We start from the raw sequence: 53,420 nt of genomic DNA, 5'->3' as shown, positions 1-53,420 counted from the left end.
CCGCAGGCACGCAAGAAGTGTCCGGCGCTGCCGGAGTTCTGGCAGGCGCGGGCAATCCGAACGATCGATGCACGCGGACGTAGCCGAATTCTGCTGACGTCGCTGCTCGATCGCCGACGCTTCAAACCTGCTGACATCGTCGCCAGTTACGAGCGGCGCTGGCAGATCGAAACGAGCTACCGGGAACTGAAGCAGTCGATGCTCGGCATGGAGCTGACCCTGCGTAGCCGAACCGTCGATGGGGTATGCCAGGAAATCTGGGGCGCCTTGATCGCCTACAACCTGATTCGTCGCGAGATGGCCAGCGCCGCCCGAGAAGCGAAGCTCGCGCCGACTGACATGAGCTTCGTGCGTGCCTTCCATGTCATCCAGCACGAGATGATGTGGGCAGCTGTCACGCCAGCCTACGCGAAATTGCCCGCCTGCCTGCAGCGCCTACGCGAGCGCCTAAAGTCGCTGCCCAATGTGAAACGACCCGGCCGCTCATGCGACCGGGTCGTCAAGTCCCGCCCTTCACGCTATGCCGTTCGCTTCCTCAATAGGGACCTTAACTGAACGGCATTAGCCGCGAGGCTGGCTTTTTTGTTGCCCGTGGGGCGGCGGGCTACATCTCTTCGCCGCCTTCCCGGTAGATATTGATCACATGCCGTGCCTCGAAGCACAGCGGCATGCCGGGGTTCATCTCGTCGGTGCAATACGGCTGGTTGTCGAGTTCGCCGGTATAGAGCCCGCCCTCGCGCCCGGTGACGTTGACCCACATCCGCTCGACGTGGACTTCCTCGTTGCCGGCTTCGTCCGCCACCAGGATGCGGAAGATCAGCTTGACCTGCTGGCCGGCGCTCAGTGCGTCGCGCTCCTCCTGCGGCGGCATCCAGAACGTGTCGGGATGGGCGGCGGCGATGGGCTCGGCGTCGTCGAGCTCCCATCCGTCCTCGTCCAGGGTTGTCAATCGCATGTCCATTTTCAGCCTTCCGCTATCTCTCAGGTGCGGGCATGATCGCAGCAAATGCGCCGGCCGGCGAGAGGGCAGGCCGGCGCCCGGCACAATCCACGGGGAAAGGTACGCATGACGAACAAGAAGGGAGCGCTGGCAGCGCCGGTGCGCTGCGGCTGGTGCGGCACGCTGGAGGACTATTGCCACTACCACGATACCGAGTGGGGCTTTCCGGTCGCCGACGACCGCCGGCTGTTCGAGAAGCTGTGCCTGGAAGGCTTTCAATCCGGCCTGAGCTGGCTGACCATCCTGCGCAAGCGCGAGGCTTTCCGCAAGGCCTTCGCCAACTTTGATATCGAGAAGGTGGCGCGCTTCACCGAGCGCGACATCGCGCGGCTGCTTGGCGATGCCGGCATCGTGCGCCACCGCGGCAAGATCGAGGCGGCCATCAACAACGCCCAGCGGGCGCGCGAGCTGCTGGAAACGGAGTCGTCGCTTGCGGCCTATTTCTGGCGCTACGAACCGGATCCGGCCAGCCGGCCCAGGGTGCTGACGCCCGAGGTCCTGCGCACCATGGCGATCTCGCCCGAGTCCACCGCGCTGTCGAAGGACCTGAAGAAGCGCGGCTGGCGCTTTGTCGGCCCCACCACGATGTATGCGCTGATGCAGGCGATGGGCCTGGTCAACGACCATCAGGAAGGCTGCACGACGCGCGCCGAAGTACTGGCCGCGCGCAAGGCGTTCAAGGTGCCGCGCTGACCGGTATACGGGGTATACGGGCAGGGCCGTATACGCGCTGTTCGCGCCGTTGACCCGCCGTTGACCCGCCGTTGATCGTATACGCCCGACGCTCCTCCCGGCGCAATGGTCCTGGTTATCTCTTTTATATTGTTTACATATGTAAACATAGTAGTAGTAGGTAAACCGGGCCGCAGGCCGTGGATAAGTCACCTTTTCCCTTTCGGCTCAGTGACTTGCAGGGAAGATAACTGATCCGGGATAACCCTGATTTGTCGGGATAGAACCGTGCTCACGTATACATCGCCGGTGCGGCCACCGGAGTTATCCGTATACGCCCCACAACGCGCCCCCAGGCGGAGCACAGCTTGTCCGGCCGGTTATCCCCAGCCTTCGGCAAAGATGTCCACAGCCGGGCTCATGCCGGCGGGGCTTTTCCTGCGGCGTATACCGGATCGACGTGCGTCATCACGTTGAGCACGTGGTGGTCTTCCAGCGTGCGGCGCCGCGCTTCCACCGCGATGGCGTGGCCCTGGGCCACGCTCAGCGTGGCATCGATTTCCAGGTGCACGTCCACCAGCACCTGGTCGCCCATCTTGCGGGTGCGCAGGTCGTGCAGGCCCAGTACGCCGGGCGTGCCCAGCATGGTCGCGCGGATGGCCTCGACGGTCTGCTCGTCGGCGGCGCGGTCCATCAGGTCGTTGAGCGCGTCCCAGCCAAAGCGCAGGCCCATGCGCGATACCATCAGCCCGACCACGATGGCAGCGACCGGATCGAGCATGTGGTAGCCCAGCAGGTTGCCGCCGATGCCAAGCGCCACCACTAGCGACGACGCCGCATCCGAGCGCGCATGCCAGGCATTGGCCACCAGCATGCCCGAGCGCACGCGCCGCGCCACGGCCAGCATGTAGCGGAACAGCAGTTCCTTGGAAGCCAGCGCGGCCAGCGCCACCCACAGCGCCACCGGCTGCACCGGCTGCAAGCCGCCCGGATGCTGCAGCTTGCCCACCGCCGCCCACAGCATGCCAACGCCCACGGCCAGCAGCAGCGCGCCCAGCGCCAGCGAGGCCGCGGTCTCGAAGCGCAGGTGGCCGTACTGATGGTCGGCGTCCGGATCCTTGCGGCTTTGCCAGGCGGCGGCCAGCACCACGAAGTCGGACAGCAGATCTGACAGCGAATGCGCGGCGTCGGCGATCAGCGCCTGCGAGCCCGCGACGACGCCCGCGACCGCCTGCGCGGCGGTCAGGCCAATATTGACGACCACGCTGACCAGCGTGCTGCGCCGGCCGGCCCGGTGGCGCGCGTCGGCTTCGGCTGCGGTGATGTCGGCGTCGTCCGACAGGTCGGCGGGAGCGGTGGGATTGGCCCGCATGGGATGGGAGTGCGATTCCATCGGGTGACTATAGCCGAACATGCGCAGGGTGCGAATCCGGCCGGACGCGGCGCTGTCGTGCCGATTTCGTAACAGCGCTGGCTAACTTCTTGTGCCGCCTTTACCGTAGACAAGGACGGGCACCGGACGGAAAACCGTACGGACATGCGGCAACGCGACTGCCCGGTCTTTGCAAGGAGGGCCTACACGATGGCGATTCGGTCACTTGCCTCGCACAGCGCATCCCAGCTACGCCGCCTGGTCGGACAGATGCAGGCGGAAGTCGACGCACTCGAGAATCTTTCCACGCCCGATGCCGACGCGCAAAGCCGCCTCGGCTACGCCACCGGCCGCCTGCGCGACGGCATCGAGGCGATCGAGGACGCACTGCAGTCGCTGCGCGCGCTGCAACAGGTACGGCCCTCGGCGATGAAGGCAAGACGGCCGACACGCGTGGCCTAGCCGCGTCGATTGCCAACCCTGGCTACGCCGCCGGGCAATCGCGCAATGCCTGCGCCAGCGCCGCGCATGCGGCCGGCACGGGCCCGATGACGGGAATCGGAAAGCGCTGACCCAGTGCCCGCGCGGCCTCGCCCAGCGGGCCGCCGCCAATGATCACGGCCTGCGCGCCATCCTCGATGCATGCCTGTACAGCCCCCGCCAGCAGGTCTTCCTGCTGCTGCGGCGAGTTGCCCAGCGCGCGCGGATCGCCCTCGGTGAAGCGCGCGCCGGTGAACAGGTCGCCCAGGCCCTGCCGGCGCACGCCGGCATCGATGGACGCGGCCAGGCGCGGCGTGGTGGTGGCGATGCCGAAGCGCCGCTGCCCCGCCGCCGCGGCATGCATCGAGGCTTCGCCGATGCCCACCACCGGCACCGCCAGCCGCGCGCGCAGGGCCTCGATACCGGGGTCGCCGAAGGCGCCGACGATGACGCCGTCGGCACGGCCGGCCAGGCGCAGCATCTGCGCATCGCACACCGCACCGGCAGCTACCGCCAGGTCGTCTTCGTCGACGATCATGGGCGCGCCGCGTGTGACCGCCGCGCCGACCACGTCCGGCGGCGCGGCCATGTGCTGCGCAAGCCAGGCGCGCGCAATCTGAACCATCATCTGCATGGTGGCGCTCGAGGTATTCGGGTTGATCAGCAGGATATGGCTCATGTCAGTGCCGGGATGCCAAGGGGGTCAACGATAGCGTATGGCGGCGGCCAGGGCGAGATGCCCGGCGCGCGACCGCATGCACGGCGCCGGGGTGGCGCTTAACGGCGCTGGCCGCTGGCATTCATCCGGCAATACATATGGCATACATTTGGCATTAACCCGGCCGCGACGTCGCCTGGCTCCGGCATTAATGGCCCGGCCAGGGCCAGTTCATTTCGACCCGATTTCCCGGATATTTTGATGCCGAAAATCGCGCGCGATGATATTAGCCCGTACGGAATGCCGTCCACAAATCGAACAATTGCTTACATGTGATCGATTCGCGGGTAATCGTTACTTCGCATTCATGCCCTGCATCAGTGCACAGGTGCTGTGCCGGAAAATCACACGTAACCCATTGTTACTTGTCTGTACGCTCGCCAACACGTACCCCTAGTATCGCCGCTGCTGGGTTTACTCCAACGGGTTAACCCGATTCGCATTTTCTGCCACAGCAATTCGTCGCGCACACCGCCGTCAGGCGTTTGCCTGGGTGCGGGGATTTTTGTGCACTTTTAATTTATCAAGTTACTAATAGATCAATGACTGGGACAAAATTACTCGCGAATACCCCACCTCAAACGCGCAGAGCGCGTAATTCCTACGTACTCAGCATCCTGGCCGCTACCTGCGCCGCTGTGGTGCTTTCGGCATGCGGCGGCGGCGGCGACGACTCGTCCTCGGGCGGTTCTTCCGCGACCGATTCCACCCGTTGGTCGCGCCGCACTCCCACGACTCCGACGACCTCGACAACTCCCTCGACTCCAACGACGTCTACGGGCACGGGCACTACCACGGCAACGGCCCCGGCCGCCGATGCCATCTTTGACGCCTCCGGTAATCTGAATGCGTCTGCCTATGTCGCCATTGCATCGGACTACGGCAGCGACAAGGCCATTGCTTATCGGTACGGCGCAAGTAATTCGACGGCCGCAGCAGTGCAGACTTATTGGAAACCCACGGATAAAACCTTTTATCCGCATGGTAATACCTGCTACCAGCAGGAATTCCCCGGCGACCAGCTCGATACCAGCACCGACATCATTTACCAGCTGGGCAATCTCGATTGCACCCGTAATGATTTCGGCAGCAACATGGGTGACGTGATTTACCGTCCCGACGTCGCTTCGGACTCCGCTGTCACGTCCCTGCTGACCCTCGATCTGAGCGCCGGCGTGATTACCGAGAAGCCCCAGACGGCCTGGGTCTTCGGCAATGCCACGACCAACCCGCAGCTGAGCAACTACGTTTCCGCCAATGGCGGTGCCATGCCGACGCAGCCGATCGCCGTGGGCCGCTGCAGCGAGCATGACTGCGCACAGTCGCTGGTGGCATTCCAGAACGGCCTGATCGCCTCGGTCGGCAGCAATACGGCTTCGCACTCGGCTTCGGTGAAGCTGCCCGCGGGCAAGGTGCCGACGGCAATCGCCATCACGACGAACTCGGAGTTCGCCCTGGTGACCATCTGGGACACCGTGAACCTGAAGGGCCAGGTGGCGGTGATTGCGCTGGGCAGTCTCGCCGACGGCAGCCAGGTGGGCGGTCCGTATGATTCCAGCGACATGTCGTGGGCGGGCCTCTATCCGGGCCTGCGCAATATGTCGAACTTTGTCTTCATGAAGCTGCTGGGCTTCGTTGACCTGCCTGGCATGGTGGCCCCGACGGATATTTCCGCGGTGACCAATTTCGGCACCATGCAGGACAACACGACCCAGGGCTGGCTCTACGATCCGGTCGGTAACGCCGGCGCCAGCATGTCGCTGCGCCAGGTAACCCCTGCCCTGAGCGACGCCAACCGCCTGAGCTTTGCCCCGGGTGGCGTGAACGCCAACCTGATCTCCCGCTCTGGCGTTGCCGCGGTGATTTCGAAGTCGGAACAGAAGGTGGTGTTCCTGGATCTGAAGCCGCTGTTCGACAAGGTCAACAAGACCTATTTCGAAGGCACGCTGAGCAGCCTGAACAGCACCCTGGCAAATACCGGCCTGGGGGATTCGCAGTGGCCGCAGGCGTTCTCTGTGGACAACTACGCACCGACCATCGTCAAGACGATGAGCCTGGCTCAACGGCCCACGGCTGTGAAGGTGTCGATCCTGGCAAACCCCGGCCAGGCCTGGGTGGCAACCGAAGATGGCGTGATCCACGCGATCTCGGTGGCGGGCGTTCAATCCGGTACCAACCTGGATCCGGCGCTGATCAGCGAAGTGAACACCCTGCAGGTCGGCAAGAACCCGACCAGCATCACCCACAATGTGAACCGGGATACGTTTGGCAATTCGAACACCAGGATCTGGGTGGTGTCGCGTGGCGAGCAGAAGGTCCAGCTGGTGGATATGGCGTCGCTGTCGGTCGTGAAGACGCTGCAGGACTCGCGCATCGTCGATCCGATCTCCGTGTCTGAAACCCAGCAAAGCCCGCTGCTGACCAGCGTCATCACGCTGACCGACTATACGGGCAAGCAAGTGATGAACTATCGCTACGCACCGATTTCCCTGCAGGGCGGCAATACCCCGCTGAATATCGGCATCGGCCAGTCGGGTAGTGACCAGTTCGAGTTTGGCGGCGCCTTTGCAGTGGCCGGCAAGCCGTTCAACTTCACCCAAAGCAATGTACCCTGAGCGTCATGTCAGACTGAGGCGCACCGGTTAATCCCGGCAAGCTTCCCAAGCTGTCAGACCGCTTCCCTGAAGCCCGCACGGTTCGCGCCGCGCGGGCTTTTTTCATTTTTGCGGATCGCCAATCCGGCCCATGGCCCCATCCGTGCGCCGGTGCACAGAACCCCGCCCGTGGGAATGACAATCTCGCTGCATGCGGCCAGGAGCCTATTTCGATGCAGAATGAATCCGTCCCGGACCGGAATGCCGGCAGCGCGGGCACGATCAGCCTGATTGCCCCCGGCGAGGGTGGCGTCAAGGACTATGCGGCGACGCTCAACGGCCTGCTGCGCGGACGCCTGGTCGAAGCCACGCCCGCGCTGCCGGTCGCCACCCTGGCCGGCGCCGATGTGATCCTGCATTACAGCGGCTATGGCTATGCCAGGCGCGGCGCGCCCTTGTGGCTGCTGCGCAGCCTGCGCGAGGCCAGGCCGCGCATGCGCCGCTTCGGCGTGTTCTTCCACGAGCTCTATGCGGATGGGCCGCCATGGCGCTCGGCGTTCTGGCTGTCGCCCGTGCAGCGCCACATTGCCGCCGAACTGGCGGCGCTGTCCGACTTCTGGCTGACCAACCGCGAGGGTTCGGCACGCTGGCTCAATACCCACGCGCCGGCACGCCCGCACCGCGTGCTGCCGGTCTTCTCCAATCTGGGCGAAGGCGGCGCGCGCAACGGCAACAAGCGCGCCGCGGTAGTGGTGCTGGGCGGCGCCGCGCTGCGCGCCGAAACCTACCAGACCGCGGGCGATGCGCTGTTCGACTGGGTCGCCCGCGCGGGCTTCGCGTTGCATGATGTCGGGCCGCCGCTGGGCGATGCGGCGCTCGCCGCCAGGATCGCCCGGCGCGGCGCGGTCGTGCATGGCCGGGTCGAGGCCGACGAGGCGGCGCGGCTGCTATCTGCATCCACCTATGGCGTACTGGCCTACCCGGTGGATTACGCGGCCAAGAGCGGCGTGTTCGCCGCCTACTGCGCCCATGCGGTCTGTCCCGTGCTGCTGTCGCGCAGCTCCGGCGTGCATGACGGGCTGACGCCCGGGCACTACCTGCCCTCGGTCGAGGCCATGACGCCCGACCTGCCCGCTGCGTGGCGCATCGGCCAGGCGGCCAACGCCTGGTATGCGCCGCATGCGGTGCAGCGCCACGGGGCCGGCTTCCGCGAACTGATGGACGGCTGCGCTGCGCCGGCCATTGCATAGCGCACAGGCGGCGCCGGGGGCAACAAAAAAGCCGGGAAGCCATTTTCAATTGGCTTCCCGGCCTTCCGGGCGACGTCTGAAGTGGACGCCTGAAATATTCTGGTGGACCGAAGGAGGATCGAACTCCCGACCTCTGCATTGCGAACGCAGCGCTCTCCCAGCTGAGCTATCGGCCCGTCGCGGAGGATTGTAGCCTACTTGGGCCGCGGCCTTCAATCCTCGGCCCGCGCCTTGCGGGGCCTCTGCAACATCACGCCGCCATGCCTGAATTGCCGTCCATGCCACGCACGCGCGGCAGGTTCAGCGGGCGGGCGCTGACTTCCCGGGTGTTGCGCAGCCACCGCGCCATGACGTCCCAGATCGGCGCGCCGCCAGCCTGGCGCGCCTCTTCGGCGACCGGGGCCCAGCCCGCCACCTTGTAGGTCTTGCCGGCTTCCAGCGGCTTTCCGGCCAGGCGCATGTCGCTGATGCGCTTGCCCATGCCGGCGGTGGGATCGATAGTGTACTGCAGGCCACCCACGCGTACCATGTCGCCGCCTTGCTGGTAGTACGGGTCGGGGTTGAACAGGTTGTCGGCCACGTCTTCCAGGATGGTCTTGATGGTCTCGCCGCTCATCTGCGTCACCGTGGTGTAGGGATAGGTGATGGCGGTCTGGTCCATCAGGTGCTCCATGGTGATGGCCTGCCCCGGCAGCAGCGTGGTGCCCCAGCGGAATCCCGGCGAGAACGCAATCTGCGCGCCCTGGGCCTGCATCAGGCCGTCCAGGATCAGCTGGTCGAAGGTGCCGTTGAAGTTGCCGCGGCGGTAAAGCAGGCCGCGGTTGACGGCCAGCACTTCGCCCAGCTTTTGCTCATAGGGCGCGCGGACCCTGGTGATCAGCGCGTCCATGGCCGGGTCGGCCGGCAGGTAGTTGGCGAACACCGGCAGCAGCCGGTAGCGGAAATCGGCGACCTTGCCGCCCTTTACGTCAAAGTCCAGCACGCCGAGGAACTTGCCATTGGAGCCGGCATTGGTCACCAGCGTGGTGCCGCCGGCGTTCTTCACCGGCACCGGCGCGGGCACGCCGTCATGGGTGTGGCCGCCCAGGATGGCGTCGAGCCCGCGCACGCGCGAGGCCAGTTTCAGGTCGACGTCCATGCCGTTGTGCGACAGCAGCACCACCGCCTGGGCACCCTTGCCGCGCGCCTGGTCGATGATCTGCTGCAGGTTCTCTTCCTGGATGCCGAAGGTCCAGTCCGGCACGAAGTAGCGCGGGTTGGCGATCGGCGTGTACGGGAACGCCTGGCCGATGATGGCCACCGGCACGCCGTTGATCTCGCGGATCACGTAGGGATCGAACACCGGGTCGCCGAAATCGTTGGTCTTGATGTTCTGCGCCAGGAAGGCGACCTTGCCCTTGAAGTCCTTGTCGACGATCTCTTTCACGCGCTCCGCGCCCAGGGTCATCTCCCAGTGCGGGGTCATCACGTCCACGCCCAGCGCCAGCGCGGCATCGACCATGTCCTGCCCCTTGGTCCACAACGCGGTGGCCGAGCCCTGCCAGGTGTCGCCGCCATCGAGCAGCAAGGCGCCCGGCCGGCCCGCCTTCAGCCGCTGCACCAGCGTGGCCAGGTGGGCAAACCCGCCGACCTTGCCGTAGCGGCGCGCGGCTTCATTGAAATCGAGATAGGCGAACGCATGCGCCTGCGGCGTGCCGGGGCGGATGCCGTAGTGGCGCAGCAGCGCCTCGCCGACCAGGTGCGGCGGCTTGCCGGCATAGTCGCCGATGCCGAGGTTGACATTGGGTTCGCGGAAATGCACCGGCCGCAGCTGCGCATGGCAGTCGGTGAAATGCAGCAGGTGGACGTTGCCGAAGCGCGGCAGGTCATACATGGCCTCGGCGGCCTGCGCGGCGTGCGCGTCTTGATGGGGGAACGTCATGCCGCCGGCGCCGGCGATGGCCAGCACCTGCAGGAACTCGCGTCGGTTCATGTCTCTTCCTGGAATTGGCGTGGCGGTCGGCCCGTGGCGCGGGGCGTCCGCCATCGCCTGGCTATGGCCGCGCGTACCGCTCCAGCGCCGCCACCTCGTCTTCGAGCATTTCGCCCACTTCCTTCTGCACCACGCGGCCGCGCGCGTCGATCACGTACAGTTCCGGCAGCCCCTTGCGCTTGCCGAACACGGCCTGCAGCGCGGGCGAATCCATCGTCGCCGGGAAGGTGTAGCCGTGCTTCTTCATGTACCCGGCGGCTTCGTGCGGGTCGCGGTCGATGCTGATGGCCAGCACCTGCAGCGGCGTGCCGCGCGTGCGTTCACGGAGCTTCTGCAGGCGCGGATTCTGCATCGCGCAGAACGGGCACCACGAGGCCCAGTACTCGACCACCAGCGGCTTGCCGGCCAGCGAGGCGGCGCTCAGCGTGCGGCCGTCGAGCGTGCGCACATCAGGCAGGCGCACGGTGTCGCCGACCTCCAGCGCCGCGGCGCTCGACGCTACACCGGCCAGACTCGCGGCCAGGCTGAAGGCCAGCAGCCAGCGCGGCAGCACGGCAGGCGCGCGCATCGGGCTTACTCGTTGACCGGCGAAGCCGGGTCGAGCAGCAGCGCCATCACGTCGCGGATCTGGGCCTCGGTCAGGATGCCCTTGTGGCCGAAGCGCGGCATGTTGGAGCAGGCGGCATAGGCGCTGGAGTCCCAGATCTTGCCCCAGGTGTACTTGATGACATCCTGCGAGTTGCCGCGCAGCTTGCCGTACTGGTACAGCGACGGGCCGATATTGCCGAACGAGATCTCGGCCTTGGTCATCTGGTGGCAGGCGTAGCAGTTGCCGCCATTGGTGCCGCCGACCTGGTCGGTGAACTGCATGCCGCGGCCGTTCTGGGCGATCTTCTCGCCTTCCTTCCAGTCGCCCAGCCATTTGTCGTCGGCCGGGTACTTGATCTGCCTGAGCTCGGCGGCCTCGACCTTCCTCGCCACCTTGGCCGGGACCTTGGTGCGGTCGGGGTACTGGCTGCAGGCCTGCTGCATGCCGTCCTGGTGCAGCACGCCCTCGACCGTGGCCGGGCCGCGGGACGAGAACGAGTCCTCGATCAGGTGCTTGATGTCGGCGTCGCTGACGGCGGCGGGCTTGCTCTTGGGCGCGCGGGCCCTGGTGCTGTCCTGCGCGTGGGCGCCGGTGGCCAGCAGGGTGGCCAGGGCCGCGATGGCCAGCGCTTGATGGTGTCGTTGCATGTGGTTTCTCCCGTACCGGTCAGCGCTTCATCGCCGGGCCATCGTAGGTCCCGCCGTTGGCGTTCTTCGCCAGGAACATGGTCAGCGCGGTGATCACGTCCGAGCCATACGCGGGTTCGGGAAAGCGCTGCTGGCGCAGGCAGTCGTACAGGCGGTGCTGCATGGTGCGGACCTCGCCCTGCGAGACGCGGTAGGCGGGCCAGGTGGTGTAGGCCGCCTGCGCGCCCTTGTCGGTCAGCAGGTTGGGCAGGTCTTGCAGGCGGATGCGCTGGCCGTCCACCGCATGGCAGGTGGCGCAGGCAAAGTCATAGGCACCGCCGCGGTAGAAGAACATCTTCTCGCCCAGCGCATAGGTGCGCTTCTCGTCCGGATGGCTGAGCTGCACGTTCATCTTCACGCCGCGCGACTCGGCGGTCAGGTAGGCCACCAGTCGTTCGATATCCGACGGTTTGCCCGACGAGGAGAACGGGTTCTTCGTTGCCTCTTCCTTGGTGAGCCCCTGCAGCGTCACGCGGCAATACGCCAGCCGCTGCTCCAGGTCCATCACCTTGTTGGTGTCCTTGAAGTAGCGCGGCAGCTCGGCGTAGGCGCCGTTGGTCACGCCGGGGCCCTTGCCCAGGTCGCACTGTTCCAGTGAGGCGTTCTTCGGGCCGGCGGGCTTCTTCCACAGCTCTTCGCCGGCGGCCTCCCACAGCTCGGCCGGATTGCCTTCGGCCAGCATCTGGCGGTACTTGGCGATTTCGTCGGCGGTGCTGCCCTGCGCATGCACGGCGGCAGCACCGGCCACTGCCGCGGTGGCGGCCGCGGCCAGCGCGGCGCGGCGGCCCAGGCTTCGGATGGTGTTCATGGGGCTTCTCCTCGCGGCCTCGCACGATGGCGGGCCGTTCTCTCTTGTATTGCCGGAAGCTGCGCCGCCCGGCTCAGGGCTTGATATAGGCGTAGCCTTCTTCGGCCTGCAGGCGCGCAATCTCGACCACGCCGGCCGGCACTACCCTGGCTTCCATCAACAGGCTGGATTCCGGGATCTTGCGCGCGGTCAGCGTATTGCGGCACGCGCGGAACTCAACCCCGGCCGAGGCCAGCGCGCCGACCGGGCCGTCAAAGGTGTTGCCGCGCCCATCCTTGGCGCCTTCGACCAGGAAATCGACGCCGTAACCGAACGCCACCACCACGATCCTGGTGTCCGGCGCGGCGTTCAGGTGGTTGCGCAGGTTGCCCATGGCCCGCACGGCCTGGTCGATGCCTTCGGACAGCTGATACACCACCTTCACGCGCCCGCCCTTGCCAGCCGGCGCGGCAGACGGGGCTGCCTGCGCCGCCGCCCTGGCGCTCAGGCCGATGGCGGCCAGTGCCGCCGATGCTCGAATAAATGCTCGCCGCATGTTGTTCCTTCCCGCCGGGCCAGTCCCGGCATCCGTCCTGAACCTTAGCAGAGGACGGCGTGCGCTGCCCGCCGCGAAGCGGCTTCAAGCGGCTTCAAGCGGCATCAGGCGATGGTCGCTTCGTCGGTGCGCTTGTCGCCCTTGTTGTCGATCCAGGTCACGCTGACCTTGTCGCCCTTGGCGCCGCCCTTGAACTTGAAGTTCAGGAACGGGTCCTTGGACACCGCCGGGCCGAACTGGGCGCGGAACACTTCCTTGCCCTTGCACTGGGCGGTCACGGTCTGGATATGCCAGGCCGGGACGACCTTGCCGGACGCGTCCTTGCGCTGGCCGGTCTCCATGTCATGCTTCATCAGAATCTTGACGTCAACCACGCCGCCGTTTTCGGTGGCGCGTACGCGCATCGGGTCTGCCATATGTCTCTCCTGTTGCAGTTTGGCGGAAATCTCGGTCCGGGGCGCGGCGTCAGCCGCCGCAGCCACCCAGCGTGACCTTGATTTCCTTCGATGCCACGTACCACTTGCCGCCGGCCTTGACCGCGGCATGCACCACCGAGGTCTGGCCCATCTTCACGCGCGTGGAGACGAACGGCTCGGTGCCGGCCGGGATGACGAAGTCGGCGGCCAGGGTGTTGGGGTTCTTTTCGACCAGGATCGCGATCTGCTCGGTATCCGGGATATTGCTGGTCACAGCCACCGGCACCACGGCGCCGTTCTCGGCGATATCAGGGGCGGTGAAGGTGATGGCGGTGCTTTTTTCGGTGCCGTTGCCGCCGAGCGCCTTGATCACGTCGGCAACGCTCTTGCCGTCAAAGGCGGTCTTGTTCCACTCGGCCGCCTGCGCTTCGCTGATCAGGCCGGTGGCGGCCATCAGCGACAGGACAGCGGTGACCCGCAGCACTTCTCGTCGTTTGGAATTCATTGCTTGCTCTCCGGCTACTCCGTTCCAGTCGGTCGTGGACCGCTTCAGGGTGTTGCATGCGGCCGGTACATGGCCGGCCGCTGGTTGTCCCTGGCCGCGCGGCGTTCACCGCCCGGCCCGGTGCATCGGCGGACTGCCCGCCCTGGCAGTCGGTCTTACTTGGCGGGGGCGCCTGCCAGCACCCACTCGACCACGGTCTTCAGGTCGGCGTCGCTGACCGCCGCGTTGGCGGGCATCGGCACCGGGCCCCAGACGCCCGAGCCACCGCCCTTGACCTTCTTGGTCAGGGTCGCCAGGGCGTTCTTGTCGCCCTTGTACTTGGCGGCCACATCCTTGAAGGCAGGGCCGACCAGCTTCTTGTCGACCTGGTGGCAACCCATACAGGCGTTCTTGTTGGCGATTTCCTGTGCCTTGGCGGCATCGACCGCGTGGGCCGATGCGGCGGCGCCGAGCATCAGCGCTGCGATGACAAACTGCTTCATTGTTAAGCTCTCCAAGCTCTGTAAAGCCGTGGGGACGGCAAAGGCCGCTGGGCCGTACTGCGGTGGCTTCGCGGCGCACTCTGGCCGCCGCCCGGGGGCACTGCGACGGCCAGTCCGCTATTTTGCCTCAAGAATCCAGCCCACCATGGCCTGCACGTCCGAATCCGGGATCTGCGGCTGCGGCGGCATCGGCACGCTGCCCCATGCGCCCTGCCCGCCCGCCTTGACCTTGCGCGCCAGTGCGGCATGCGCATCCTGGCCCTTGTACTTGCCGGCGATGTCGGCGAACGACGGCCCTACCAGCTTGCGGTCCATCGCATGGCAGGCCACGCACTGATACTGGCTGGCCAGCCGCGCGCCCGGCACCGCTGGCGCGGAGGCAACCGATGCGGCACTTTCGTTTGCCACGCCGCTTGCGCCAACCCCGCGCACCGGGCCGAACGGGCGCTGCTGCTGCGCCAGGTTGCCGTGGGCATCGCGGGCGTAGTCCGGGATCGACGAGACCACCGCGACCCGGTCCGTGCAGTCCTTCATGCAGGCCGTGTTGCGCGTGTCCGGCCGGCCGCGCCCCGGCCACAGGCCGTGGTCGGTGGTCATGCCGGCGCGGTTGGGCATGCGCCGCTGGACCTCGGCGATATTGGCGTCCGACAGCGTGAAGTCCGCCGGCACGATCTCGCCCAGGTTGAGCAGGTAGGCGGTGACCGCATAGACATCGTTCACGCTCAGGCTCTTGGGGGCGTTCCACGGCATGGCGCGATGGATGTAGTCCCACAGCGTGCTGACGGTGCTGACCTTCATCAGCGTGGTCCGGTACGGCTGGTTGCCGGTCATGGCGGCCACGCGGCCGCGCTTGATGTCCTCGGCCGTGGTGCCGCCGACCAGCGGCGAGAACACCTCGTTGGATTCGCCGAAGTCGCCGTGGCACGACGCGCACTTGCCGTCCCAGATCTTCTGCCCCTGCGCCACCGAGCCGCTGCCCCTGGGCAGGCCCTGGAAGTCGGGGCGCACGTCGATGTCCCACGCGGCGACTTCCGCGGGCGTGGCCGTGCGCCCAAGTGCCGCACGCGCCTCGGCCGTGCCGGCCCACGCGGGGATGGCGCAGCCGGCGGCCAGCACCAGGGCGGCGGCGGTCCTGAACTCAGCCCACATGGACATTGGACACCTCGCCGCCTGCCGCCACCTGCCAGCTCTGGATGGCGTTGTTGTGATAGATCGAGCGCGTGCCGCGCACCGCGCGCAACTGCGGCAGCATCGGCTGCACGTAGCCGGTCTCGTCAATGGCCCGGCTCTGCAGGATGGCCGGACCGCCATCCCAGACCCAGTCCAGGTTGAAGCGCGTCAGGCACTTGGACAGCACCGGCGCCTCCAGCCGCGCGGTGCGCCAGTTGCGCCCGCCGTCGGTCGAGACATCGACCCGCCTGATGCGCCCACGCCCCGACCAGGCCAGCCCGCTGATGTTGTAGAAGCCCTTGCCCACCAGTTGCTGCCCGCCCGAGGGCGTGGTGATGACCGACTTGCACTCCTGGATCGAGGTGTACTGGCGCAGCCTGCCGTCCGGCATCATGTCCACGTAATGGATGGTCTCGTCCTTGGCGTTCCAGGGCTGGTCGCCCAGCTCCAGCCGGCGCAGCCACTTGACCCACGACACCCCCTGCACGCCCGGCACCACCAGCCGTAACGGATAGCCGTTCTCCGGGCGCAGCATCTCGCCGTTCATGCCCCAGGCGACGATGATCTCGTCGGCCAGCTCCATCGGGATGGTGCGCGTCATCGACGAGCCGTCGCCGCCTTCGGCCAGCAGGTAGCGACCGCGGCGCAGGTCGGCGCCGGCGTCGTCCAGCAGCACCCGCAGCGGCACCCCGGTGAACTCGCAGCACGACAGCATGCCGTGGGTATACTGCACCGTGGGCACGGCCACGTTGCCCCACTCCATGCCGGTATTGGCGCCGCATTCGATGAAATGCATGCGCGACACCGCCGGCAGGCGCATCAGGTCGTCCATGGTGTAGACGCGCGGCGTGCGCACCAGGCCGTTGATCATCAGGCGGTGGCGGGCCGGGTCGATATCGTGCCAGCCCTGGTGGTGGCGCTCGAAATGCAGGCCGTTGGGAGTGATGATGCCGAAGAAGCCCTGCAGCGGGGCAAAGGCCACCGATGCGGCGGAGACGCGCGTCAGGCCCGGCGACTCGCGCCGCACCAGGTTTTTCTCATGCTCCGAGGGCTGGCCGTAGGGGCGCGCCGCCACCGGCTGGCCCAGCGAGGTGGCCCAGGACTGCGGCTGCAGGATGGCGGGATCGCCCTCCGCCGCCAGCGCGTGCCGGCCTGCCGTGACGGCGGCAAGCCCCGCCGCCGCGCCCAGGAAGCTCTTGCGCAGGAAGTCGCGCCGCGGCGCGTCCAGGCCGTGCCGGCCGATGTCTTGCTGCAGCGATGCGCTGACGAAGTGCTCGGGCGCGGACACGATGCGCCCGGGTCGGTTCCGTTCCTGCAAGTCGGTCTCCTCCGGCGCGCTCGCCACGATCGGTCGGATCGCCCGGCGTGCCTGTTGTACGGGGCGCTGCAACGGGTGCAGCGGCCATCCGCTTGCTGCCGGAAGCGCTAGCTGGCCGTGCGGCGCTTGCGCGCCGGCGGCTCCGGTGCCGGCTGTGCCATGAAGCGGTCGACCACGCCGGAGGGCAAGGCGCTGTCCTCCAGCCGGCTTGCCACCTGCACGCAGACCGTGCGGCACAGCTCGATCACGCTTTCGTCCGCAATGGCGTAGAACACCAGGTTCGCCTCCTTGCGGCGCGACAGCACGCCCGAGCGGTACATCGCGTTGAGATGCCGCGACACATTGGTCTGCGACGAACCCACCGTCTCGACCACCGTGCTGACCGGCTTCTCGCCATCGCACAAGGCGTGCAGGATCTTCAGCCGCGTCGGCTCCGCCAACAGGCTGAAGTAGCCCGATACCTTTTCGAATACGCGATCCAGCTCTTCCATGCCGTCCAATATATTCGTATATGCGTGAATGCGCATATAGTGTTTACCCACTGATGCGGCACAGCATAATGCTGTGCGTCCGGATCAGCGGCGCGCCAGCGCCCTGCCTGCCCACAGGCGCTGGCCAAACACGTTGAGCAGCAGCCCGGCCATCACCACCGCGGCGCCTGCCCACTGCGCGCCGGACAGGTCCTCGCCCAGCAGCACGTGCGCCGACACCAGGCCCACCACCGGCACCAGCAGCGTCAGCGGCGCCACCTGGCTGGCCGGGTAGCGCGTCAGCAGCCGGCCCCACATGGTGTAGCCGAACACCGTCGCCGCGAAGGCCAGGTAGGCCACGGCGAAGACCGCCATGCCCGACACATGGGTGACGCTCTGCACGATGCGCGCCGGGCCCTCGACCCACAGCGACAGCAGCGCGAACGGCACGATCGGGATCAGCGCCCCCCAGATCACCAGCCCCAGCAAATCCACCGGGCCGATCTTCTTGCTGACGATATTGCCGCTGGCCCAGCAGAACGCGGCGCACAGCGTCAGCACGAAGCCCGCCACGCTCATGCCCCCGGTGCCGCCAGCGCCGGCGCCGATCAGCGCCAGGCCGCCCGCCGCCACCGCCATGCCCGCGATGTTGTGCCAGCGCACCGGCTCGCCCAGCCACAGCGCGGCAATGGTCAGCGTGAAGAAGGCCTGCGACTGCAGCACCAGCGAGGCCAGTCCGGCCGGCATGCCGACCGCCATGGCATAGAACAGGAAGGCGAACTGGCCCAGGCTGATGGTGGCGCCGTAGGCCAGCAACAGCCGCCAGGGCACGCGCGGGCGCGGCACGAAGAAGATGGCCGGGAACGCCACCAGCAGGAAGCGCAGCGCCCCCAGCAGCATCGGCGGCACACCCGCCAGCCCGACCTTGATGACAACGAAGTTGACGCCCCAAACGCAGACGATGGCGAGGGCGAGGAGACGGTCTCTGGCTTGCATGGGCGTTGCTCGGGCGGGCTGGGCAGTCAGTCGGAAGTGCCTAGGGTAGCAGCGCCGGTCCGCGGGATATTGCACGTTCCTGCGGTTTTGTACGGGCAGCCCCGCGCCGCCCTCGCGGCGCTGCCGCCTATCCCAGCATCTCCGCCCAGATCCCCTTTGCCCACGCCAGCGCGTAGTCGGCTTCCAACGCCGTCGGCGCCGGCGACAGCCCGCCCGAGCCCGGCACCGTGACCATGGTCTTCTGCGCCGCGTCATAGCGATGCACGCTGGCCACGTGCACCGCCTCGCGGTCGGAGGTGAAGCTGTAGCAGGTGTTGTTGTACAGCGGCTCCGGGTCCGGCGCGCGGCCCGACAGCAGCGCCACCAGGGCCGCCGCCGCGACCTTGCCGTGCTGGTTGGCCATATGGCCGGACTTGGGCATCAGCGGCGCGATCTGGATGGCGTCGCCGATCACATGGATATTGGCCGCGGCGCGCGACTCGAAGCTGAGGAAGTCCACCTCGCACCACCTGGCGTTGGCCGTGGCCAGCCCGGCCGACACGGCGATGGCGCCGGCGCGCTGCGGCGGCAGCACGTTGAGCACGTCGGCGCGCACATCGTCCTGTACCTCGAACTTGAGCGTGCGCGTGGCCGGGTCGACATCGACCGCTTCATGCTGCGGCCGGTATTCCACCATGCCCGGGTATTGCGAGGCCCAGGCCTGGCGGAACAGCCCAGCCTTGGAGGTGATGTCCGGGTTGGCGTCCAGGATCAGCACCTTGCTGCGCGGCTTGTGCTGCCTGAAATAGTGCGCGACCTGGCAGGCGCGCTCGTACGGGCCTGGCGGGCAGCGGTAAGGCGCCAGCGGCACGCTGATGGCATAGGTGCCGCCATCCGGCATGGCCTCCAGCTGGCGGCGCAGGGCGACGGTCTGGGGACCGGCCTTCCAGGCGTGCAGGATCTGGTCGCCGCCGGGCTGCTTCAGGCCGGGGAGCGCATCGCTCATCATCTCGACGCCGGGCGACAGCAGCAGGCGGTCGTAAGGCAACGTGGCGCCGCCCGCGAGGCGCACGGTGCGCCTGGCCGGGTCGATGGCGACGGCGGTGTCGCGCACCAGCCGCACCCCGTGGCGGCGCACCAGCGCGTCGTAGGGCACGGTGAGGTCGCCGAGCTGCCGGCTGCCGCCGATGACCAGGTTCGACAGCGGGCAGGACACAAAGGCCGGGTCCGGTTCGACCAGCGTCACCTCGATGGCCTGTCCGCTCCACTCGCGCAGGTAGCGCGCGGCGGTGGCGCCGCCATAGCCCCCACCCACCACCACCACCCTGGCCGGGGCCGCGGCGCGCGCCGCACTGACGCCGACCGAACCCAGTACTGCGGCGCCGGCGGCGCCCAGGAAGCTTCGTCTATGCATGGCTTTCCCCCTGTCAGCGCACGGCGGCGAACCATGCCGTGATCGCGGCGATCTGGTCGTCGCTGTAACCCCTGGCGATCTGGTGCATCACCGTCGCCGGCCGCGTGCCGGCCTTGAAGGCCTGCATCTGCGCGGCCAGCTCAGCCTGCGGGCGCCCGGCCAGCGGCGGGATCGTGCTGCCTGCCGGCGGCCGCCCGGCGGGGCCGTGGCAGTTGGTGCAGGCGGCGGCCTGGCTGCGCGCGCGCAGCGCGGCATCGGTGGCAGGGGCAGCGGTCGCGGAGAGCGCGGAAGGTGAATGGGCAGGGTCCGCCGACAGCACCGGCTGGGCGCCGCACAGTGCCGCTGCCAGCAGCGCCAGCCTCAGCGGTCTGCGCAAACCGGCAGCAGCCCGGGGGATGGTTGTCATGGTCTCGCTCCGTGTGGGGCCGGCGCGGGGTGCCGCTGGGGCGGCCGGCGTGGCAACCGTAGCACATCGGGCGGGAGCGGTGTGCGGTGAAATCCGCAGAAAGACAAACGGCGTCCGCATGCGCGGACGCCGTCGAGACAGCCCCCGGGAAACGAAACGGGGGCGCGCGCTCAGGGCAGGTTGCGGCCCGGCGGCAGCGCCACCGGCGAGGTGACCGGCGCCGAGACCGGGGCGGTGGCGGCCCCCGTGGTGCCCGGCGTGGCATTGGCCGGCGCATCGACCGGACCGCCCACGCCCGGCACCGACTGCACCGGCGCCGGCGTGCCGACGCTGCCGTCGAACGACGGGTTCTGCGAGGTCGAGGCCGCGTCCAGGCGCGCGCGCTCGGCGTCGTTGATGTAGTCGAAGGCCTTGACCACCTTGGTCACGCCCGAGGCATTGCGCGCCACGTCCGTGGCCCGGTCGCCCTCGGCGCTGGTGACCACGCCCAGCAGGTAGACCACGCTTTTCTCGGTAGTGATCTTGATCGAGTTGGACGGCACGCCTTCGGCAGTCACCAGCAGCGTCTTGACCTTGCTGGTCAGGTAGGCGTCCTGGCTCTTGGTCAAGAAGCCCGGCGAGTCGACGACCTCGAGCTCATTGATCACCACGCGCGCATTCTGCAGGCCGCGCACATACTGCTCGATCTGCTGCCTGACGTTGTCGTTGCTGGCTTCGCCGGTCAGCAGCACCTTGCGGTTGAACACGGTCACGCTGACGCGGGCCTGGCCGTCGTAGCGCGAGTTGATGGTGCTCTCGGCCTCGAGCTGCAGGCCGCGGTCAACGGTCTGGGTGGCCGCGGGGCGGCGGTCGGTGGCCATGGCCACGCCGGTCCCCATGGCGCCGGCAATCACGGGGAAGCAGCCGGCGAGCTGGGTGGCGCACACCAGCACGGCCGCCGCGGCCAGGCTGGCGCGGCCCAGGCCGAAGCCGGCGGAGGTGGTGGACGTCGCGGAAGGATGGCGCGCGCCGGCGCCGTTCCGGGAGGCTTGCGTAGTGGGCAGATTCGTCATGCGGTCCTTGCTGTGGCTGGATGTTGGGAATGGAGGATGGGGAATGGCCAGGCTCAGGCTTCCCCGAGCAGTGCCTCGTCGATGCCGTCGCACAGGCAATGCAGGGTCAGCAGGTGCACCTCCTGGATGCGCGCGGTGCGTTCGCTCGGCACGCACAGGTGGATATCGAATTCGTCGAGCAGGCCGGCGACGGCCCCGCCGCCCTTGCCGGTCAGCGCAATCACGGCCATCTCGCGCTGGCGCGCGGCCGCGATGGCGGCGATCACGTTGGCCGAGTTGCCCGAGGTGGACAGCGCCAGCAGGATGTCGCCAGGCTGGCCGAGGGCCTCGACCTGCTTGGAAAACACCTTGCTGAAGTCATAGTCGTTGCCGATCGCAGTCAGGATCGAGCTGTCGGTGGTCAGCGCGATCGCGGCCAGGCCTGGGCGCTCGCGCTCGAAGCGCCCGACCAGTTCGGCGGCAAAGTGCTGCGCATCCGCCGCCGACCCGCCATTGCCGCAGGCCAGGATCTTGTTGCCGCTGGTCAGCGCGCCGACCATGCGCTCCACCGCGATGTCGATATAGGGGGCCATCACCGCAGCGGCCTGCCGCTTGGTCTCGGCGCTGTCTAGAAACTGTTGCTGGATACTGTCGATACTCATGGCTCTGGGGGCCTTGTTGTTGCCGTGGCGATCCGTGGATCGCCGGTAAAGGGTCTGCCGCGCATTATGAACCAGCCCCGGCGGCATCCAGGTCAAACGCATGCTGCAGCCAGTCCAGCCGGCCGGGTTCCAGCGCCACCACGTCGAAGCGGCACGGCGGCACCCTGGCCAGCGTGGCCAGGTAGTGCGCCGCCGCCAGCAGCACGCGCCGCTGCTTGGCCGGCGTGACGCTGGCGGCGGCGCCGCCGAAGCCCCGGCCGCTGCGCTGGCGCACCTCGACGAACACCAGCGTGCCGTCCGGCGCGCGCATGACCAGGTCGATCTCGCCGCCTTTGCAGCGATAATTGCGAACCACGGGCTCCAGGCCCTGGCGCCGCAGGTGTGCCAGGGCCCGGTCCTCTGCCTGCGCACCGCGTACCTGCCGGCTTTGCACCTGCCTGGTTGGCACCTGCGTGGTGGATTTGAATGATCGCATCAACGGAAGTTCTCAAGCATGAGTGACTGGATCTCCCTGGCGGCAAGCCAGTCCTACCCGGCCGGCACCCTTTACGTCGTGGCCACGCCCATCGGCAATGTCGCCGACCTGTCGCTGCGCGCGCTGCATGTGCTCGGCCTGGCCGACGCCGTGGCCTGCGAGGACACCCGCAATACCGGCCAGCTGCTGTCGCGCGTGGGCCTGCAGCGGCCGCTGGTGGCCGTGCACGAGCACAACGAGCGCGAGGCCGCGGGCCGCATCGCCACGCGCCTGGCCGCGGGCGAGCGTATCGCCTACGTCTCCGACGCCGGCACGCCGGGCATCTCGGACCCGGGCGCACGGCTGGTCGAGGCGGTGCGCGCCGCCGGCCATCCGGTGGTGCCCCTGCCCGGTCCCAGCGCGGCGGTGGCGGCGCTGTCGGTCGCGGGCGACATGCTCGATGTCGGCGAGGGCCGCTTCACCTTTGTCGGATTCCTGCCCAGCAAGCCCAAGGCGCGCATCGAGGCGATCGCCCGCCTGGCCGCGCTGGACCACGCCTGGGTCTGCTACGAGGCGCCGCACCGCATCGCCGACACCCTGGCCGCGCTGGCTGCCGGCCTGCCGGGCGAGCGCCGGCTGCTGGTCGGGCGCGAGCTGACCAAGCTGTTCGAGGACATTGCGGTGCTGCCGGTGGCACAGGCGCCGGCCTGGCTGGCGGCCGACCCGAACCGGGCCAAGGGCGAGTTCGTGCTGGTGGTGGAAGGCGCCGGCAGCGCGGCCGCCGCGGATGGCCTGCCGGATGCCGAAGCACAGCGCGTGCTGGCGCTGCTGCTGGCCGAGTTGCCGGCCAAGCGTGCCGCCAAGCTGGCGGCTGCGATCACCGGTGCGGGCACCGATGCGCTCTATCAACTGGCATTGGCGCAGCGCGCCGGTCAGGCAGAGGACTGACGCGGCCCGCGCGGGGATGCGGGCCTGGGGAGAGAAACGTAAGGGAGAGGTGTCAGCGCGCGGCGGCATGCGGCGGCGCTGCTCGCGTCAGTGGCGCTTGCGCTTGACCGTCTTGCCGCTGGCCTTGCGCGCCTTGGCAGGCGCGAGCGAGTTGGCCAGTTCCGGCACAGACACGTCGTCGTCGCCGCTGCCGTCGCCGGCTTCGGTGCCGCCGGCATCAACCTGCGGACCCAGCGCGGCCACTTCGGTGCGCGTCAGGCGGCGGATTTCGACATTCGTCGCGCCGCGATCGACAAAGCCCAGGCGGCGCGCGGCGCCGTAGGACACGTCCAGCACACGGTTACCGTGGTAAGGCCCGCGGTCGTTGATGCGCAGTACGGCCACCTTGTTGTTGCGCAGGTTGCGCACCAGCACCCAGCTATCCAGCGGCAGCGACGGATGGGCGGCGGTCATGGCGCGCATGTCGAAGCGTTCGCCGTTGGCGGTCTTGCGGCCGTGGAAGCCCTTGCCGTACCAGGAAGCGACGCCACGCTGCTCGAACGTACCCATGTCGGCGCGCAGGCCATCGAGCGAACTGCCGCTGCGGCCTTCGTCCGGGTCATAGCCGAACAGGCTCCAGCTGCCGCTGCCGCTATCCGGAGCGCGCGCGGATTTATCGGCGTCGGCGCGCGACTTGCCGTTCTTTGCGGCGCGCGTCGGCACGGCACCGGCTGCGTCGTTGCCGGCATTGCCGCTTTCCGGCGGCGTGGCACAAGCAGCCAGCACCACGGCGCATGCGGTGCATGCGCCGAGCTTGGCCAGCTGTTGCCAGCGCTTGATGAGAGCGGAGATCCTGAGCATGGGCGGCAGTCTAACATTGACTCTTTACAACTATCCCTTTCATTTTGTTACGAAATCTGTACGATTTCGCACGATCGTGGCCTAATTGCCCGGAAGCCCGCTTGTGGCAACGGATTCGCGGCCCAGCCCCGTCGTTTGAAACGAGTATCCCTTGAGGCACATGCGGTGAGCCAGGGCCGTCTTGAACGGCCCTGGCGCTACAATGCTGGGCACCCGCCGCCGACCGTGCGACCCGTCTGCCTGCCCCGCCGAAGACCGCCTCGGCCGCCGCGCACGGACCATAAGAATCTGTCCATGAAAGCCCTGCTCATACCCGTCACGCCCTTCCAGCAGAACTGTTCGCTGTTGATCGATGAAAGCACTGGCCGCGCCGCGGTCTGCGATCCCGGCGGCGATCTCGACCGCATCCGCGAGGCCGTGAAAGAGCAAGGCGTGACGCTGGAGAAGATCTTTCTCACGCATGGCCACGTCGACCATTGCGCCGGCGCCGCGGCGCTGTCGCGCGAACTGGGCATCCCGATCGAAGGCCCGCAACAGGACGAGCGCTTCTGGATCGAGCAACTGCCCGAGCAGACGCGCCGCTTCGGCTTCGGCCAGGCCGAGAGCTTCGAGCCCGACCGCTGGCTGGAGAACGGCGACACCGTGCAGTTCGGCAACGAGATCCTGGAGGTCTACCACTGCCCCGGCCATACGCCTGGCCACGTGGTGTTCTTCTCGCGCGCCAACCGCCTGGCGGTGGTGGGCGACGTGCTGTTCGCCGGCTCGATCGGCCGCACTGACTTCCCGCGCGGCAACCATGCCGACCTGATCCGTTCGATCCGCACGCGGCTGTGGCCGCTGGGCGAGGATGTGACCTTTATTCCGGGCCACGGTCCGGTCTCGACCTTCGGCGAGGAACGCCGCAACAACCCGTTCGTGGCCGACCACCTGATCGACGCGGGCTGAGGCCATGGCCAAGCGACAGGCGCCCGACACCCGTCCGGAAATCTACGTCAGCACCGACGTGGAGGCCGACGGCCCGATCCCGGGCCCGCACTCGATGCTGTCGTTCGCGTCGGCGGCCATGCTGGCGGACAAGACCGTGGTCGGCACCTTCTCGGCCAACCTCGAAACCCTGCCCGGCGCCGCCGGCCACCCAGTGCAGATGCAGTGGTGGCAAACGCAGCCCGAAGCCTGGAGCGCCTGCCGGCGCGACCTGCAGCGGCCCGAGGACGCCATGGTGCGCTATGTCGAATGGGTCGAGCGCCTGCCCGGCAAGCCGGTCTTCGTCGCCTTTCCGGCGGGCTTCGATTTCACCTGGATGTTCTGGTACATGATGCGGTTTGCCGGGCGCTCGCCCTTTGGCTGGGCCGCGCTCGACATCAAGACGCTGGGTTTTGCGCTGACCGGGCGCCCCTACCGCAAGACCGTCAAGGCGGCGCTCCCGGCCGAATGGATGGATCCGCTGCCGCACACCCATGTGGCACTGGACGATGCGCTCGAACAGGGTGCGCTGTTCTGCAACATGCTGGCCGCGCTGCGCGAGCGCGAAGCCGCGCTGGCCGCCATGGCGCCTGGCGTCGCGACGGATGCTAGCGAGTCCTCACCTCCGCCCGGGCAGGCATGAATCCTTGCTGCGGCGCATCAGCCGTGGCGGCACGTACCTTGCAGACCGGCGCTCGCAACTGTCGCCAGCCCGGCTATAGTAGAAGCGGATACGGCGTACCGGGCGAAACGAGCCATGACTATCCGGCGCACTTGCGCAACCACGCCATATACCGCTTGAGCCATATTGCCCGGACCGCGCGGCGCCTGCCGAGGAGGTGTCGATCATGCGTTTTCCCACCGACCTACACTTGCGCGACCTGGCCGGCCGGATCCATTGGCCGCATGCCACGCGGGACGCCACGCCCATTACCCATCGCCACACCTCGGATGAGGACGCCGAAGTCGCCAAGGCCACGCTATACATCAGCACCGTGACGCTGGTGGTACTACTGGTGGTGCTGGCGGCCATCGCTTTCGGTCAGGAGGCCATGCACTGGCTGGGTGTTCATTAGACGACCCGCCTGAAGCTGTTTGCCTCAAGCACCGGCCGGCCCCCACTCACCGTGGGGGCCGGTTCTATTTCGGGCCGGGCCAGGCTGGCTCAGGCCAGCAGTGGCGCCACGTTCTCGGGCGGGCGGCCGATCGCGGCACGGCGGTTGCGCACTACCACCGGGCGCTGCAGCAGGATCGGGTTGTCGGCCACGGCTGCCAGCAGTTCGGCCTCGGTCAGGCCGGGATCGTCCAGGCCCAGCTCGGCATACGGCGCTTCGTTCGCGCGCAGCATCTCGCGCACCGGCACGCCCAGCAGGGTGTGCAGCTGGCGCAGCGTCGACAGCGACGGCGGCTGCTTCAGGTATTCCACGATTTCCACCGGTTCGCCCAGCCGCTCGGCAGCGGCCTGGACCAGGGCAAGCGTCTCGCGCGACTTGGAGCAGCGGGGGTTGTGGTAGATGGTGATCATGGCAGGTCCTTTCTTGTCGTTGTCGTGCCCCGCCCCGGGGCGTTGGCACTAATGCGGTGCAAATCAATCCGCACTATATACAAGACACCGGGCCTCGCGCAGCATCACGCTGGTGCATGTGCCCGGCACGCATCCTGCGTTGCCCCAAGTCCTTGCATAGGGCACCATTCCCGATGACCTCCACCACCCTTACCGCCGCCGCGCCGTCCGGCGCCGCCATGCGCAAACCCTTCACCCTGCGCGACGCCACCCCCGCCGACGTCCCTGCCATCCACGCCATCTACGCGCACCACGTGCTGCACGGCCGCGCCTCGTTCGAGGAAGTGCCGCCGAGCGTCGACGAGATGCAGCTGCGCTTTGCCGAGGTGCACCGCAAGGGCCTGCCCTACCTCGTCGCCGAGCGCGACGGCGAGGTGCTGGGCTACGCCTATGCGTCGGCCTACCGTGCGCGCAGCGCCTACCGTTTTGCCATCGAGGATTCGATCTATATCGACCACCGCCGCGTCGGCGAGGGCCTGGGCCAGGCCCTGCTGGCCGAGCTGGTCGCCCGCTGCGAGACCGGTCCCTGGCGCCAGATGGTCGCGGTGGTCGCCTGCACCGCCGGCGGTGAAGGCGCGGGCTCCCTGGCCGTGCATGAACGGCTGGGCTTCCGCACCGTCGGCCGGCTCGAGGCGGTGGGGTTCAAGCACGGGCAGTGGATCGATACGGTGCTGATGCAGCGTGTGCTGGGGGCGGGGGCGGCGACGTTGCCGGAGTAGGCGGAATCGGCTGCGGCAAGTTCAGACGTGTCCCATAGGCACGCAGGTGTCCTGGTATCGACAATGCCTATACTCCGTCATTACAAGGACCTTGGACATGCTTGTGTCGGAAGAAGCCAAACTCACGGTCACGCTGGATGCCCAGCTGCGTGACGCGTTCATCGCCAAGGCAACGGCACAGGGGCGTACTGCGTCAGAAGCCTTCCAGGACCTGGTGCGCGAGTACCTCGATCGCAGCAGCAAGACGCGCGACTACGAGGCATTCCTGCACAGCAAGGTTGAAGCTTCCCGCGCGTCGATGCGCGAGGCGGGCGGCATTCCCGGGGAACAGGTCGAAGCCGAGTTTGCAGCCTGGCGCGCTGCGGCCCGACGGCGCGCTTGAGGGCTGTCTGGACAGCACTGGCACGGCGCGATCGCACACGCATCTTCGAGTTCATCGCCCAGGATGACCTCGAAGCGGCTGCTCGCCTGGATGAACGATTTCTCCAGGCAGCGGAGCGCTTGTGCGCGTTCCCCGTCTTGGCGCCAGCTGGCAGCGTGCAAGGCACTCGCGAATTCGTGGTCCACGAACACTGTCGCCTGATCTACGAGATCGAAGGCGATACGGTGCTGGTGCTCGCGTTGGTACATACGTCGCGCTGTTGGGCGCCGGTCGAGCATCCGGAGTAGCGGAACAGCAGCCCGCCAAAACAAAAACGCCACGGAGTCCTCCGTGGCGTCTTGCCCAGCAAAGCCCGGCGCGTGCCGGCGCCGAGGCCTTACTTCATCAGGTCCGACAGCGCCAGTGCCACCACCTTGGTCGCACGGTTCAGGTCGTTCAGGCGCAGGTTCTCATCCGAGTTGTGGCCGCGGGCTTCCATCAGCGTGCGCGGGCCGGCGCCGTACAGCACGGTCGGGATGCCGCGCTTGGTGTAGTGGCGGGCGTCGGTGTACAGCGGCACGCCCTGCACCGGGATCTCCACGCCGAACACGGACTCGGCACGGCTCTTCAGGGCGCCGATCAGCTTCTCCACGCCCGGCAGTTCCGACAGCGGCTCGGCCAGGATGATGCGCTCGACCTTCACCTCGATGCCCGGGCGGTCCTTGGCGGCCTTTTCCACCACGGCGCGGAGCTCGCCTTCAGCGTCGAAGCCGATTTCCTCGGGGATCATGCGGCGGTCGACGCGGAACGTCACCAGGTCAGGCACCACGTTGGTGTTGATGCCGCCCTTGATCAGGCCGACGTTCAGCGTGGCGGTGTCGATGCCCGGCACCTTGGACTTGCGCGTGGCTAGTTCGGCGCGCAGGCCATAGATGGCTTGCAGGATGTGGGTGGCGGCTTCGATCGCGTCCACGCCCGTGTGCGGCATGGCGGCATGGCCCTGCTTGCCCTTGACCGTCACTTCGACGTGCAGGCAGCCGTTGTGCGACGAGGTGATGCCGTACGAGAAGCCGGCCGAGATGGCGTAGTCGGCCTTGCTCAGGTTGTTGTCGAGCAGGAACTTGGGACCGATGTCGCCGCCGGTTTCCTCGTCGTAGGTGAACTGCAGTTCAACCGCGCCGTTGATCCTGGCGCCCTGCTTCTCGGCTTCCATCAGCGCCAGCACCGCGTAGGTGTAGGTGGCGAAGTCCGACTTGGACACCGCCACGCCGCGGCCGTACATGACGGGGCCGTGCTCGCTGTCAGCCACTTCGCCGCCGTACGGGTCCTTGGTCCAGCCCAGGCCCGGGGGCACCACGTCGCCGTGGGCGTTCATGGCGATGGTCGGGCCGCCCGTGCCGAACTGCTTGCGCACGATCAGGTTGGTGGCGCTGATCATGCCGGCGGCCTTCACCAGCTCGTCCGGCACCTTGTGCGCTTCCACCGTAAAGCCCAGGCCCTCCAGCAGCTCCTTGGCGCGCTTGCCGTGGGCGTCGCAGTCGCCTGCGGGGTTGTCCGAGGGCACCTTGACCAGTTCGGCCAGGAAGGCTTCCTGTTGCGGACGGTGCTGGTCGATGAACTGCGTCAGCGTGGTTTCAGTGGGGTTCATATTGTCTCGTGCGGTCATGACTGGTTCTCGTAACTACTGAGGGGGTTCGGGTGGGGCTTCCGGGGCGGGCTTATTGCGGCAGCCGGAAGTGCTCGACGAAATCGCTGAACACGCGCGCGGACAGGGCTGCATCCTCGGCGGTCATGGTTTCGGTGGGATGGTGGCTGATGCCGCCGTTGCCGCAGCGCACAAACAGCATGGCGACGTCGGCGATGGCGGCAATGGCCATGGCGTCGTGGCCGGCGCCCGACGGCAGGTGGCGCACCGGCACGCCCTGGCGGGCAATGGCGGCGGCCCATTGCTCTTGCAGCCACGGGGCGCATGGCACGCTGTTTGCCTCGTGGGTCTTGCGGATCTGCGAGTGCACGTTGCGGCGCGCGCAGACGCGCTCGATCTCGGCCAGCACGTCGTTGACGGCGGCCTCGCGCTCGGCGTCGACGCCGGCGCGGATGTCGATGGAGAACACGGCGCGGCCGGGCACCACGTTGGTGGCGCCGTTGGGCACGTTGAACTGGCCGACCGTGCCGACCAGGCCCGGCTTGCCGCCGCAGCGCTTCTCGATATACAGGCCGATCTCGGCGCCGGCCATGGCCGCATCACGGCGCATGTCCATCGGCACGGTGCCGGCATGGCCGGCCAGGCCTTCGAGCTCGACGATAAAGCGCGTGGCGCCGGAGATGGCGGTCACCACGCCTACCGGCAGGTTCTCGTTGAGCAGCACCGGGCCTTGTTCGATATGGACTTCGATGAAGGCCGCGACCTTGCTGCGGTCATGTTTGGCGGCGGGCAAGGCGGCGGCGTCGAAGCCAGCCTCGCGCATCACCTCGCGCATGGTCTTGCCGCTGTCGTCGAGGTTGTCCAGCACGTTGTTGTCGAAGGTGCCGGCGATGGCGCGGCTGCCCAGCAGCGTGGCCTTGAAGCGCACGCCCTCTTCCTCGGCAAAGCCGACCACCTCGATCGCAAACGGGAAGCGCTTGCCCTGGCGGTTCCATTCGGCCACGCAGGCGGTCGGCAGGATCACGCCCAGGTTGCCGTCATAGCGGCCGCCGTCGCGCACGGTGTCGAAGTGCGAACCTGTCAGCAGCGCCGGCGCGTCCGGCGTGGTGCCCTCGTAGCGGCCGATCACGTTGCCCGCCGCGTCGCGCCGCACCGTCATGCCGGCCTGCTGCATCCACTCGGTCAGTTGCGCGGCGGCGCCGTGGTGGGCCTCGGTCAGGTAAGTGCGGGTGAGCATGCCGGGCTGCTCGGTGTGGACGGCCAGGGCGTCGGCCCAGGCCATGATGCGCGTGCCAGTCTCTGCGGCGGACGGCGACGGATTTGCTGCCATGCGTTGTCTCCTGCTGGAAGTGCGTGAACGCCGCGGCGGGTGGTCCGGCAAGGCCCGCCGGCGTCTGCCGGAGGCCTGCCGGCGCGGGCGGGGTGCCCGGGCCGAAGCTCTATTCTGTGCGATTTATGTTAGCACAGTGAATTCAAAAATTGCATACAAAAATGATATGCACTATATTCGCTTCCACGTTCAGACAATCTTCTGCGGACAATCCGGTCCGGACATTCGATTGCGTGGATTCCGCCTCAACAGGGGGCGCTGTCCGCGAAGTGGCGTGCTCCCGACCCGGAAGCCCCGCAAGGAACGTAAGGCCGGCAGCCACCCGCCAGTAGAGCAGTACGGGGCCGCCGGTGATTCCTGGATCAGATGGGCCAGCCAGCGCCAGCCAATGCACAGGCGCCGGACCGGCCCGGTACGGAGACAACCATGCAGCACGCAGTACCCTCGCAGCCCAGCCCCGGCGCTCGCCTGCACACCCGCTTCACCCGCTCCCTGTTCGGTCAGGTGCTGATCGCCCTGGTGATCGGCACGCTACTTGGCCTGTTCTTCCCCGAATTCGCCGCCAAGCTCAAGCCGCTGGGCGACGCCTTTATCAAGCTGGTCAAGATGCTGATCGGCCCTATCGTCTTCTGCGTGGTGGTTGCCGGCATCTGCGGCGCCGGCGAGCTGAAGAAGGTCGGCCGCGTCGGCCTCAAGGCGGTGGTGTACTTCGAGATCGTCACCACCATCGCGCTGGCGCTGGGCATCCTGCTCGCATACGTGTTCCATCCGGGCACCGGCATGAATGTGGACCCGCGCTCGCTCGATGCCTCGGCCATCGCCGGCTATATCGAGAACGCCACCAAGGTGAAGAGCTCGGGCACGGCCGACTTCCTGCTCAAGCTGATCCCCAACACGATCATGGGCGCGTTCGCCAGCGGCGACGTGCTCCAGGTGCTGCTGGTCTCGGTCCTGTTCGGCTGCGCGCTGTCGCTGGTGGGCGAGCCGGCGCAACCGCTGGTCAGGCTGATCGACAACTTCTCGCACACCATGTTCAAGATGATGGGCTTCATCATCAAGCTCGCGCCGATCGGGGTGCTGGGCGCGGTGGCGTTCACGGTGGGCAAGTACGGCATCGGTTCGCTCAAGCAGCTCGGCTTCCTGGTCATGCTGTTCTATGGCGCGGTAGCCCTGTTCGTGCTGGTGGTCCTCGGCACCATCATGCGGGTGTGCGGCTTCTCGGTGATCAAGCTGATCCGCTACCTGCGCGCCGAGCTGCTGGTGGTGCTGGGCACGGCATCTTCCGATAGCGTGCTGCCACAGGTGATGAAGAAGCTCGAGTTCATGGGCATCAAGAAATCTGTGGTGGGCCTGGTAATCCCGACCGGCTATTCGTTCAACCTTGACGCCTTCTCGATCTACCTGACGCTCGCGGCCGTGTTCATTGCCCAGGCAACCAACACCCCGCTGTCGCTGCCGGACCTCCTCGGCATCCTGGCGGTGGCGCTGGTCACCTCCAAGGGCGCGCACGGCATTCCCGGTTCGGCCATCGTGATCCTGGCCGCGACGCTGTCCGCACACCCGGCCATTCCCGCGATCGGGCTGGTGCTGGTGCTGTCGGTGGACTGGTTCATCGGCATCGCCCGCGCGCTGGGCAACCTGATCGGCAACTGCGTGGCCACCGTGGTGGTGGCGGCCTGGGAGAAGGATATCGACCGCGAACGGGCGCATGGCGTGCTCAATGGCACCATCGAGGCGACCGACCTCGACTCCGGCCTGGCCGCGCTGGCGGAAGACGGCGCGGGCGCCGGTTCTCCCGTCGCCGTGCCGGGGCGATAGAATCACGCATCTCCCCAACCGCGCAGCCTCTGCGCAAGTGCGCTGCCATGCCTGAGCATATCGATCCTGCCATGACCGCCGAAGCGATCGCCGAAGACATTGTCGCGGCCATCGTTTCGCACCGCCTGCCGCCCGGCACCAAGCTGCGCGAGGAGGCCCTGGCCAGTGTCTACCGCGTCAGCCGCACCAAGGTGCGCGCGGCGCTGCTGATGCTGTCCAAGGACAAGGTCATCCAGATCGTGCCGGACAAGGGCGCCTTCGTGGCCAAGCCCAGCGCCGAAGAGGCGCGCGAGGTCTTCGCGGTGCGCCGCATCCTGGAAGCGGCGCTGGCGCGCGAGTTCGTGGCCAAGGCGACCGCCGCCGACTACAAGCGCATCGACCGCCACCTGGCGGCCGAGCGCAAGTCGCTGGCGGGCAGCGACGCCCAGGTGCGCACGCGGCTGCTGGGTGACTTCCATATCGTGCTGGCCGAAGTGGTCGGCAATGGCGTGCTGACCGAGATGATGCGCGAGCTGTCGGCGCGCAGCGCGGTCATCACCATGCTGTACCAGTCGCGGCGCGACGCGGCCTGCTCGTCGGACGAACACCGCGAATTCATCGAGGCCGCCCGGGCCGGCGATGTCGAGCTCGCCGTCAGGCTGATGGTGGACCATCTGGGCCATGTGGAAGGCGCACTGCATTTTGAGGAAACCGCGCCGGTGTCGCGCGGCAAGGACCTGGTCACGGCGCTGCTGGCCTAGGCCCAGGGTCTGTTCACGGCCCCGCTTGACGTGAGTCAAAGCGTTCCGTGCGGCCCACGCGCACACTGGACCCCGCCATGAAGACGCGGGGGCGCACTTCATGAGCACTCCGCCTTCCGGCACCTCATCGACGGAAGGCTGCCCGCACGCTGCAACGGTGTGCGGGCTTTCTTTTTTCCGAGGACTGGGTTTTGCGCCGCGGAATGGCACCCTGCCCGGCCTTGGCCGCAACGCCGTCCGGCATCCGTTTTCCCTTCCCCGCCAGCTATTTGCAGCACCCGGCGGCGCTCACGGCACGGCCTGTTGTTGCGGCTGCGTCGCCCGGCATTGCCGGCGGTACGCGAAATCGAATCCCGGCTTCAGGTTAGGATGCCAGGGGCCCAAGCCAGAGGCCGGCGCCGCAGCATCCGGGCGGACGCGCACCAGAACAGAAACATGGAGACCTTCATGCGCCATCGCGCAATACCTGCCGTGCTGTCACGCCGCCGTCGCTAGACCTCCCCTGCATTTCGCCCCGCCACGGGCCGGCCTGACGCCGGATCGCGGCCCGCATCGCCTGACCATCGATCGAGAGGACTACCCATGCCCAGTGCCTTCCGCCCCGACGCCTTTGCCGGCAAGACCGTATTCGTCGCCGGCGCCTCGTCCGGCATCAACCTCGGCATCGCGCACGGCTTCGCGCGCGCCGGCGCCAGGCTGGCGCTGATCAGCCGCACCGCCGAGCGCATCCAGGCCGCCGCCGACACCATCACCGCGGCCGGCGGCACCGCCATCGGCATGGCCGCCGACGTGCGCGACTACGCCGCCCTGGAAGCCGCTTTTGCGCGCGCCCGGGACGAACTGGGGCCGATCGATGTGGTGATCTCCGGCGCCGCGGGCAACTTCCTGGCGCCGGTGGTGGGCATGTCGGCCAATGCCTTCAAGACCGTGGTCGATATCGACCTGCTCGGCACCTTCAACGTATTCCGCGCCAGCTTCGACCATCTGAGCAAGCCGGGTGCGTCGCTGATCGCGATCACCGCGCCGCAGGCGGTCAACGCCATGATGTTCCAGGCCCATGCCTGCGCCGCCAAGGCCGGCATCAACATGCTGATCAAATGCCTGGCCATGGAATGGGGCCCGGCCGGGGTGCGCGTGAACGGCATCTCGCCCGGCCCGATCGCCGACACCGAAGGCATGGCGCGGCTGGCGCCCACGCCCGAGATGGAGGCCCGCTACAAGGCCCGCCTGGCGCTGCGCGACTACGGCACCAAGGACGATATCGCCGATGCCGCGATGTACCTGAGCAGCGACAACGCCCGCTACGTCACCGGCACCATCCTCGACTGCGACGGCGGCAGCAAGCTGGGCGACGCCTCCGCCGACGCGCTGAAGAAGCCGCAATAAATTTCCGCACCCGCACCGAACCACGACCAAGCAACAAGGAGAACCACCATGACCGCATCCGTCCTCTATCAAGCCAGCGAAGGCGTGGCCACGCTGACCCTGAACCGCCCGGACGTGCTCAACGCGCTGAACGGCGACCTGATGCGCGAACTGCGCGAGGGCGTGGAGCGCGCCGCCGGCGACGCCAGCGTGCGCGCCGTGCTGCTGACCGGCGCGGGCCGTGGCTTCTGCGCCGGCGCCGACCTGGCCGCGCGCGGCAAGGACGGCATCACCGATTCCGGCGCGCTGCTGCGCGAGCGCTACCACCCGATCATCATGGCGCTGCGCCAGATGCCCAAGCCGGTCGTTACCGCCGTCAACGGCGTGGCCGCCGGTGCCGGCATGAGCCTGGCGCTGGCGGGCGACGTGGTGCTGGCGGCCCGCTCGGCCAGCTTCCTGCAGGCATTCTCCAAGATCGGCCTGATCCCGGACGCCGGCAGCACCTACTTCGTGCCGCGCTATGCCGGCGAGATGCGCGCCCGCGCGCTGGCCATCCTGGCCGAGAAGATCGATGCCGAGGAAGCCCAGCGCATCGGCCTGGTGTGGAAGGTCCACGCCGACGACGCGCTCCAGGACGAGGCCGGCAAGCTGGCCCGCCACCTGGCCACCATGCCGACCATGGCCTACGGCATGATCAAGGAAGCCCTGAACCAGAGCTTCGACAACGACCTGGCCGCGCAGCTCGAAGTGGAAGCCACGCTGCAGTCGCGCGCCAGCCGCAGCGAAGACTGCAAGGAAGGCGTGGCCGCCTTCATGGAGAAGCGCAAGCCGCAGTTCAAGGGCTGCTGAGCGCCAGCGCCTTCGCCGTTTGCAGCATCCCCGGGTGACAGGCGTCCCCGGGGCCAGGGAAAACAGCACAAGGAGACGCATCATGCTTGGCCTAATGCAAGACCGTCCGTTGTTGATTTCTTCGCTGATCGAATACGCCGCGACGTACCACCCGCGACAGGAGATCGTTTCGCGCACGGTGGAAGGCGACACCGTGCGCAGCAACTACGAGACCGTGCACCGGCGCGCCAGGCGCGTCGCGAACGCACTGGCCGCGCTCGGCGTGCAGCCGGGCGAGCGCGTCGGCACGCTGGCATGGAACACGCATCGCCACCTGGAGCTTTACTTCGGCGTTTCGGGCTCGGGCGCGGTGCTGCATACCGTGAACCCGCGGCTGTTTCCTGAGCAGATCGCCTACATCATCCACCACGCGGAAGACCGCGTGCTGTGCTTCGACACCACCTTCGCGCCGCTGGTGGCGCAACTGGCGCCGCAGCTGACCAGCGTGCGGCACTACGTTGCGATGACCGGCCGCGCGCAGATGCCCGCCGTGGTGGCGGCCGGCGTGCCCGATGCATTGTGCTATGAAGACCTGCTCGACGCCGCCAGCGATGACTACGCCTGGCCGCAGTTCGACGAGCGCACCGCTTCGTCGCTGTGCTACACCTCCGGCACCACCGGCAACCCCAAGGGCGTGCTGTACTCGCACCGCTCCACCGTGCTGCACAGCCTGAAGGCGAGCGCGACGGATACCTTCGGCGTCGGCCCGGACAGCACCATCCTGGTGATCGTGCCGCTGTTCCATGCCAACGCCTGGGGCCAGCCCTACGCCTGCGCGATGAACGGCGCCAAGATGGTCCTGCCCGCGCAGCACCTGGACGGCGAAAGCGTGTACCGGCTGCTGCGCGACGAGCGCGTGACCTACTCCACCGCGGTGCCGACGGTCTGGCTGATGCTGTTCCAGTATCTCGACGCCCATCCCGAGATCGACCCGTCACAGCTGCAGCTCAAGGTCGCGGGCGTGGGGGGATCGGCCGCGCCGGCCGCGATGATCCAGCGCTTCGAAAAGCAGTTCGGCGCGCGCCTGGTACAAGGCTGGGGCATGACCGAGACCAGCCCCATCGGCGTCATCAATACGCTGCTGCCGCAGCATGCGGAACTGGATGATGCCGCCCGGCTGAAGGTGCAGCTCAAGCAGGGCCGCGCGCTGTGGGGCGTTGAGCTGCGTATCGAGGACGATGCCGGCAACGTGCTGCCGCACGACGGCATTGCCTTCGGCCGGCTCAAGGTGCGCGGCCCGTGGATCGCCTCGGGCTACTTCAAGGCGGAAGCCAGCGCGCTCGACGCCGACGGCTGGTTCGACACCGGCGACGTCGCCAATATCGACCCCGAAGGCTATGTGCAGCTCGTGGACCGCGCCAAGGACGTGATCAAGTCCGGCGGCGAATGGATCTCGTCGATCGATGTCGAGAACGCCACCATGGGCCACCCCGCGGTGGCCGAGGCCGCGGTGATCGGCGTGCCCCATCCCAAGTGGCAGGAGCGGCCGTTGCTGGTGGCGGTGAAGCGCCCTGGCCACGACGTCAGCGCGGCCGAGCTGCTGGACTATCTGGCCGGCAAGATGGTGCGCTGGTGGGTGCCCGAGGACGTGGTCTTTGTCGATGCCCTGCCCCATACCGCCACCGGCAAGCTGCTCAAGGTGAAACTGCGCGAGACCTATCGGGACTACGTGCTGCCGGCCACCGACACAGCGCGCACCGCATAGCCACCCAACACAGAATTCGCATCCCAAGGAGCCCACGCATGAGCGCCAGCAGCAACGAACGTATCCTCGTCACGATCGAAGGCGGCGTCGCCGATGTCCGCCTGAACCGCCCGGACAAGATGAACGCGCTCGACCAGGCCATGTTCGACGCCCTGATCGAGACCGGCGAGCAACTCGCGCGCATGCCCGACCTGCGCGCGGTGGTGCTGTCAGGCGAAGGCCGCGCCTTCTGCGCGGGTCTGGACATGGACCGCATGGCCGGCATGTTGTCCGACGGTGGCGGTGAATCCCACAACGACAGCATTGGCGCCGGCCGCCTCGGCAAGCGCACCAACGGCATTTCCAATCGCCCGCAGTACGCTTGCATGGTCTGGCGCGAACTGCCGGTGCCGGTGTTTGCCGCGGTCCACGGCGTGGCCTTTGGCGGCGGGCTGCAGGTGGCGCTGGGTGCGGATGTGCGCTATGTCGCGCCCGATACCAGGCTGTCGGTGATGGAAATGAAGTGGGGGCTGGTGCCCGACATGGCCGGCATGGTGCTTACGCGCGAGCTGGTGCGCCCCGACGTGCTGCGCGAGCTGATCTACAGCGCGCGCGTGCTGAGCGGCACCGAAGCCTGCGAACTGGGCCTGGGCACCTACCTGGCCGACGACCCGCGCGCCGCGGCGCTGGAAGCCGCGCGCCAGGCAGCGCAGAAGAACCCGCACGCGATCCGTGCGGCCAAGCGCCTGATGGCGGTGGTGGAGCGCGGCGACAACGCCGCCATCCTGCAGGCCGAGTCCGACGAGCAGGACCGGCTGGTCGGCTCGCCCAACCAGCGCGAGGCGGTGCTGGCCAATATGCAGAAGCGCGCGCCGCGCTTCGAGCCCGCGGGCTGAAGCAGCGCCCTCAGTGGTGGCGCCGGCGGCGCCACCACAGCGCATAGGCCGCCACATTGACCGCCAGCACCACCAGGCCCAGCCACAGCTGCACCGCGGGCGTGAGCCCCGCCGGATAGATCAGCGGCAACAGGTAGCGTTCAACAAAACCACCGCTGTAGCCGGCCTGTCCCGCGGCCTGGCGCAGCGTGTTTTCCAGCGGCGTCAGCGGGCAGATCCAGCCGGACCATTCGATCAGCACGCCCCACGCCGCCGCGGGCAGGTGCAGCCATGCGACGCGCGGCCAGCGCAACACCAGCAGGCCGCCCGCCACCACGAACACGATAAACAGCCCGTGCACGATGACCACCAGGTCGGCCAGCCAGGCTGTGATCGGCATCGCGCCCGGCAGCGGCCTCAGTTGTCGCCCGCCGTGTCCATCCAGTAGCCCGGACGCGCGAACTGCGCCTTCAGGTGCTCGATGAAGAAGCGGATCTTGGCCGGCACCGGGCGCTGCTGCGGGTACACGGCAAGGATGTCGTAGGCGGGCAGCGCGTATTCGTCCAGCACCGTGATCAGCTCGCCGCTCTCCAGCTGCGGCAGGATCTCCCAGGTCGAGCGCCAGCCCAGGCCCAGGCCCTCGCCGGTCCAGCGGTGCAGCAATTCGCCGTCGTTGCAGTCGAGGTTGCCGTTGACGCGCACGGTCACGGCCTTGCCGTTCTGGCTGAAGTACCAGCCGCGCTGCTGGCCGCCCTGCAGGTTGAACGCCAGGCAGTTGTGCTGGGCCAGGTCGTCCAGCGTCTGCGGCACCCCATGCTTCGCAAAGTAGGCCGGCGTGCCGCACACCACGCGCTTGTTCGACGCCAGCTTGATCGCGACAAAGTTCGGGTCGATGGCGCCGCCGATGCGGATGCCCACGTCATAGCCTTCGCGCACCAGGTCGACCACGCGGTCGGTCAGGTTGAAGGAAATCTGCACTTCCGGGTTGGCCGCCAGGAACGCCGGCGCGTGCGGCGCCACGTGCTTGCGTCCGAACGCCGCCGGTGCCGACACGATCAGGTGGCCGGTGGCCTTGTGCTTGCCTTCGGCGATCAGCATCTCGGCGCGGTCCAGGTCGGCCAGCGCCTTCTTGCACTGCTCCATGAACACCGCGCCCTGCTCGGTCACGGCGATGCGGCGCGTGGACCGGTGCAGCAGCTTGACGCCGATGCGGGCTTCGAGCGCGTTGATGCGGCGGCCGATCATCACCGGCGTCACGTTCTGCGTGAGCGCCGCGGCCGCCATGCTGCCGTGCTCCACCACGGCGATAAAGGCTTCGATTTGCTTGAGTTTGTCCATCGGATATTCGTCTCCCGGGCGCCATTGTGCGGCATCGGCGCCGCCTTGGCATCCGGGCGGCGCTTATGACGCGGATCGGGCCCAGCGCATGGCGGGCGGGCCGCCGCGGCGTTCGAAGGCATAATGCCGCACTTCCCGGCTGAATTCCGCGCAGACATGCGTCATCAGGTCGACTGAGCGATAGACCAGGAATACGTGGAAATCCGGCAGCTCGTCCTGGATCGGCAGCGCTACCAACTGGTCGCTGGCGAGCTGCAGCGGGCCGCCGGTGCCATGGAAGACGAAGTCCGACCACATGCTGATCAGGTCGGTACGAGTGGCCAGTTGCAGCCCGAGCAGGTTCGACGCGCTCTGCACCACCCGGCGCGGCATTTCCATCCGGTGCAGCCGCATCAGGCTGGCCAGCGGGCTGCCGGCATCGTCGACCGGATCCAGCACCAGCCAGTCGGCGTCGTGCAGCGGCCGCAGCCGTCGCGCGCGCCGCAGCGGGTGCCCGGCGCGCACCGCCAGCTTCATGCCCACCGAGAACAGCGGCTCCCATTGCAGCGAGGCCGAGCCCGGGCCGCTGTTGGTGGAAATCAGCCCCAGGTCCAGCCGCCCTTCGCGCAGGCCTTCCTGGATCTGCTGCGGGCGCAACTCGAAGGCGCGCAGCGCCACGTTCGGGAAGCGTTGCCGAAACGCCGCCATGGCCGCGGGCAGCGGGCCGCTCGAGGCCACCGCGGTGAAGCCGATGTTGAGCTCGGCCTCGGCATGGCCGCGGATCGATTCGATGTCTTCCAGCGCATGCCGCAGCTCCTGCTCGACCACGCTGGCGCGCTTGACCAGCGCCAGCCCGTACGCGGTCAGGCTGACGCCTCGCACCGAGCGCGACAGCAGCGTGACGCCCAGCTCGCGCTCCAGCTCGGCGATCGCCTTGGACAGCGCCGGCTGCGAGATATGCAGCGCGCGCGCCGCTTCGTGGATGCTGCCGTGCTCGGCCACGGCCAGCAGGACCCGCAGTTGATGCAGTTTCATCGTTTCCGCTTCCTGTTCCTGTTCCAGGCTGCCGTGCGCCATGCCCCGGCGCGGGGCAGCGCGGGCGCCGCATCGCGCACTGCCACGGTCCAAACCGCGCCCGCCTGGGTCTTGCCGGCCACCTTCAGTAGTTATCCCGATACCGGGACTGCACCAGTTATGACGGTGATTCGATCTGGTTATCAGGATGAAAATATATGATTTTTTGTCCCGGCCCGTTTGCCTGAATACTCAGCGCCACAGGTTGCCAACCTGACTGCCACGCGAACCTTCTCGTCGGGACTCAAATACACCAGCCCCCCGCGCGTGCCGCCCCCACCAGTTCGTGGAGACAATGCATGAACGACGCCACCCTCGCGACACCCGCCACCGTCGCCGCCGCTCCCGCCGCCAGCGCCCCCCGCACGCAAAGCCAGTTCCACCTGATCGCGGCGTGCTCGCTGGGCAATGCGCTGGAGATGTTCGACTTCACCGTCTACAGCTTCTTCTCGCTGCTGATCGGCAAGCTGTTCTTTCCCTCCGACAGCGCCTATGGCTCGCTGCTGCTGGCGGTGGCCACCTTCGGCATCGGCTTTGTCATGCGCCCGCTCGGCGGCGTGCTGATCGGCAGCTACGCTGACCGGCGCGGACGCAAGTCGGCGATGACGCTGACCATCGGCCTGATGGTGGCGGGCACGCTGTGCATCGCGCTGGCGCCGCCGTATGCGTCGGCCGGCATCTTCGGCTCGCTGATGATCCTGGCCGGCCGGCTGCTGCAGGGCTTCTCGCTCGGCGGCGAGATCGGCGCCTCCACCGCGATGCTGATGGAGGCAGGCGGCGTCAAGGGCCGCGGCTGGCGCGTGAGCTGGCAGCTTGGCAGCCAGGGCATCTCGGCGATGCTGGGCGCGCTGACCGGCGCCACCTTGTATGCGGTGTTGCCCACCGCGTCGCTGGAAAGCTGGGGCTGGCGCCTGCCCTTCCTGGTTGGCCTGCTGATCGCACCCGTGGGGCTGTATATCCGCGCACATCTCGATGAAACCCACCAGGCCGATGCCGACTCGCCCAGCCCGCTCGGCGAGCTGTTCCGCAACCACTGGGCCACCGTGCTCAAGGGCATCCTGGCGACCACCGCGGGCACGGCCACCATGTACCTGGTGGTGTTCTTCATGCCCACCTACATGATCCGCGTGCTGCATATGCCGGCGTCGCTGTCGTTCCTGTCCGGCTGCGTCACCGGGCTGACGCTGACTGCGGTGTCACTGTTTGCCGGCCGCCTGGCCGACCGGCTCACCGCGCGCAAGCCGCTGGTGGTGGCCTCGCTGGTGCTCAGCATGCTGGCGGTCTATCCGGCCTTCTGGCTGATCAATGCCTATCCGAGCGTGCCGCTGGTGCTGTGCGTGTCGGCGCTGTTGACCGCGCTGGTCAACCTGGGCACCACGCCGATGTTCCTGATGATGCTTGAAATGCTGCCCGCCGGCGTGCGGGCCAGCGGCCTGTCGGTGATCTACAGCGTGGGCGTGACCGTGTTCGGCGGCTCGTCGCAGTTCATCGTGACCTGGATGCTGGCCCGTACCGGCAATCCGATGTCGCCCGCCCTCTACATGCTGGTGTGCGGCGTGATCACGCTGCTGGCCGTATCGCGCATCCGCGAAACCCGCGCCCATTGAAGTCAACCATTCCGGAGAACCGACCCATGACCCGCGCCCCGACACTCAAGCCATTCCAGTACCTGCCGCACCTGCTGCCCGCCATCGGCATCGACGCCGACACCTTCGTCGGCATCCGCCGCCAGATCCACGCGCAGCCGGAGCTGGGCTTCGAAGTGGGCGCAACCAGCAATCTGGTGGCGACGCTGCTGGCCGAATGGGGATACGAGGTCCACACCGGCGTCGGCAAGAGCGGTGTGGTGGGGCAGCTCAGGCGCGGCAGCGGCACGCGGCGCCTCGGCATCCGCGCCGACATGGATGCGCTGCCGATCGTCGAAGCCACCGGCCTGCCCTACGCCAGCCGCGTGCCCGGCAAGATGCACGCATGCGGCCACGACGGCCATACCGCGATCCTTCTGGCCGCGGCCAGGGCGATCGCCGACAAGCCTGACTTCGACGGCACGCTGAACCTGATCTTCCAGCCTGACGAAGAGAACCTGTGCGGCGCGCGCGCGATGATCGAGGACGGCTTGTTCGAGCGCTTCCCGTGCGACGCAATCTTTGCGCTGCACAACATGCCGGGCGTGCCCGCGGGCTCCTTCCGCGTGCTGCCGGGACCGGTAAGCCTGTCGTCGGACGTGGCCGACGTGACCGTGCGCGGCGTGGGCGGGCACGGCGCGATGCCGCATCGCGCGCGCGACCCGATCGCGGCGGCGGCCGCCATCGTCACCGCGCTGCAGACCGTGGTCGCGCGCAATGTCGCGCCGGACGACACCGCGGTGGTATCGGTCGGCTTTATCCGCGGCGGCGCCACACACAACGTGATCCCGGAAACCGTGACGCTGGGCCTGAACGTGCGCGCCGCGCGGCCCGACACGCGCGCACTGGTCGAGCAGCGCATCCGCGAGATCGTCGCGCTGACCGCGCAGGCGCATGGCGTGGAAGCCCAGATCGACTACCGCCAGCTGACGCCGCCGATGGTCAACGCCGAGGCCGAAACGCTGCTGGCACAGCGCGTCTGTACCGAGCTGGTCGGCGCCGCCAACGTGGTCACGCAGGCGCCGAAGGGACTCAACGGCAGCGAGGATTTTGCGTGGATGCTGAATGCCGTGCCCGGCTGCTACCTGATCCTGGGCAACGGCGAAGGCGAATTCGGCGGCTGCATGGTGCACAACCCTGGCTATGACTTCAACGACGCGGTGCTGCCGCTGGGCGCGGCGGCCTGGGTGCGGCTGGTGCAGACCTATCTTGCGGCGTGATCACGGCTGATCACGCTTGCCGGGGCCCTGCGCCCCGGCGCGCGTCGAGCTCGGCATTCATCTGCGCGGCCTCGCCCAGCACATAAGCCAGCCGCCGCAACGGCCGACTGCACTGCACGTGCAGGTACAGGTAGCTGGCGCCGCCGGCGACCAGCATCACCCCATAGCCCCACAGCAGCATCGGCACCATCTGCTGCGCAAGCGGCAGTGTGCGCCAGGCGCTGGCCAGCACCGCGGCGGCGGGCGCCAGTGCCAGCAGCAGCCCCACCGTGCGCGCCGCCCCCTCCCATAGCCGCAGTTGCAGGGCCACGCGCCGCTGCCGCGCTGCCAGCTGCGCCGGCGGGATGCGCGCAAGCTGCCGCAGCAGCGCGTCTTCGGCCGCGCGCTGGCGGTCCATCTCCGCCGCCTGCCAGCGCAGCGGGTTGCGCAGCCTGGCCAGTACCGTGCCGGAGTGCGCCAGCCCCGTACCCACATAGCAGGCGGCCGACAAGGCCAGCAGCGCCTCGAAGGTGCGCAGCGACCACAGCGGCAGCGGATGTTTCAGCCATAGCCGCCAGACAGCCAGGGCCGCGCCGCTCAGCAGGGTCGCCAGCAGCGCGGCGATAAAGGCTGCCCACAGCATGCGCCCGGGGCGGCTGGCGCGCGCCGGGTCGGCAGCCGGCGCGCGCGGCGTGGGCGCGTTGAGCGCTTCAAGCAGTTCGTAGGTAGACGGCAGCCTGGAATACATGGTCGGCCCGGATGGCGAGGAACCCCGCCATTTTGCCGCACCGCGCAACGGCGGATCACCGGCCGCTGCAAGTGCGCCGGCCCGTACCCACCGCTGCGCTTCGTGCGCGCACCGTCACACCATATATCCAATTGCGTACCCCGGCGTACGTCCGCAGACCGTCCGATCAGGCATCCAAGGCGAAATTGCGTACCCCAGGTATCGAATCAACTGATCTCCCTTCTGTTTATCCCACCCCGCTTGCGGGAATAGGATCGACTCCAGCGAAATTCCCACCATTACCGGAGACAAGATCATGGCAAAGATGAGAGCAATCGACGCGGCAATCGCCGTGCTGGAGAAGGAAGGCGTGACCACGGCATTCGGCGTGCCGGGCGCGGCCATCAACCCGTTCTACTCGGCGATGCGCAAGTCGGGCAACATCAATCACGTGCTGGCCCGCCACGTCGAGGGCGCCTCGCACATGGCCGAAGGCTACACCCGTGCCGAACCCGGCAATATCGGCGTCTGCGTCGGTACCTCGGGCCCCGCCGGCACCGACATGATCACCGGCCTGTACTCGGCCTGGGCGGATTCGATCCCCATCCTCTGCATTACCGGCCAGGCCCCGCGCGCGCGCCTGTACAAGGAAGACTTCCAGGCTGTCGATATCGAATCGATCGCCAAGCCCGTGACCAAGTGGGCCGTGACCGTGCGCGAGCCGGCCCTGGTGCCGCAGGTGTTCCAGCAGGCCTTCCACATCATGCGTTCGGGCCGTCCGGGTCCGGTGCTGATCGACCTGCCGTTCGACGTGCAGGTGGCCGAGATCGAATTCGACGTGGACACCTACCAGTCGCTGCAGCCGTACAAGCCGGCGGCCTCGCGTGCCCAGATCGAGAAGGCCATCGCCATGCTGAACGCGGCCGAGCGCCCGCTGATCGTGTGCGGCGGCGGCGTGATCAACGCCGACGCGTCGGAACTGCTGGTCGAGTTCGCCGAGCTGGTCAACGTGCCGGTGGTGCCGACCCTGATGGGCTGGGGCGTGCTGGCCGACGACCACCCGCTGCAAGCCGGCATGGTCGGCCTGCAGACCTCGCACCGCTACGGCAACGCCACCCTGCTGGCTTCGGACTTCGTGATGGGCATCGGCAACCGCTGGGCCAACCGCCACACCGGCAGCGTCGATGTCTACACCAAGGGCCGCAAGTTCGTGCACGTCGATATCGAGCCCACCCAGATCGGCCGCGTGTTCGGCCCGGACCTTGGCATCGTGTCGGATGCCAAGGCCGCGCTGGAGCTGTTCGTCGAAGTCGCCCGCGAAATGAAGATGGCCGGCCGCCTGCCGTGCCGCAAGTCGTGGGTGGCCGACGTGCAGAAGCGCCGCCGCACCATGCAGCGCAAGAGCGACTTCGACAACGTGCCGGTCAAGCCGCAGCGCGTGTACCGCGAGATGAACCAGTACTTCCCGCGCGACGTGCGTTATGTCAGCACCATCGGCCTGTCGCAGATCGCCGCCGCGCAGTTCCTGTCGGTCAACGAGCCGCGCCACTGGATCAACTGCGGCCAGGCCGGCCCGCTCGGCTGGACCATCCCGGCCGCGATCGGCGTGAAGACCGCCTCGCCGGATTCGGACGTGGTGGCGATCTCGGGCGACTACGACTTCCAGTTCATGATCGAAGAGCTGGCCGTGGCCGCGCAGTTCAAGGTGCCGTACATCCACGTGGTGGTGAACAACTCCTACCTCGGCCTGATCCGCCAGGCGCAGCGCAACTTCGAGATGGACTACTGCGTGCAGCTGGCCTTCGACAACGTCAACGCCCCTGAGCTGAACGGCTACGGCGTGGACCACGTCAAGGTGGTCGAGGGCCTGGGCTGCAAGGCGATCCGCGTGTTCAAGCCGGAAGACATCGCCCCGGCCTTCGCCGAAGCGCGCGACCTGATGGCCGAGTTCTCGGTGCCGGTGGTGGTCGAGGTGATCCTGGAGCGCGTGACCAATATCGCGATGGGTACCGAGATCGACAACGTCAACGAGTTCGAGCCGATCGAAGACCTCGAGGACATCGAGGAAGCGATCCTGAAGGAAGAAGTGGAAACGGCGTAAGCAACACCATTCCAACATGGAAGCGCGGGCTACGGCCCGCGCAAATCCAGCGCCCCTGCATCACCGGTTCTGCACCGGCAGAACGACAACACAACTAAACCGGAGAGACTCATGACTAAACTTGCGGCCAACCTCACCATGCTGTTCAACGAAGTGGGTTTTCTCGACCGCTTCGAAGCCGCCGCGCGCGCGGGCTTCCGCGGCGTGGAATTCCTCTTCCCGTATGCGTTCCACGCGGACCAGATCGCTGACCGCCTGAACCGCTTCCAGCTGGACCTGGTGCTGCACAACCTGCCCGCCGGCAAGTGGGACGCGGGCGAGCGCGGCATTGCCTGCCACCCGGACCGCGTCGGCGAATTCCAGGACGGCGTGGGCGAGGCCATCAAGTACGCCAAGGTGCTGGGCGTGCGCCAGCTGAACTGCCTGGTCGGCATCCAGCCGCAGAACGTCAAGCGCGAGCAGGCGCAGGAAACGCTGGTGGAAAACCTGCGCTTCGCCGCCAGCGCGCTGGCCGCCGAGCATATCGACCTGCTCATCGAGCCGATCAACACCTTCGACATCCCCGGCTTCTTCCTGTCGCGCACGCAGCAGGCGCTGGACCTGATCAAGCAGGTCAACGCGCCCAACCTGTACGTGCAGTACGACATCTATCACATGCAGCGGATGGAAGGCGAAATCGCCAACACCATCAAGGCCAACCTGCCCAAGATCAAGCACGTGCAGCTGGCCGACAACCCGGGCCGCAACGAGCCGGGAACCGGCGAGCTGAACTACCACTTCCTGTTCAAGTTCCTGGACGAGATCGGCTACAACGGCTGGATCGGCTGCGAGTACAAGCCGAAGACCACGACCGAAGCCGGCCTGGGCTGGCGCGCCGACCACGGCGTGCAGTAACCGGTTACCACCTACGCCAACCAAGACAGACCTAAGCTCATTCAAGGAGACATCAATATGGCAAACCAACGCAACGTCGGCTTCATCGGCCTGGGCATCATGGGCGCACCGATGGCGGGCCACCTGCGCGCCGCCGGCCACACGCTGTTCGTGCATGACGTCAACCCGGCCCCGCAAGCGCTGGTCGATGCAGGCGTGACCGTCTGCACCAGCGCCGAGGAAGTCGCCAAGCGTGCCGACATCATCGTCATCATGGTGCCGGACACCCCGCACGTCGAAGCCGTGCTGTTCAGCGAAAAGGGCGTGGCCGCCGCATTCAAGGCTGCCGGCAAGGAAGCCAGCCACAGCAAGATCGTGGTCGACATGAGCTCGATCTCGCCGATCGCCACCAAGGACTTCGCCGCGCGCATCAACAAGCTGGGTGCTTCGTACCTGGACGCGCCGGTGTCGGGCGGTGAAGTGGGTGCCAAGGCTGCGTCGCTGACGATCATGGTCGGTGGCCCGCAGGAAGCCTATGACCAGGTCAAGCCGCTGTTCGACCTGATGGGCAAGAACGTCACGCTGGTCGGTGGCAACGGCGACGGCCAGACTACCAAGGTGGCCAACCAGATCATCGTCGCGCTGAATATCCAGGCCGTGTCCGAAGCCCTGCTGTTCGCCTCCAAGGCCGGTGCCGATCCGGCCAAGGTGCGCCAGGCGCTGATGGGCGGCTTCGCCGCCTCGCGCATCCTGGAAGTGCACGGCGAGCGCATGGTCAAGCGCACCTTCGACCCGGGCTTCCGCATCGAACTGCACCAGAAGGACCTGAACCTGGCGCTGCAGGGTGCCAAGGCGCTGGGCGTGGCCCTGCCCAACACCGCCACCGCGCAGGAGTTGTTCAACACCTGTTCGGCCAACGGCCTGGGCAAGCAGGACCACTCGGCCCTGTGCCGCGCGATCGAGATCATGTCCAACCACCAGATCGCCAAGTAAGCAGTAACTCCGTCGTCCCCGCCCCGCGGGGACGACACGCTTTCGCTGTCAGTCTGTACCCAGTCAGTACCAGGATTCCTCATGCTCGCCACCGAACCCCAAGCCGCCCTGCTGTCGCCCCAGCGCCCGGCAGGCCATCCCGAACAGATCAGTCCCCGCGCGCTGCTGCGCGACCTGTTCGATACCGCGGTCGCTTCCGTCAGCGCCAGCCACTGCCTGCCGCCGCACCTGCCCGCGCCGCCCAAGGGCCGCACCGTGGTGATCGGTGCCGGCAAGGCCGCCGCCGCGATGGCGCAGGCTGTGGAGGCCAACTGGCAAGGCGAGCTGTCGGGCCTGGTGGTGACGCGCTACGGCCACGGTGCCGACTGCAAGCGCATCGAAGTGGTGGAAGCCGCCCACCCCGTTCCCGACGAAGCCGGCCAGCGCGCCGCGCAACGCATGGTGGAACTGGTGCAGGGCCTGAGCGCCGACGACCTGGTGCTGTGCCTGATCTCCGGCGGCGGCTCGGCCCTGCTGGCCGCGCCTGCGCCCGGCCTGACGCTGGCCGACAAGCAGGCCATCAACAAGGCGCTGCTCAGGAGCGGCGCCAGCATCGGCGAAATGAACTGCGTGCGCAAGCACCTGTCGGCCCTCAAGGGCGGCCGCCTGGCGCTGCACTGCGCCCCGGCACGCGTCGAGACGCTGCTGATTTCCGATATTCCCGGCGATGACCCGACCCTGATCGCAAGCGGCCCGACGCTGCCCGATGCGACCACCTGCGCCGACGCGCTGGCCGTCATCGCCAAGTACGGCATTGAAGTCCCCGCGAACGTGCGCGCCCACCTGGAAAGCGGCGCTGGCGAAACGCCCAAGCCCGGCGATGCCCGCTTCGACGGCCACCGTCACGTGACACTGGCCACCGCGCAGCAATCGCTGGAAGCGGCAGCCGCGCGCGCGCGTGAACTGGGCTACGAGGCCCACATCCTGTCCGACTGCATCGAAGGCGAAGCGCGTGAAGTGGCCGAAGTGCATGCCGCCATTGCGCGCCAGGTTGCGCAGCGCGGCCAGCCCTTCAGCAAGCCCTGCGTGATCCTGTCCGGCGGCGAGACCACCGTGACCGTGCGCGGCAAGGGCCGTGGCGGGCGCAATGCGGAGTTCCTGCTGTCGCTGGCGGTGGCGCTCGACGGCCTGCCCGGCGTGCACGCGATCGCCTGCGACACCGACGGCATCGACGGCTCCGAGGACAACGCCGGTGCGATGCTGTCGCCGGACACGCTGACGCGCGCCGGCGCGCGCGGCCTGTCGGCGCGCGCGCACCTGGATAACAACGACGGCTATGGCTTCTTTGCCGGCGTCGACGACCTGATCGTCACCGGCCCGACGCGTACCAACGTGAATGACTTCCGCGCGATCCTGATCGTGTAAGCCCGCGGCAGCCAGCGCAGTACCGTCGTACCGAAGCTGTAGTTCACCTGAACAGCATTACCCGGCGCGCCACGTGGCGCGCCGTCCGAGAATGGAAGAGGAGACATCATGAGACGCCAGCGCAAAGCGAAGATCGTAGCCACGCTTGGACCCGCAAGCACCGACATCGCGGTGATCCGCGAACTGTTCGAGGCGGGCGCCGACGTGTTCCGGCTCAACTTCAGCCACGGCACGCACGAAGACCATCGCGCGCGCTATGACGCCGTGCGCAAGGTCGAGGCCGAGACCGGCCGCCCGATCGCCATCCTGGCCGACCTGCAGGGCCCGAAGCTGCGCATCGGCACCTTCGCCGCGGGCAAGGTCGCGGTACGTACCGGCGACGTGTTCGTGCTCGACAGCGATCCCACGCCGGGCGACGGCACCCGCGTCTACCTGCCGCACCCCGAACTGTTCGCCGCCGCGCAGCCGGGCCAGTCGCTGCTGATCGACGATGGCAAGGTACGCCTGTCGATCGAAGCCGTGACCACCGGCACCATCAGCACGCGCGTGGTCAACAACGGCACGCTGTCCGACCGCAAGGGCGTGAACGTGCCCGACGCCGTGATCCCCATCCCCGCGCTGACCGCGAAGGACCGCAAGGACCTGGACTTCGCGCTGTCGCTGGGCGCCGACTGGATCGGCCTGTCGTTCGTGCAGCGCCCGTCGGACATCGTCGAGGCGCGCGAGATTGTCGGCACCCGTGCCGGCATCCTGTCCAAGATCGAAAAGCCGGCCGCGCTGCAGCAGCTGGAAGAGATCGTGCGCGTGTCCGATTCCGTGATGGTGGCGCGCGGCGACCTCGGCGTGGAGCTGCCGCCCGAGCGCGTGCCCGGCGTGCAGAAGCGCATCCTGCGCGTGTGCCGCCAGCTGGGCAAGCCGGTGGTGATCGCCACGCAGATGCTGGAATCGATGATCGACTCGCCGGTGCCGACGCGCGCCGAAGCGTCGGACGTGGCCAGCGCCATCTATGAAGGCGCCGATGCGGTGATGCTGTCGGCTGAGTCGGCCAACGGCCGCTACCCGGTGCCGGCGGTGTCGATGATGAACCGCATCGTCACCGAGGTGGAGCGTGATCCGCTCTACCGCAACCTGCTCGACGCCCAGCACGAGACCCCGCTGAACACGCGCCAGGATGCAATCTGCGCGGCGCTGCGCGAAGTCACGCAGATCATCGGCGCGGCCGCGACGGTGACCTATACGTCCTCGGGCGCCACCGCGCTGCGCGCCGCGCGCGAGCGGCCGTGCGCGCCGATCGTCAGCATCACGCCCAACCTGGAAATCGCGCGCCGCCTGGCGATTGCGTGGGGCATCCACTCCACCGTCAGCCCGGATGTGCAGAGCGTGGACGAAATGGTCGAAGCCGCCACGCGCGCGGCGGTGGCCGAAGGCTACGCCGTACCGGGCGACCAGATCACCATTGCCGCGGGCATGCCGTTCGGACAGGGTGGAACCACCAACCTGCTGCGCGTCGCCGAAGTGGGCGCCAGCGCGGCGGCAGCCGCACCGGTTGCGCGTGAGGCTGCCTTGGCCTGACAACGCCGCTTGCGTTCCCGTCCCGGAACGCTCTGATCATCACGGAACCGGGTGCAAGCCCGGTTTCTTTGTTTTGCCGCACACCGCCTGCGTTGCCCGTCTCCAGGGCAAGTGGGTGGTGTCTTTTTTTATTGTGCGCCTGGATGCCGCTGGCTGCCGGCGCAGGCAGTGCCACCCGCCGGATTGCTATACTGGTTGGCACCCCTTTCAAGTCGAACTCCCCCTGTTTCGGAGCCCCCATGCGCCTAGATGACGAAGCCGAAAGCCAGAACGTTGAAGACCGCCGCGGCGGATTCGGCGGCGGGTTCGGCGCCGGGCCCAAGACCATCGGCATCGGCACCATCGTCATTGCGCTGGCTGCGTCGTATTTCTTCGGCATCGACCCGAGGCTGATCATGCAGGGCGCCTCGGTGCTGCAGGGCTCCGGCCCGCAGCAGCAGCAACATCAGCAGGTGAACCGCCCGCCGGCGACAGACCACATGACCGTGTTCACGCGCAAGGTGCTGGGCAATACCGAGCGCACCTGGCAGCACATCTTTGAAACTCAGCTGAACCGCCGCTATGTGCCGCCCACGCTGGTGCTGTTCTCGGGTGCGACGCCCACGGCCTGCGGCACCGGCCAGTCGGCGATGGGCCCGTTCTACTGCCCCGGTGACCAGAAGGTCTATCTCGACCTGGCCTTCTATGACGAATTGCGCCAGCGCTTCGGCGCGGGCGGCGACTTCGCCCAGGCCTATGTGATCGCGCACGAGATCGGCCACCATGTGCAGAAGCTGCTGGGCGTATCGGACAAGGTCGACAGCGCGCGCCGCCGCATGGGCGAAGCGCAGGCCAACCAGCTGTCAGTGCGCATGGAACTGCAGGCTGACTGCCTGGCCGGCGTCTGGGCCACCACCGCGCAGCGTGCCAACCAGCAGCTGCTGGAACCGGGCGATGTCGAGGAAGGCCTGAAGGCCGCCGCCGCGATCGGCGACGACCGGCTGCAACGCCAGGCGCAGGGCTATGTCGTGCCGGAGGCCTTTACCCATGGCTCCAGCGAACAGCGCGTGCGCTGGCTGCGCCGCGGCATCGAGTCCGGCGATCTCCGCAAGTGCGACACCTTCGCGTCGCGCGACCTGTAAGCACGGAGCCTGCCCCGGCCTCCGGAAGGTCCGGCATGTGCTGCTGGCGTTGTCCGAGGCAGACGCATGCACGCGGATGCCGCAGCGGGATCACAGAATAGAAAAGCGCCTGCCAGGCGAAGAGAGAAGGAGGAGGAGGTCGGCCGGGCAGGCGGGAGAGAAAACTTGCGGCCACCGTAGTGGCCGCCTGGGTGCTTCAGGAAGACCCTTGAAGACCGTATGGGGGGTCAGACGCGATAGCCGTAGAGCGAACCGTCGCCCGTACGCGAGTTGTCGAGCGCGCGATCGGCAATTTCACCGGTGAAGCTATGCGCGCCTTCGCTGAAGCTGTCGAACTTGCCGCGGCGCGAACCTTCCGAGTACGGGTCGAAGCGGCCGGCGCGGGCCCCGTCGGTGTACGTATCGAACTTGCCTTGCTTGGCGCCGTCCGTATACACGTCGTACTTGCCGACCCGCAGCGCGTCGGCATACACATCAAACTTGCCAACCTTGCTGGCAGTAGCGGGGGCAGCCAACGCTGCAGCGGACGCGGCTACCGCCGCGAACACGAGCGCGCCGCCGAGGATACGTCTGGCGATCATTTGGGACTCCTTCAACTGATTTCGTCTTGCTTTCTTGTATGGACCGGGAAGAGGCTCCGGCCGCTCTGCAATCTATGTTGCGATACGAGCACGGACTGAAGATTAGTCACAGTCCACGCAAGCAGAAATACCGCTGCGACGAATGGTGTGTTGCGAGTCGTGAAACGACAGGCTTGCCGATGAATGGTGTCCGCGGATCGCCGGGAACAAGCCGCACGGCGCGCGCGCGCGTGGCCCTGGCGGCACGCGCCAGGGCGGGATCAGCGCCGGATCAAAGGGTGTACTGGCCGCTGGCTTCCGGCTGGAAGGCGATCTCGACAACACTTGCCTGCTGCTCGCGGCCGTCGGGCAGGCGGTAGCTGACGGTCTGCCCGGCGCGCGCGCCCAGCAACGCCTGCCCCACCGGCGACAGCACCGACAACCGGCCGGCATCGAAGTCCGCCGCATCGGGGTAGACCAGCGTCCAGTTGCGCGGGGCCTGCTCGCCCGGCAGGCTGCACACCACGCGGGTGTTCATGGTGACCACATCGGTGGGAATCTCTTCCGGCGCGACGATGGTGGCGCGCGCCAGCAGGCTGTCGAGCATGTCCTCCAGCTGGGCCGAGCCGGCGCGGCTGGCGATGCGCTCCAGGCGGGTGACGTCGAGGTCGGTCAGGTACAGGGCAACGGAATGGGTCTTGGCGGCCGTCATGGCGGGTCCTCCGGCAGTCATGGGTTGGCGCGGCCCGGCCAACATGGCAGGCGGCGGCGGTCAGGTCTTGCAGGTTTGGCATGCCGCGCGGCAGCGCGGACATCAACGGATCGGCGAAAGCCTTGCGGCGATTGCCGGCAACAGCGGAAACGCTGGCTCGGGCCCGGTTCGGCCCGGGCCCCGCTTTGGGAGACGAATCAGGCTGGGAACCGGGCGGAATCAGGCGGTGCGCTGATCCGGCGGGGAGACATCGCGCGCGTGGCGCGCTGGGGCAGGCTGCTGGCCGTGGCGATCGCGAACGCGTGCGCGCGGCCGGTCCGCATCAGGCGGGCAGGCGCGTCGGGCATCGGCGTCAGGCGATCAGTCATGGTCATGCGGAAAGTAGGATTAGGGCAGCGGCAGCTTCTCTGCACTGGCAAGCCA

At 67.7% G+C, this 53,420-nt stretch carries 57 protein-coding genes and 1 tRNA gene (1 of these 58 cut by a window edge); 27 read left to right on the top strand and 31 right to left on the bottom strand.

Annotated features, from left to right (window positions below; all coding sequences use genetic code 11):
• Window positions 1-555, top strand: the end of a protein-coding gene (locus tag ACZ5MJ_RS18900; RefSeq protein ID WP_464221431.1) for an IS4 family transposase. The gene continues 771 nt to the left of window position 1, outside the view; only the last 555 of its 1,326 coding nucleotides appear in the window; its start codon lies beyond the left edge, outside the window; its stop codon occupies window positions 553-555.
• Window positions 556-604: 49 nt separating this feature from the next.
• Here ACZ5MJ_RS18900 and ACZ5MJ_RS18895 read toward each other — a convergent pair whose 3' ends face one another.
• A complete protein-coding gene (locus tag ACZ5MJ_RS18895) occupies window positions 605-961 on the bottom strand; it encodes a DUF2314 domain-containing protein (RefSeq protein ID WP_464221430.1) in 357 nt (118 codons plus the stop codon).
• A 105-nt stretch (window positions 962-1,066) separates the two neighbouring features.
• Between ACZ5MJ_RS18895 and ACZ5MJ_RS18890 the strand changes: the two genes are divergently transcribed.
• Window positions 1,067-1,693 carry a DNA-3-methyladenine glycosylase I gene (locus ACZ5MJ_RS18890; RefSeq protein WP_464221429.1) on the top strand — a complete coding sequence of 209 codons (627 nt, stop codon included), beginning with the start codon at window positions 1,067-1,069 and terminating at the stop codon, window positions 1,691-1,693.
• A gap of 397 nt (window positions 1,694-2,090) precedes the next feature.
• On the opposite strand, the gene ACZ5MJ_RS18885 is transcribed toward ACZ5MJ_RS18890, so the two are convergent.
• Window positions 2,091-3,044 (bottom strand): cation diffusion facilitator family transporter, encoded by a 954-nt coding sequence (locus ACZ5MJ_RS18885; protein WP_464223756.1) that lies wholly within the window; start codon window positions 3,042-3,044, stop codon window positions 2,091-2,093.
• 210 nt (window positions 3,045-3,254) lie between these two features.
• On the opposite strand from ACZ5MJ_RS18885, the gene ACZ5MJ_RS18880 reads away from it, so the two are divergent.
• Entirely contained in the window at window positions 3,255-3,506 is a 252-nt protein-coding gene (locus ACZ5MJ_RS18880) for a hypothetical protein (RefSeq protein ID WP_464221426.1), read from the top strand.
• Between the two features lie 22 nt (window positions 3,507-3,528).
• Here the strand turns inward: ACZ5MJ_RS18880 and ACZ5MJ_RS18875 are convergent, their stop codons facing one another.
• Window positions 3,529-4,203: an aspartate/glutamate racemase family protein gene (locus ACZ5MJ_RS18875; protein ID WP_464221424.1), complete on the bottom strand. Its 675-nt coding sequence runs from the start codon at window positions 4,201-4,203 to the stop codon at window positions 3,529-3,531.
• A gap of 977 nt (window positions 4,204-5,180) precedes the next feature.
• Between ACZ5MJ_RS18875 and ACZ5MJ_RS18870 the strand changes: the two genes are divergently transcribed.
• On the top strand, window positions 5,181-6,857 hold the full coding sequence (locus ACZ5MJ_RS18870) for a hypothetical protein (protein WP_464221423.1): 1,677 nt from the start codon (window positions 5,181-5,183) through the stop codon (window positions 6,855-6,857).
• A gap of 212 nt (window positions 6,858-7,069) precedes the next feature.
• Complete coding sequence (locus ACZ5MJ_RS18865) at window positions 7,070-8,086, top strand: hypothetical protein (protein ID WP_464221420.1); 1,017 nt, start codon at window positions 7,070-7,072, stop codon at window positions 8,084-8,086.
• Window positions 8,087-8,186: 100 nt separating this feature from the next.
• On the opposite strand, the gene ACZ5MJ_RS18860 is transcribed toward ACZ5MJ_RS18865, so the two are convergent.
• From ACZ5MJ_RS18860 to ACZ5MJ_RS18775, 18 genes are all read right to left on the bottom strand, one after another.
• Window positions 8,187-8,262 (bottom strand) — tRNA-Ala (locus ACZ5MJ_RS18860).
• A gap of 74 nt (window positions 8,263-8,336) precedes the next feature.
• Window positions 8,337-10,058 carry a thiosulfohydrolase SoxB gene (soxB, locus tag ACZ5MJ_RS18855; protein ID WP_464221418.1) on the bottom strand — a complete coding sequence of 574 codons (1,722 nt, stop codon included), beginning with the start codon at window positions 10,056-10,058 and terminating at the stop codon, window positions 8,337-8,339.
• A gap of 61 nt (window positions 10,059-10,119) precedes the next feature.
• Complete coding sequence (locus tag ACZ5MJ_RS18850; protein ID WP_464221417.1) at window positions 10,120-10,626, bottom strand: TlpA disulfide reductase family protein; 507 nt, start codon at window positions 10,624-10,626, stop codon at window positions 10,120-10,122.
• A 5-nt stretch (window positions 10,627-10,631) separates the two neighbouring features.
• Window positions 10,632-11,294, bottom strand: a complete 663-nt coding sequence (soxX, locus tag ACZ5MJ_RS18845; protein WP_464221415.1) for a sulfur oxidation c-type cytochrome SoxX — start codon at window positions 11,292-11,294, stop codon at window positions 10,632-10,634.
• A gap of 19 nt (window positions 11,295-11,313) precedes the next feature.
• Complete coding sequence (gene soxA, locus ACZ5MJ_RS18840) at window positions 11,314-12,141, bottom strand: sulfur oxidation c-type cytochrome SoxA (RefSeq protein ID WP_464221413.1); 828 nt, start codon at window positions 12,139-12,141, stop codon at window positions 11,314-11,316.
• A gap of 73 nt (window positions 12,142-12,214) precedes the next feature.
• Window positions 12,215-12,676 carry a DsrE family protein gene (locus ACZ5MJ_RS18835; protein ID WP_464221411.1) on the bottom strand — a complete coding sequence of 154 codons (462 nt, stop codon included), beginning with the start codon at window positions 12,674-12,676 and terminating at the stop codon, window positions 12,215-12,217.
• A gap of 104 nt (window positions 12,677-12,780) precedes the next feature.
• Entirely contained in the window at window positions 12,781-13,092 is a 312-nt protein-coding gene (gene soxZ / locus ACZ5MJ_RS18830) for a thiosulfate oxidation carrier complex protein SoxZ (RefSeq protein ID WP_432258580.1), read from the bottom strand.
• Window positions 13,093-13,141: 49 nt separating this feature from the next.
• Complete coding sequence (gene soxY, locus ACZ5MJ_RS18825; protein WP_464221409.1) at window positions 13,142-13,597, bottom strand: thiosulfate oxidation carrier protein SoxY; 456 nt, start codon at window positions 13,595-13,597, stop codon at window positions 13,142-13,144.
• A gap of 155 nt (window positions 13,598-13,752) precedes the next feature.
• Window positions 13,753-14,079: a c-type cytochrome gene (locus tag ACZ5MJ_RS18820; protein WP_464221407.1), complete on the bottom strand. Its 327-nt coding sequence runs from the start codon at window positions 14,077-14,079 to the stop codon at window positions 13,753-13,755.
• 117 nt (window positions 14,080-14,196) lie between these two features.
• Window positions 14,197-15,234, bottom strand: coding sequence for a c-type cytochrome (locus ACZ5MJ_RS18815; RefSeq protein WP_464221406.1), 1,038 nt, complete (start codon window positions 15,232-15,234; stop codon window positions 14,197-14,199).
• A complete protein-coding gene (soxC, locus tag ACZ5MJ_RS18810; RefSeq protein ID WP_464221405.1) occupies window positions 15,218-16,567 on the bottom strand; it encodes a sulfite dehydrogenase in 1,350 nt (449 codons plus the stop codon). Before soxC ends, ACZ5MJ_RS18815 begins: the two co-directional genes overlap by 17 nt.
• A gap of 107 nt (window positions 16,568-16,674) precedes the next feature.
• Window positions 16,675-17,094: an ArsR/SmtB family transcription factor gene (locus ACZ5MJ_RS18805; RefSeq protein WP_464221404.1), complete on the bottom strand. Its 420-nt coding sequence runs from the start codon at window positions 17,092-17,094 to the stop codon at window positions 16,675-16,677.
• A gap of 48 nt (window positions 17,095-17,142) precedes the next feature.
• Window positions 17,143-18,033 (bottom strand): EamA family transporter, encoded by an 891-nt coding sequence (locus ACZ5MJ_RS18800; RefSeq protein ID WP_464221402.1) that lies wholly within the window; start codon window positions 18,031-18,033, stop codon window positions 17,143-17,145.
• A 127-nt stretch (window positions 18,034-18,160) separates the two neighbouring features.
• Window positions 18,161-19,426 (bottom strand): FCSD flavin-binding domain-containing protein, encoded by a 1,266-nt coding sequence (locus tag ACZ5MJ_RS18795; protein WP_464221400.1) that lies wholly within the window; start codon window positions 19,424-19,426, stop codon window positions 18,161-18,163.
• 13 nt (window positions 19,427-19,439) lie between these two features.
• The gene (locus tag ACZ5MJ_RS18790) at window positions 19,440-19,832 is read right to left on the bottom strand and encodes a c-type cytochrome (protein ID WP_464221398.1); all 393 of its coding nucleotides are present in this window, start codon (window positions 19,830-19,832) and stop codon (window positions 19,440-19,442) included.
• Between the two features lie 170 nt (window positions 19,833-20,002).
• Window positions 20,003-20,884: a BON domain-containing protein gene (locus tag ACZ5MJ_RS18785; RefSeq protein ID WP_464221396.1), complete on the bottom strand. Its 882-nt coding sequence runs from the start codon at window positions 20,882-20,884 to the stop codon at window positions 20,003-20,005.
• A 53-nt stretch (window positions 20,885-20,937) separates the two neighbouring features.
• Entirely contained in the window at window positions 20,938-21,525 is a 588-nt protein-coding gene (locus tag ACZ5MJ_RS18780; protein WP_464221394.1) for a phosphoheptose isomerase, read from the bottom strand.
• Between the two features lie 64 nt (window positions 21,526-21,589).
• The gene (locus ACZ5MJ_RS18775; RefSeq protein ID WP_464221392.1) at window positions 21,590-22,000 is read right to left on the bottom strand and encodes a YraN family protein; all 411 of its coding nucleotides are present in this window, start codon (window positions 21,998-22,000) and stop codon (window positions 21,590-21,592) included.
• An 18-nt stretch (window positions 22,001-22,018) separates the two neighbouring features.
• Between ACZ5MJ_RS18775 and rsmI the strand changes: the two genes are divergently transcribed.
• Window positions 22,019-22,927, top strand: coding sequence for a 16S rRNA (cytidine(1402)-2'-O)-methyltransferase (rsmI, locus tag ACZ5MJ_RS18770; protein WP_464221391.1), 909 nt, complete (start codon window positions 22,019-22,021; stop codon window positions 22,925-22,927).
• Window positions 22,928-23,014: 87 nt separating this feature from the next.
• Here rsmI and ACZ5MJ_RS18765 read toward each other — a convergent pair whose 3' ends face one another.
• Window positions 23,015-23,767 carry a septal ring lytic transglycosylase RlpA family protein gene (locus ACZ5MJ_RS18765; RefSeq protein WP_464221389.1) on the bottom strand — a complete coding sequence of 251 codons (753 nt, stop codon included), beginning with the start codon at window positions 23,765-23,767 and terminating at the stop codon, window positions 23,015-23,017.
• Window positions 23,768-24,061: 294 nt separating this feature from the next.
• On the opposite strand from ACZ5MJ_RS18765, the gene ACZ5MJ_RS18760 reads away from it, so the two are divergent.
• From ACZ5MJ_RS18760 to ACZ5MJ_RS18750, 3 genes are all read left to right on the top strand, one after another.
• Window positions 24,062-24,712, top strand: coding sequence for an MBL fold metallo-hydrolase (locus ACZ5MJ_RS18760; RefSeq protein ID WP_464221388.1), 651 nt, complete (start codon window positions 24,062-24,064; stop codon window positions 24,710-24,712).
• A gap of 4 nt (window positions 24,713-24,716) precedes the next feature.
• A complete protein-coding gene (locus ACZ5MJ_RS18755; protein ID WP_464221387.1) occupies window positions 24,717-25,373 on the top strand; it encodes a 3'-5' exonuclease family protein in 657 nt (218 codons plus the stop codon).
• 205 nt (window positions 25,374-25,578) lie between these two features.
• Window positions 25,579-25,806, top strand: a complete 228-nt coding sequence (locus tag ACZ5MJ_RS18750; protein ID WP_111521305.1) for a hypothetical protein — start codon at window positions 25,579-25,581, stop codon at window positions 25,804-25,806.
• Between the two features lie 89 nt (window positions 25,807-25,895).
• On the opposite strand, the gene arsC is transcribed toward ACZ5MJ_RS18750, so the two are convergent.
• Window positions 25,896-26,255 carry an arsenate reductase (glutaredoxin) gene (arsC, locus tag ACZ5MJ_RS18745; protein ID WP_464221386.1) on the bottom strand — a complete coding sequence of 120 codons (360 nt, stop codon included), beginning with the start codon at window positions 26,253-26,255 and terminating at the stop codon, window positions 25,896-25,898.
• A gap of 173 nt (window positions 26,256-26,428) precedes the next feature.
• Between arsC and ACZ5MJ_RS18740 the strand changes: the two genes are divergently transcribed.
• The 3 genes from ACZ5MJ_RS18740 (at window position 26,429) to ACZ5MJ_RS18730 (ending at window position 27,682) form a co-directional block, all read left to right on the top strand.
• Window positions 26,429-27,013 (top strand): N-acetyltransferase family protein, encoded by a 585-nt coding sequence (locus ACZ5MJ_RS18740; protein ID WP_464221385.1) that lies wholly within the window; start codon window positions 26,429-26,431, stop codon window positions 27,011-27,013.
• 97 nt (window positions 27,014-27,110) lie between these two features.
• The gene (locus ACZ5MJ_RS18735; RefSeq protein WP_464221384.1) at window positions 27,111-27,395 is read left to right on the top strand and encodes an antitoxin of toxin-antitoxin stability system; all 285 of its coding nucleotides are present in this window, start codon (window positions 27,111-27,113) and stop codon (window positions 27,393-27,395) included.
• Window positions 27,392-27,682: a type II toxin-antitoxin system RelE/ParE family toxin gene (locus tag ACZ5MJ_RS18730; protein ID WP_464221383.1), complete on the top strand. Its 291-nt coding sequence runs from the start codon at window positions 27,392-27,394 to the stop codon at window positions 27,680-27,682. The genes ACZ5MJ_RS18735 and ACZ5MJ_RS18730 overlap by 4 nt, the downstream gene beginning before the upstream one ends.
• 89 nt (window positions 27,683-27,771) lie before the next feature.
• Here ACZ5MJ_RS18730 and ACZ5MJ_RS18725 read toward each other — a convergent pair whose 3' ends face one another.
• Complete coding sequence (locus tag ACZ5MJ_RS18725) at window positions 27,772-29,040, bottom strand: M20/M25/M40 family metallo-hydrolase (RefSeq protein ID WP_464221382.1); 1,269 nt, start codon at window positions 29,038-29,040, stop codon at window positions 27,772-27,774.
• Window positions 29,041-29,092: 52 nt separating this feature from the next.
• The gene (locus tag ACZ5MJ_RS18720; protein WP_464221381.1) at window positions 29,093-30,349 is read right to left on the bottom strand and encodes an allantoate amidohydrolase; all 1,257 of its coding nucleotides are present in this window, start codon (window positions 30,347-30,349) and stop codon (window positions 29,093-29,095) included.
• Between the two features lie 426 nt (window positions 30,350-30,775).
• Here ACZ5MJ_RS18720 and ACZ5MJ_RS18715 point away from each other — a divergent pair, with 426 nt between their 5' ends.
• From ACZ5MJ_RS18715 to ACZ5MJ_RS18690, 6 genes are all read left to right on the top strand, one after another.
• Complete coding sequence (locus ACZ5MJ_RS18715) at window positions 30,776-32,167, top strand: C4-dicarboxylate transporter DctA (protein WP_464221380.1); 1,392 nt, start codon at window positions 30,776-30,778, stop codon at window positions 32,165-32,167.
• Between the two features lie 47 nt (window positions 32,168-32,214).
• Complete coding sequence (locus ACZ5MJ_RS18710; RefSeq protein WP_464221379.1) at window positions 32,215-32,907, top strand: GntR family transcriptional regulator; 693 nt, start codon at window positions 32,215-32,217, stop codon at window positions 32,905-32,907.
• A gap of 582 nt (window positions 32,908-33,489) precedes the next feature.
• The gene (locus ACZ5MJ_RS18705) at window positions 33,490-34,293 is read left to right on the top strand and encodes an SDR family oxidoreductase (protein ID WP_464221378.1); all 804 of its coding nucleotides are present in this window, start codon (window positions 33,490-33,492) and stop codon (window positions 34,291-34,293) included.
• 48 nt (window positions 34,294-34,341) lie between these two features.
• Window positions 34,342-35,121, top strand: a complete 780-nt coding sequence (locus tag ACZ5MJ_RS18700) for an enoyl-CoA hydratase-related protein (protein WP_464221376.1) — start codon at window positions 34,342-34,344, stop codon at window positions 35,119-35,121.
• An 82-nt stretch (window positions 35,122-35,203) separates the two neighbouring features.
• Window positions 35,204-36,865 (top strand): long-chain-fatty-acid--CoA ligase, encoded by a 1,662-nt coding sequence (locus ACZ5MJ_RS18695; RefSeq protein WP_464221375.1) that lies wholly within the window; start codon window positions 35,204-35,206, stop codon window positions 36,863-36,865.
• A gap of 38 nt (window positions 36,866-36,903) precedes the next feature.
• The gene (locus ACZ5MJ_RS18690) at window positions 36,904-37,740 is read left to right on the top strand and encodes a crotonase/enoyl-CoA hydratase family protein (RefSeq protein ID WP_464221374.1); all 837 of its coding nucleotides are present in this window, start codon (window positions 36,904-36,906) and stop codon (window positions 37,738-37,740) included.
• Window positions 37,741-37,750: 10 nt separating this feature from the next.
• Here ACZ5MJ_RS18690 and ACZ5MJ_RS18685 read toward each other — a convergent pair whose 3' ends face one another.
• The 3 genes from ACZ5MJ_RS18685 to ACZ5MJ_RS18675 form a co-directional block, all read right to left on the bottom strand.
• The gene (locus tag ACZ5MJ_RS18685) at window positions 37,751-38,119 is read right to left on the bottom strand and encodes a DUF2784 domain-containing protein (protein WP_464221373.1); all 369 of its coding nucleotides are present in this window, start codon (window positions 38,117-38,119) and stop codon (window positions 37,751-37,753) included.
• A gap of 17 nt (window positions 38,120-38,136) precedes the next feature.
• Window positions 38,137-39,057 (bottom strand): LysR family transcriptional regulator, encoded by a 921-nt coding sequence (locus ACZ5MJ_RS18680; RefSeq protein ID WP_464221372.1) that lies wholly within the window; start codon window positions 39,055-39,057, stop codon window positions 38,137-38,139.
• 63 nt (window positions 39,058-39,120) lie between these two features.
• On the bottom strand, window positions 39,121-40,071 hold the full coding sequence (locus ACZ5MJ_RS18675) for a LysR family transcriptional regulator (RefSeq protein WP_464221370.1): 951 nt from the start codon (window positions 40,069-40,071) through the stop codon (window positions 39,121-39,123).
• On the opposite strand from ACZ5MJ_RS18675, the gene ACZ5MJ_RS18670 reads away from it, so the two are divergent.
• The 3 genes from ACZ5MJ_RS18670 (at window position 40,060) to ACZ5MJ_RS18660 (ending at window position 42,955) form a co-directional block, all read left to right on the top strand.
• Window positions 40,060-40,272 (top strand): hypothetical protein, encoded by a 213-nt coding sequence (locus ACZ5MJ_RS18670; protein WP_464221369.1) that lies wholly within the window; start codon window positions 40,060-40,062, stop codon window positions 40,270-40,272. The genes ACZ5MJ_RS18675 and ACZ5MJ_RS18670 overlap by 12 nt on opposite strands.
• A gap of 137 nt (window positions 40,273-40,409) precedes the next feature.
• Window positions 40,410-41,717, top strand: a complete 1,308-nt coding sequence (locus tag ACZ5MJ_RS18665; RefSeq protein ID WP_464221368.1) for an MFS transporter — start codon at window positions 40,410-40,412, stop codon at window positions 41,715-41,717.
• 26 nt (window positions 41,718-41,743) lie between these two features.
• Window positions 41,744-42,955: a M20 aminoacylase family protein gene (locus ACZ5MJ_RS18660; protein ID WP_464221367.1), complete on the top strand. Its 1,212-nt coding sequence runs from the start codon at window positions 41,744-41,746 to the stop codon at window positions 42,953-42,955.
• Between the two features lie 10 nt (window positions 42,956-42,965).
• On the opposite strand, the gene ACZ5MJ_RS18655 is transcribed toward ACZ5MJ_RS18660, so the two are convergent.
• Entirely contained in the window at window positions 42,966-43,682 is a 717-nt protein-coding gene (locus tag ACZ5MJ_RS18655; RefSeq protein ID WP_464221365.1) for a hypothetical protein, read from the bottom strand.
• A 295-nt stretch (window positions 43,683-43,977) separates the two neighbouring features.
• Here ACZ5MJ_RS18655 and gcl point away from each other — a divergent pair, with 295 nt between their 5' ends.
• The 6 genes from gcl to ypfJ all read left to right on the top strand — a co-directional run bounded on the left by gcl (window position 43,978) and on the right by ypfJ (window position 51,725).
• Window positions 43,978-45,762: a glyoxylate carboligase gene (gene gcl / locus ACZ5MJ_RS18650; RefSeq protein WP_464221364.1), complete on the top strand. Its 1,785-nt coding sequence runs from the start codon at window positions 43,978-43,980 to the stop codon at window positions 45,760-45,762.
• 111 nt (window positions 45,763-45,873) lie between these two features.
• The gene (hyi, locus tag ACZ5MJ_RS18645) at window positions 45,874-46,656 is read left to right on the top strand and encodes a hydroxypyruvate isomerase (protein WP_464221363.1); all 783 of its coding nucleotides are present in this window, start codon (window positions 45,874-45,876) and stop codon (window positions 46,654-46,656) included.
• Window positions 46,657-46,713: 57 nt separating this feature from the next.
• Window positions 46,714-47,628: a 2-hydroxy-3-oxopropionate reductase gene (glxR, locus tag ACZ5MJ_RS18640; protein ID WP_464221362.1), complete on the top strand. Its 915-nt coding sequence runs from the start codon at window positions 46,714-46,716 to the stop codon at window positions 47,626-47,628.
• Window positions 47,629-47,709: 81 nt separating this feature from the next.
• Window positions 47,710-49,032 (top strand): glycerate kinase type-2 family protein, encoded by a 1,323-nt coding sequence (locus ACZ5MJ_RS18635; protein WP_464221361.1) that lies wholly within the window; start codon window positions 47,710-47,712, stop codon window positions 49,030-49,032.
• 108 nt (window positions 49,033-49,140) lie between these two features.
• A complete protein-coding gene (pyk, locus tag ACZ5MJ_RS18630; protein ID WP_464221360.1) occupies window positions 49,141-50,604 on the top strand; it encodes a pyruvate kinase in 1,464 nt (487 codons plus the stop codon).
• A gap of 239 nt (window positions 50,605-50,843) precedes the next feature.
• Window positions 50,844-51,725 carry a KPN_02809 family neutral zinc metallopeptidase gene (gene ypfJ / locus ACZ5MJ_RS18625; RefSeq protein ID WP_464221359.1) on the top strand — a complete coding sequence of 294 codons (882 nt, stop codon included), beginning with the start codon at window positions 50,844-50,846 and terminating at the stop codon, window positions 51,723-51,725.
• A gap of 227 nt (window positions 51,726-51,952) precedes the next feature.
• Here ypfJ and ACZ5MJ_RS18620 read toward each other — a convergent pair whose 3' ends face one another.
• Entirely contained in the window at window positions 51,953-52,306 is a 354-nt protein-coding gene (locus ACZ5MJ_RS18620; protein WP_464221358.1) for a hypothetical protein, read from the bottom strand.
• Window positions 52,307-52,577: 271 nt separating this feature from the next.
• On the bottom strand, window positions 52,578-52,997 hold the full coding sequence (rnk, locus tag ACZ5MJ_RS18615) for a nucleoside diphosphate kinase regulator (RefSeq protein WP_464221356.1): 420 nt from the start codon (window positions 52,995-52,997) through the stop codon (window positions 52,578-52,580).
• Between the last annotated feature and the right edge of the window lie 423 nt (window positions 52,998-53,420).

The sequence above is a fragment of the Cupriavidus sp. LA-1 genome, from assembly GCF_055385985.1.
This window is presented reverse-complemented; position numbering and strand designations above follow the sequence as displayed.

What these genes read in the sequence shown, in the direction of transcription:
- ACZ5MJ_RS18895 (WP_464221430.1), bottom strand. Translation starts at nt 961, where the DNA reads ATGGACATGCGATTGACAACCCTGGACGAGGACGGATGGGAGCTCGAC.
- ACZ5MJ_RS18890 (WP_464221429.1), top strand. Translation starts at nt 1,067, where the DNA reads ATGACGAACAAGAAGGGAGCGCTGGCAGCGCCGGTGCGCTGCGGCTGG.
- ACZ5MJ_RS18885 (WP_464223756.1), bottom strand. Translation starts at nt 3,044, where the DNA reads ATGCGGGCCAATCCCACCGCTCCCGCCGACCTGTCGGACGACGCCGAC.
- ACZ5MJ_RS18880 (WP_464221426.1), top strand. Translation starts at nt 3,255, where the DNA reads ATGGCGATTCGGTCACTTGCCTCGCACAGCGCATCCCAGCTACGCCGC.
- ACZ5MJ_RS18875 (WP_464221424.1), bottom strand. Translation starts at nt 4,203, where the DNA reads ATGAGCCATATCCTGCTGATCAACCCGAATACCTCGAGCGCCACCATG.
- ACZ5MJ_RS18865 (WP_464221420.1), top strand. Translation starts at nt 7,070, where the DNA reads ATGCAGAATGAATCCGTCCCGGACCGGAATGCCGGCAGCGCGGGCACG.
- soxB (WP_464221418.1), bottom strand. Translation starts at nt 10,058, where the DNA reads ATGAACCGACGCGAGTTCCTGCAGGTGCTGGCCATCGCCGGCGCCGGC.
- ACZ5MJ_RS18850 (WP_464221417.1), bottom strand. Translation starts at nt 10,626, where the DNA reads ATGCGCGCGCCTGCCGTGCTGCCGCGCTGGCTGCTGGCCTTCAGCCTG.
- soxX (WP_464221415.1), bottom strand. Translation starts at nt 11,294, where the DNA reads ATGCAACGACACCATCAAGCGCTGGCCATCGCGGCCCTGGCCACCCTG.
- soxA (WP_464221413.1), bottom strand. Translation starts at nt 12,141, where the DNA reads ATGAACACCATCCGAAGCCTGGGCCGCCGCGCCGCGCTGGCCGCGGCC.
- ACZ5MJ_RS18835 (WP_464221411.1), bottom strand. Translation starts at nt 12,676, where the DNA reads ATGCGGCGAGCATTTATTCGAGCATCGGCGGCACTGGCCGCCATCGGC.
- soxZ (WP_432258580.1), bottom strand. Translation starts at nt 13,092, where the DNA reads ATGGCAGACCCGATGCGCGTACGCGCCACCGAAAACGGCGGCGTGGTT.
- soxY (WP_464221409.1), bottom strand. Translation starts at nt 13,597, where the DNA reads ATGAATTCCAAACGACGAGAAGTGCTGCGGGTCACCGCTGTCCTGTCG.
- ACZ5MJ_RS18820 (WP_464221407.1), bottom strand. Translation starts at nt 14,079, where the DNA reads ATGAAGCAGTTTGTCATCGCAGCGCTGATGCTCGGCGCCGCCGCATCG.
- ACZ5MJ_RS18815 (WP_464221406.1), bottom strand. Translation starts at nt 15,234, where the DNA reads ATGTCCATGTGGGCTGAGTTCAGGACCGCCGCCGCCCTGGTGCTGGCC.
- ACZ5MJ_RS18805 (WP_464221404.1), bottom strand. Translation starts at nt 17,094, where the DNA reads ATGCGCATTCACGCATATACGAATATATTGGACGGCATGGAAGAGCTG.
- ACZ5MJ_RS18800 (WP_464221402.1), bottom strand. Translation starts at nt 18,033, where the DNA reads ATGCAAGCCAGAGACCGTCTCCTCGCCCTCGCCATCGTCTGCGTTTGG.
- ACZ5MJ_RS18795 (WP_464221400.1), bottom strand. Translation starts at nt 19,426, where the DNA reads ATGCATAGACGAAGCTTCCTGGGCGCCGCCGGCGCCGCAGTACTGGGT.
- ACZ5MJ_RS18790 (WP_464221398.1), bottom strand. Translation starts at nt 19,832, where the DNA reads ATGACAACCATCCCCCGGGCTGCTGCCGGTTTGCGCAGACCGCTGAGG.
- ACZ5MJ_RS18785 (WP_464221396.1), bottom strand. Translation starts at nt 20,884, where the DNA reads ATGACGAATCTGCCCACTACGCAAGCCTCCCGGAACGGCGCCGGCGCG.
- ACZ5MJ_RS18780 (WP_464221394.1), bottom strand. Translation starts at nt 21,525, where the DNA reads ATGAGTATCGACAGTATCCAGCAACAGTTTCTAGACAGCGCCGAGACC.
- ACZ5MJ_RS18775 (WP_464221392.1), bottom strand. Translation starts at nt 22,000, where the DNA reads ATGCGATCATTCAAATCCACCACGCAGGTGCCAACCAGGCAGGTGCAA.
- rsmI (WP_464221391.1), top strand. Translation starts at nt 22,019, where the DNA reads ATGAGTGACTGGATCTCCCTGGCGGCAAGCCAGTCCTACCCGGCCGGC.
- ACZ5MJ_RS18765 (WP_464221389.1), bottom strand. Translation starts at nt 23,767, where the DNA reads ATGCTCAGGATCTCCGCTCTCATCAAGCGCTGGCAACAGCTGGCCAAG.
- ACZ5MJ_RS18760 (WP_464221388.1), top strand. Translation starts at nt 24,062, where the DNA reads ATGAAAGCCCTGCTCATACCCGTCACGCCCTTCCAGCAGAACTGTTCG.
- ACZ5MJ_RS18755 (WP_464221387.1), top strand. Translation starts at nt 24,717, where the DNA reads ATGGCCAAGCGACAGGCGCCCGACACCCGTCCGGAAATCTACGTCAGC.
- ACZ5MJ_RS18750 (WP_111521305.1), top strand. Translation starts at nt 25,579, where the DNA reads ATGCGTTTTCCCACCGACCTACACTTGCGCGACCTGGCCGGCCGGATC.
- arsC (WP_464221386.1), bottom strand. Translation starts at nt 26,255, where the DNA reads ATGATCACCATCTACCACAACCCCCGCTGCTCCAAGTCGCGCGAGACG.
- ACZ5MJ_RS18740 (WP_464221385.1), top strand. Translation starts at nt 26,429, where the DNA reads ATGACCTCCACCACCCTTACCGCCGCCGCGCCGTCCGGCGCCGCCATG.
- ACZ5MJ_RS18735 (WP_464221384.1), top strand. Translation starts at nt 27,111, where the DNA reads ATGCTTGTGTCGGAAGAAGCCAAACTCACGGTCACGCTGGATGCCCAG.
- ACZ5MJ_RS18725 (WP_464221382.1), bottom strand. Translation starts at nt 29,040, where the DNA reads ATGACCGCACGAGACAATATGAACCCCACTGAAACCACGCTGACGCAG.
- ACZ5MJ_RS18720 (WP_464221381.1), bottom strand. Translation starts at nt 30,349, where the DNA reads ATGGCAGCAAATCCGTCGCCGTCCGCCGCAGAGACTGGCACGCGCATC.
- ACZ5MJ_RS18715 (WP_464221380.1), top strand. Translation starts at nt 30,776, where the DNA reads ATGCAGCACGCAGTACCCTCGCAGCCCAGCCCCGGCGCTCGCCTGCAC.
- ACZ5MJ_RS18710 (WP_464221379.1), top strand. Translation starts at nt 32,215, where the DNA reads ATGCCTGAGCATATCGATCCTGCCATGACCGCCGAAGCGATCGCCGAA.
- ACZ5MJ_RS18705 (WP_464221378.1), top strand. Translation starts at nt 33,490, where the DNA reads ATGCCCAGTGCCTTCCGCCCCGACGCCTTTGCCGGCAAGACCGTATTC.
- ACZ5MJ_RS18700 (WP_464221376.1), top strand. Translation starts at nt 34,342, where the DNA reads ATGACCGCATCCGTCCTCTATCAAGCCAGCGAAGGCGTGGCCACGCTG.
- ACZ5MJ_RS18695 (WP_464221375.1), top strand. Translation starts at nt 35,204, where the DNA reads ATGCTTGGCCTAATGCAAGACCGTCCGTTGTTGATTTCTTCGCTGATC.
- ACZ5MJ_RS18690 (WP_464221374.1), top strand. Translation starts at nt 36,904, where the DNA reads ATGAGCGCCAGCAGCAACGAACGTATCCTCGTCACGATCGAAGGCGGC.
- ACZ5MJ_RS18685 (WP_464221373.1), bottom strand. Translation starts at nt 38,119, where the DNA reads ATGCCGATCACAGCCTGGCTGGCCGACCTGGTGGTCATCGTGCACGGG.
- ACZ5MJ_RS18680 (WP_464221372.1), bottom strand. Translation starts at nt 39,057, where the DNA reads ATGGACAAACTCAAGCAAATCGAAGCCTTTATCGCCGTGGTGGAGCAC.
- ACZ5MJ_RS18670 (WP_464221369.1), top strand. Translation starts at nt 40,060, where the DNA reads ATGCAGTTTCATCGTTTCCGCTTCCTGTTCCTGTTCCAGGCTGCCGTG.
- ACZ5MJ_RS18675 (WP_464221370.1), bottom strand. Translation starts at nt 40,071, where the DNA reads ATGAAACTGCATCAACTGCGGGTCCTGCTGGCCGTGGCCGAGCACGGC.
- ACZ5MJ_RS18665 (WP_464221368.1), top strand. Translation starts at nt 40,410, where the DNA reads ATGAACGACGCCACCCTCGCGACACCCGCCACCGTCGCCGCCGCTCCC.
- ACZ5MJ_RS18660 (WP_464221367.1), top strand. Translation starts at nt 41,744, where the DNA reads ATGACCCGCGCCCCGACACTCAAGCCATTCCAGTACCTGCCGCACCTG.
- ACZ5MJ_RS18655 (WP_464221365.1), bottom strand. Translation starts at nt 43,682, where the DNA reads ATGTATTCCAGGCTGCCGTCTACCTACGAACTGCTTGAAGCGCTCAAC.
- gcl (WP_464221364.1), top strand. Translation starts at nt 43,978, where the DNA reads ATGGCAAAGATGAGAGCAATCGACGCGGCAATCGCCGTGCTGGAGAAG.
- hyi (WP_464221363.1), top strand. Translation starts at nt 45,874, where the DNA reads ATGACTAAACTTGCGGCCAACCTCACCATGCTGTTCAACGAAGTGGGT.
- glxR (WP_464221362.1), top strand. Translation starts at nt 46,714, where the DNA reads ATGGCAAACCAACGCAACGTCGGCTTCATCGGCCTGGGCATCATGGGC.
- ACZ5MJ_RS18635 (WP_464221361.1), top strand. Translation starts at nt 47,710, where the DNA reads ATGCTCGCCACCGAACCCCAAGCCGCCCTGCTGTCGCCCCAGCGCCCG.
- pyk (WP_464221360.1), top strand. Translation starts at nt 49,141, where the DNA reads ATGAGACGCCAGCGCAAAGCGAAGATCGTAGCCACGCTTGGACCCGCA.
- ypfJ (WP_464221359.1), top strand. Translation starts at nt 50,844, where the DNA reads ATGCGCCTAGATGACGAAGCCGAAAGCCAGAACGTTGAAGACCGCCGC.
- ACZ5MJ_RS18620 (WP_464221358.1), bottom strand. Translation starts at nt 52,306, where the DNA reads ATGATCGCCAGACGTATCCTCGGCGGCGCGCTCGTGTTCGCGGCGGTA.
- rnk (WP_464221356.1), bottom strand. Translation starts at nt 52,997, where the DNA reads ATGACGGCCGCCAAGACCCATTCCGTTGCCCTGTACCTGACCGACCTC.